The organism is Escherichia sp. MOD1-EC5189 (genome assembly GCF_002966045.1).
Lineage (GTDB): Bacteria > Pseudomonadota > Gammaproteobacteria > Enterobacterales > Enterobacteriaceae > Escherichia > Escherichia coli_F.
The window spans coordinates 1-57,671 of the sequence record NZ_PTRX01000024.1 but is presented as its reverse complement, the minus strand read 5'-3'; the positions used below and the strand labels follow the sequence as shown (position 1 = coordinate 57,671).

The following is a 57,671-nucleotide window of genomic DNA, read 5'->3' as shown; positions in this document are numbered from 1 at the left end:
CTTGTGCTTCCAGTCGTTGGGAATTGCCGGGCACTGTGTTTTTGTAGGTCTACGGTAAAATTAAGCGAATCAGATGAAACTGTGCAGCCATAATCCAGGACGCGCCCGCTAATTTTAATAACGCTATCTGCAGATAAAGCAGAATAGGTGGTTAACCCCAGACATAACCCGAGGAAAATAATGCTATTGTGTTTCATAATCTAGTGTTCCTTAGCGACAGACTGCTGTTTGCTGACTCAGTAAGTTCCCAGGAGAGACTTCAGGAAGCTTGTAATTAACAATACATTTAGCGTTTGCATTGTTGCCCCATGAAACCTGTAATTTTCCTGATTGTGGAAGTCCTGTCAGATAGACCTGACCATTTTCAGCAACAATGCTGCCATTGTTATTGTCACCGTGAGTCACAATTGCACCGAATGGAACTGGTTTATTGCCGTATTTCAGAGTCATTAATACTTTACCGCCGATTTGTGCATTAAATGTTGCTCTGGCAATAGCACCATGAGTAGGGATGACCGTGACCACGGTTTCATCCAGTTCAACATTATCGGCAAGGGAATTAGCGTTAAGAGCGACACGATTTTCTCTATATTCTGTCGCAAATGGTAATATTGCATAGCCACGCCAGTCTGTATGTATTCCTGTCTGGTTCTCTATTTTAACATCCTCCGCGCCAGGAGCCTTAACCAGAACCATAGTGTCACCCATCGGCTGTCCAAAGGTGACACCATCAGCATGAGCAATAATTCCACCACTCATTCCGTAGTAAAACTGGTTGCTATCTCCATTACGACTGTAACCGACATTAGTATTACCGTAAGCCCCTCGATAATTAAGAGAACTGTAACCACTGGTGCCAGATGATGCATTACCTCCGCGGGTATTACCGACCTGAACACTATAATTCAGGTTATTATCCGGCAGCAGTGTGCCATAAACCCCAGATAGATTGGTCATACCGCCTTTCAAATCGTTTGACATGCTATAACTAGCGTTTGAATTACGAAATGCCGACTGACTGTCTGTACGCATCCAATGACTGAAGGGAACATTAAGTGTAAAAGCGAGTAAATGATCCCGATCGTTTTGCCATATATTACTGGAATAGCTATAATTCAGCGAAGTCGTAATATCGCCAAACGGTACATTTAACCCGAATGATATTTGCTGAACGCTGCGTGACGTGTTCCAGTAACTTTGGCGACTGGCACTGAAAAAGGTCGTACCGTAATTTCCAAGCTGCTGAGAAATACTTATTTGTTCCTGACCACGTTTACTATAGTACAGATTAAAATAATCAATAAATTGTATCTGTTCATTGGTGTCTCCGGTCGGAGGCTTGACGGTGTAACCACTCATTCGACTGTATGCACTGTCAGATAAGTTATAAAATCCCTGCGTAGAATATCTATATCCTGCGATCTGGATATTCGTTCCCGTCTGATAGAAAGATTTACTGTAGACAGATTTTACCGATTGTCCGCTGTGACGAGTATCATCCGCAAGTGTCGTATTGGCTTGCGTGATATCGACAGAAAAGGCACCTAAAAGGCCAAGATCTTTACCAATACCCACGTTGAAAGCTTGATAATCTTCTGCAATTTGCATCCCGCCATAAGGTGTCCAGTTTCCCTCCAGACCATGCATTACGCTGCCCTGAATGAATTTTGGGGAGCTTTGCAGGTTATTTCCACTACGATATTCTCCCAAGGCAAGTGCATAACGCGTATAACCAGCACGTTGGAGAACCGGGACAGATGAATAAGGGACATATAAAGTCTGAATACTGCCGTCTGCCTCTTTTATCGTAACTTGCAGATCACCGCCATTGGCCGCAGAGTTAATATCATCAATAGTAAAAGGGCCGGGAGGGACCGTAGTCTGATAAACATCGTATCCGTTCTGTTTAACACTGACTTGGGCTGTGCCACGGGCTATACCATGAATCACCGGAGCAAAACCATGTTGGCTATCGGGCAACATCGCTTCCGTTGAGTTTATTTTAAGGCCACGAAAGTTCACACTTTCAAAAATATCGCCATCGGTATAACTATCACCCACCGTTAACCGTGAGCGTAAGGGAATAATGTCACGTTCAGCAGACGTATTGATATGTTGCCATTTATTGCTGTCAGATGGGTTGTTACTCCCACTGTTATAACTCCACGTTGAGTTATCACGTAGTCGCCAACTGCCAATGTTGATGCCACTCTGCAAATTCAGATATGCATAGTTGGTTTTGCTGGCGTTATGGTTACTACGATTGTTGATAGAATTACCATTAAAACTATAGTTCAGTAGGCCTGCGTTTATTCCTTCTTCCCACAGGTCAGGAGAGACATAACCATGGGCCATTCTGCCGACATAAATCTGCGGAACGGAGAGCGACAGATGTTGCTGACCAACATCAAACTCAGTAGATGCATCAGCCAAACGATCCTGAAGTGGTGTACATGCGTTGTTATCCGGCACATTTTTTCCTGCCAAATGGTCCTTATTGGCTAATAACGCTGATTTTTTTATGCCAAGACTGACAAGAAGGTCTGTACTCAGACATGGGGTGAGATCTGCGTTATTATCATCTGCAACAAAAGTAACATCCCGAGTGGTCATAAATTCGTCGTTCAAATAAATATCGACCCGATATGTACCAGGTGGTGCCTCGCGTCCCTTAGCAAAGGCAGATAAATCAACAGACTCAGCAAGATCATTGCTTAAAAACCGTGGATTAAAATAATACTCTGCTTCTACGGGAAAAACCGCTGTAGCTAAGCCAAGGGCAAAGGTAAGCCGTGCAAAGCGAGGCAGTAGTAACACATGATGCATACGATATGCCTTAAATGCGGCACGAAAGGCTGTCATTATTAGTTCCGATTGAGTTTATGCTTATTAATTAGGTCAGTTGTTACTGCATGGTTGCCTTAATACGCGGTGTTAATGCACCGTAATCATTGATCGTCTGAAAGCTGATATCCCCGGATGTACCGTGAGGGAAATCCACAGAAATCTCACCTTTTGGAGGCACCATGGTGTTTGGGAGATCGCTATTTCCTGCTTTCATATTCGTTACGGTAATGAAGTAGGGGGTCGGATTAATAAGTGTCAGTTTGCTACCACTGCGGCGGAAACGAAGCATTTCCGGAGCTTGGTCAGGTGCCATTGCCAAATTCGTTGGGCGATAGAACATTTTTATGCGGCTAATAATTGCGAGCTGTAATGTATTTGCATTTTTCTGATCTTTTTCCATAGCAGGAATAGCTTTGACATTTACCCAAAACAGGCTTTCCCGGTCGCTCGGTAACTGATGATTAGTGGCGTTGATAATCCGCAGCGTATTCTCTTTTTTGCCTTGCATCGAAAAAAGCGGTGGGGTAATGACAAACTGGGTATCTTTTTGGTCACCCGCATTTTCTATCCATGACTGAATAAGATAGACACTGGCAGGATCATTATTCGTGACAGGCAATAGAACCTGTTTCTGATTTGCTGGAAAGATTACACGAGTTGCACCTAGAGCTACCGCTGCATTGGCAATGGTACTATGGCAAAGAAAGATCAATGAAAGTAATACTGTCGCCATAAAAGAAACAGAGTAGGGCGTACGAGTCGTCTGCATCTGATGTGTTCTCCATGTGTTGATAGGCTAAGCGGGGGAAACCGTCACATCAGAAAATGGTAAATATTGCTAATGCTATGGCGGATGGCCGGGTTTCCAGACTTAATGCGCTGGTAATAAAATTTGGTTCTCTATTGAAATAAAAATTGTCTTCAAAGTGATTTTTAAAATCACAGTAAATTTAACTGTCTTGTTTATTAATCGTTTAGATACTCTATGATTTTTTCATATCGTTCCAAGATATAAGTCATTCCTTAGTAATAATGAGATAAATATTGATGAATTTTTTCGGGTGTGAGTAGCCATGCCACACACACCCTGTTTTAATTTCAGATGACGCATAGCCACCCGAATACTCAATTATAGGTATTGGACTTTGAAGGTCGCATCTGCATTTGCAGTACCGGCCACTGACTGCCCGAGGGCAATATAACGAGCCTGGAATGGCAGTATATTCGTGCCATCAATCAAGTCAGTTTTAGCGCTAAAAGTTGCCCCATCCAGTATTAATACCTCCCCCGTACGGTCCAAAATTTGGATACCGACATTCTGGGCAGAGCCTGCCGCTGAACTCTGAAGCGCCAGCGTATCGTCATTACTGGTGACAGTAGTCCCCAGGAATGCAACAGCCGCATTACTGGAAACATTGGTATCACAATCATTCAGCTTGATATTGAAGCCTACAGCGCTACTGAGGTCACCCGCTTTAGCCAGGCGAGAAGAACGGACCTGACCCAGTTCAACCGTTTGGTTCATTGATTCTGAGTCAATCGCACAAGCGGCATTTACCACTTCACCTTTAAAATGAATAACACCGCCATTAACGGTGGTAGTAACTGACTCATCACCTTCGGCAGCGTTAACAGCAGCCGAAGACATCGCCAACACAGATACGACAATCATTCCGACATGTTTGAGTTTCATAATTCTCCAAAGTTTATATTTAAGCAGCTGAATAAAGAAATATAACAATTCAGTCATTCGGTTATTGCTTATAAAAAAGAATCATTCTTGATTAGCCTGTCGCCCTGAAAATATAATTTCCTGAGTTATTACATCTGATGAAGAACGATAATATCTTTAAATCACAAGGACGCTCAGTCACAACAAGCTTATAACTGCACTTGTTGTAGAGAGTATTTTCAAAGACTTTTTCATATCGCCAAATAACATGACGATTTCATTATGCATGATGTTTATAAACAACGTCTAAACAGAATATGATTGCGAATATGGAAAATGTCAGGAAAGGTCAAGAGTTATTAATGTTTTATATGGCCAAATAACATTAGGAATGTTTGATGTTTTTTTGTTGTCATTATTTCTTGATGGATTATTATTTGGCAATCTATAATCCACGCACCAATCTTATTGTGAAGTATCAGGTTACCCGGTATTTGCGGCTGGGGAGGTATGGTTTTGAACGACGCCGCAATGGATGCCCGCGTGAAAGCGATGGCTACGACATGAGCCGGGCGCTGGGCCATGGCATAGGTGAGGGCAAAGACCGTTATTTCACCGCCGACCGTCGTTCTGTTTACAGTCAGCAGGAAAGTCGTTGCCGCAGGCGACTGTGTGAATCGTCAGTTCGTGGCAGAATATCCTGACCAGCTGTGGGTGGCTGATAACTCCGATGGAGCGCTACTTTGAACTTGCTGAGAAAACGCCATACTCTGATGCCGTTCACGCAAACTATCAGCCCAATGAGGAGCATATACAGGAACAGAATAACCAGCTTGAACTTGAGTTGAGAATATTGAAAACGATGTCTATGAATCACACAATTTATTATCGAATACGGTGACCGCCTGAGCGGCCACCTTTAATCGTGGGCGGTTACACAGAATTATTTACAGTGTCCGTCACTACGGCATTTCTCCTGCCACTAGCTACAAGTGGCTTAAACGTTGGACCGATGAAGGTTTATCCGGTCTTCAGGACCAGATACGTACTCTTCAGCCTTCCCCGAACCGTTCGTCCTACGACCTCATTGCGCTTTTTCTTCCGCTTTCCATGCTTTAGCCATGCAGGGGGCCACGGGATGTGCAGGGCCTTACCCCACAACAGTGAGCCCCGGCACTTTTACATTATCCCGCATCTCTTCGCCGAGGGGGGTAAGTCCGGCTGGGGTCAGGTAGGGTTTGACAGTGTCCACATTAATGTTTAGGTTCCGACAGTACTCCTCTAAACTCCCGGCCGCACGCCGTACACTCGCTTCACTCCATTGCCGGAGTTGTCCGTAGGTGAGGCTGGTTTCAGAGTGCCTTGTTATTTCGTCTGTTTTTGGTTTTCCAGTTTCTGTCAATACAATATGGCTGACAATATTTAATTCCCTCAGCAAATCAACAGGAATATCTGACTTATTATCCATCAGTATGTTATCGAACAGCATTTTGTACATGCTTATCAGTTTGTCCTTATTCCCTCTGTCCATACCTTTGGTCCAACCCGAGATGTCTTCGTCGATTTTTGCAAACAGAAACTTTTGTATATCCGCGCCGGTAATGTCAAACTTATCATTCAGCATGGGGAGCGCGTCCAGTATGGTCTTCAGTATTTCCACATGTCCGTGCGCTATGGCTAAAGATATCCCTGTCCAGCCGTTGCCGTTTTTTGAAGCCAGTATATCATTGAGGACATAGTCTTTGGTAATATTAAACTCCCCCTTCATCGAGCAGAGACGGTTCAGCATGGCCTTCACTATTTCCACATGACCATCAGACATAGCATTCGCCATCCCCGTCATGCCATTCGCATTTCTTACAGACAGGAAACCCAGAATATCGTCTTTGGTAAATATCTCCTCCGGTAGCGCGCAGAGATTATCCAGCATGAACTTCAGCATATTTACCCTCCCATATGACATGACCTTAAATAAACCCGAGGGATTTTTGGAAGTTTTATCGTTGAATGAAGACAGTATATTAAAGACATCCTCTTTGCTGAGTTGTAATTTCTCGGCATGGTCGGGGAGTAACCGTTGCATAGCGGTCACTATGTTTTCTTTCCCATTAAGCATGGCTTTGCTCAAAGCACGATCATCACCCCTACGTGGATTGATTAAATCCCGCATCTCATCATTGGTAATTCCAAACCTCTTGACCACGTCGGGAAGCATTTCCAACATCGTTATCAGTATTTTATCATGTCCTTCCGTCATGGCAATTTCCGACCCTTCAATCGAATTAGATCTCGGATCAGAGTTTTTTGCTTTCAGTAACCTCAGTACATCATTTTTGTTAATGTCATAATTATCGGGCAGTTTGGCGAGCAAACCCAGTATTGTAGCCAGCATGTCATAGCGTCCGTTCTTCATGGCCATATACAAACCCGGGGTACCCCCTTCGCTTGACGTCTCCAGTAATTTTAGCATCTTACTGGAGGTGAGTCCGCCTTTACCGGTAAGTTCGGACAGGTGAAGGCTTTCAATCAAATCTGTATCCCCGTCCCGCATAGCCCTGAACAAAATGCTCTCACCCCTGTTGTCGCAAGCCATCAGCTCTTCTAAAATGTCATACCTGTAAAGCTTGTTCGCAACCAGATCATAGGAGGTTTGGTAATTTCTCGGACAATATTTTTCTATGAGGTTTTGTTTAACGTTTGTAAACTCTTTTTCTGTACAACATATTGATTCTTTCCCCCCGGCACAACTGATGAACAACTGTTTCGCTTCCGGGTCAAAGTTTATTTCTACATAAACCTCGCCACTCTCATCCCGGATGACATATCTGTACTTCTCTTCCTGAATGGCGCTTTTAAAAATCAACTTAAGATATTCCATGCCTTCCCGCATATTCTCATTGTTCGGAATTTTTTCGCTTCCTAACAAATGAGCAATAGCATATAATAACTTTTTGACCCAACTGGAAAATCCTCCGGTACTTGTATCAAGTATGGCTTTGACACCCGCCAGTGGCATCATGTTTCCATCATAGTACAGGTCTTTTGTAGTATTTGTAGTAGAAGATCTGAGTATTATAGTGTGGACATCACCATTAACGGACATCATAATAATCACCTTTTAATTTATCGAACCCATTACTGACATTAACAGAAATCTGAATATTATCCCGGATAATGTCGGGATAAAGATTCACCTGATACTATTGATACTATTTTAAAACCGGAGAAAAACTATCAAATATCGCTCATTTTAAATGATTTCTTTTATGCTTTTGTCATTCAGAAGTTACCCCACCTGGGGCACCTGCCTCACGATATTCGAATTCGAGTTTCTCCACAGGGATACCAGACAGGTCGGTTTTGTCGAAACAGTCACTGGCTGGTATATTCAGCTTAAGGCAGGCGCTGATACTCAATTTTTGCAAATTGTTTATTACTTTTTTCCAATCCGTACCAGGTGCCATACAAAGAGGTTCGCCAAATAATTCCCCGTCGCTATTGTCGCAGTTTGTATTATTCACATCAAAATCATCCCGGGAAATTCTATCCACCAGGGAAACCCAGTCTTCTTTTAGCGAAATAATATCATTGTAAATTTTATCCTTCACAGTCGGCGGTGTAGAAATACCGCGATACTGGTCATTTACACTATGAACAGGTTGCATGGTTGTAGCTCCGTTAAACGTCTGACTAAAAGTAAACTATTATCCACAGATGCAGGTAAAACATTCTCAGGTGTTCATCTGAATTCAAAAGAAAAAAGCAACTGACTTGAACGAGAAATTTACGGGGTCACATGATGATACGATTCATTCCATTCTTCGTTCTAAGCATTCGAGGCAAATGAAGATGAATCAGTGTCTGAAAAAAATCCGATACCAGAGCGACTTAAGGAAGCGAGATGCAGGGCGGGATTATCACAGCGCTCTCTGGGTCTCCTTGTTGGCTTTGACCCTGCATCGGCTAGCAGTCGTATGAATCATTATGAGACAGGACGCCATGTTAAGCCGCCATTGACGATGCATCTTGGTTCATGAAGTAAGTTAACAGTCAATATGATTTAACTTATGTTGAGTATAAATGTGCCGTTGCTAGCGATTGTAGCTGGTGAACTGCAAAACCACCGGAAACGCACCAGATAAATTTTAACCACATGAATACCTGGCAAAATGCGCGAATTTTGATAGCCGGTTCACGGGAATATGGACAGAATCCGGCTTTTCATCAACACATTTTTGTGAGGTATCATGCTCCAGCCTACTTCTTTATCCGGTGCATCCGGTGTATATGTTAAACCCAATGAAAATGAATATTGGGCACCCGATGAATCCAGCCAGACAGCAAACCGTCTTCATATCGGCTATGTATTAACCGATTTATTAAACAATTCATTAAACGATATCGCAGCCAGCAAGACCAGCAAGACCAGCAAGACCAGCAAGACCAGCAAGATAGAAAACTGGGATGATTTATCCTCATCAGATTATACAACCATATTACACAACGCATCCGAAGAAACTTTCATCCACATGGTTTGTCGTTCCCTCCTTCACGATCAATGTTTGACCAAAAGTGATCAGCTGACAAATATGTTCCTGAGCTTCGAGTCCACAGACAATCCCAATATTTACACCATCCCGGCCAAAAAGGAAGACCCGCCGATAGGGCTCTTACTGAACCTGTCCGTCGTCGATGAGCCCATCATGACAATGTACATACCAGGTATGCCAAAAGTAGCGTTGTCTGTAACTCTGACTGGCGATAAACCACACTGTAAACTGCTCCGGAAGTATATCGATAAAGTCCCGGACTGGGTGGCCCAGATAACGGCATGGCGTGCCTGGGCCAAGGTGAATGCTCCCGGGGAATACAGGGCAGAAGCTCTTAGTAGGGTGAAGGCATATATATACAATAGAGCATGCAATAGAGCTTCGGCACTGGAACTAGAACTGGCAAATCTGATGCTGACCAGCCTGCCGGAGCTGCCCGCCGGGCTGGAGAAGCTTGATGTGAGTGGAAACCAGCTGTGCAGCCTGCCGGTCCTGCCCACCGGGCTGGAGGAGCTTTATGTGAGAAGAAACTTGCTGGACAGCCTGCCGGTCCTGCCCGCCGGGCTGAAGAAGCTTGATGTGAGTAGAAACCGGCTGTGCAGCCTGCCTGTCCTGCCCGCCGGGCTGAAGCACCTTAATGTGGGTGGAAACAATCTCTTCAGGTCCACCGGGCTGGAGCTGCCCACCGGGCTGGAGGAGCTTGATGTGAGAAGAAACTGGCTGGACAGCCTGCCGGTCCTGCCCGCCGGGCTGAAGCATCTTTATGTGTGTAAAAACCAGCTGTGCAGCCTGCCGGTCCTGCCCGCCGGGTTGGTGATGCTTGATGTGAGTAATAATCAGCTGTCCGGCCTGCCGGCGCTGCCCGCCGGGCTGGTGACGCTTGATGTGCGTTTTAACCTCATGAGCAGCCTGCCGGAGCTGCCCGGCTATATGAGGACGCTTAATGTGAGTAATAACCAGCTGATCCATCTGCCGGTGCTGCCCGTCAGGCTGAAGGTGCTTGATGTGAGTAATAACCAGCTGACCAGCCTGCCGGACCGCCTGCCCAGCGGACTGGAGATGCTTAATGTGTGTTGGAACAAACTGACCAGCAAGCCCAGCCGGCCGCCCAGCCGGCCGAACGCTTGGTACTTTGGCTGTACGATTAATTATGAACCCCAGAGGCCTCGCTCCGGGGAAAACCCGTCTGTAGAGGTATCGGGCTATACGCCCTGAAGCAGTACAGAGAACAACCAGAACCGTTTGATTTTCCGGGGGGCACCGACTACATCGGCGAATTGCGCAATGATAAAGCGGCAGTCATGAGGAAAACCATGCGAAGTCGACGCATTGCGCAACTGAAGGCTATAAAACAGGCGCACCGTAAAAACAGTTTGACCAGTACACCCGGATTAACCGGTGCGCAACAATTTCACCTCATATTCTGGTGGAGACAGATGTAGTGCGTATGGTGTTATATCAATAATTGAAGGAAATCCACCCGCTGTCAGATATGTCAGTAAAACAGGGTATATATCATTGATTGAGCAATTCAGGAGCGTTACTTTTATCCGTATCAGTGCACTGTCTACACGTTTGTGGCTATTCGTTGTTTAATTTGTTGCGTTGAAGTGTTAAAGGTTGCATCTGGGACTGGCTGAGATTATATTTTTCAGGTCTAGCATACAGTGGTACGCGCTGCTAACACTCCTATTAGTGAGGCTTATCAGTGCATGAAGGGAGAGGGCGGGGTCGGCTTTGCCCTCTCTTTTTCATGACTGTATTAAACTTCAAATCCTTTTTAAAATTCATTGCCTTATTGTAATATTTTTATTACCAATCCTAATCAGTGTTTTTATTTTTTCATTTATCTTAATATGTGTTTTATCTTGCTCAAGAGAAAGTTTCCGGAATTCATTTTCTCTGCTCGGCACGGCAATTATCAATTCTTCATGTTGGCTTTGATCCCGCATCGGCTAGCAGTCGTATGAATCATTATGAGAAAGGGCGCCATGTCCCCGATATTGATACGATTCGACGGATGGCGGCAGAGTTAAACGTGCCTTTTTGTGATGATCAGACAACAGCAGAACTTGCATTGCTCATATCCCGGATGACAGAGGAAGAGCGAAGTAGTCTTATCGAAGCACTCAAAACGTCTTCAGGTGTAAAACATGCTGACAAAAAATGATGTTCTTCAAAAGGCTATTGATCTTTTTGAAGGTAACGAAAGTGCAGCATTAAACTGGTGCAATGAACCAAACAGAGCATTACAGTGGAAAACGCCCTCTGAGATATTGGACTCAGAAGAGGGGGTGTTGAAAGTTGCCATGCTCATTTTTCGAATAGAGCAAGGGGTTTATTCATGATTTACGACTCATCTAATTTCTCCAACTAACGGTTGGAGAAATTTGGGAAGGTAAGCAATATACAGAATGACGGAAATAAATCGTCCATGCCCTTTGCCGAAAATTATAACCAGCATTATGACGACTTGTGTAACTCCCGAATTACATGTTTGGCAACAGACTTTCCACCGGAATAACCGTATTGATTTTTACCGCTTTGACAATTTCTATCAACGATAGGGTATTCTGCGCCAGTTGGTCTTGCAGTTCACTGACTTCCGCCTGCAACTGCTGGTTTCTGGCCAGCAAGGCCTGACGGGTTTTGCGGTTGACGTATTGCTGTTTTTCTTTTGGGCGTAGATTCAACGGGCCAAGTTGCTGATCAACATAGGCAGCAATTAGGCGTTTTCGCTCAAGGCTGCTCAGCGTACTTAAACCACCGTTAACGATACCTTTTGCCTTGAGCCGAATATGCAGGGCCTTGGCGGAAATAGGGGACTTGTCAAAGCCTTCAGCCAGCATCAGTTGTAATTCGTGCTCGATCAGTGTGTCCAGTTCCTTTCGTGAGAGGCAATGGAGAGATATGAAGTTGTTTACCATCGTAGGCTATTTAACATAATATACATTATGCGCACCAACGTAAACCAAGGGAGAATCCAGTAGTTGGCGGTCATGATTGTCCTGCTCATTAACAACGGCCAAACCCCATATCTTACTTAATACCGTATTCTCGGCTTAACCGACGGTGCAACCTCAACACATTGGTTTCAACTGCCGTCACCACGTTCTCCGGAAAATCTGTCGGTAATGAAGTCTTCACGTTATCCAGTGCTGCCGGAATCATTCTGGCAAAGTCACTCAGGATTTCATGCATCTGCACTTCCGGAAATTTCAGCACCTTTGCTGTCGCCAGAAAATGTCGCGGATAAATTTTATCGATTGCCGTTTTTTTGCCTTTGGATGCGTTAAGCCCCATTGCCAGTTTGAGATCGCTGATGTGTATTCCTGCGCCACCCAATACCGGAAATGCTGAAATGATGTCGTAAAATGGCGTGAGTCGATAACTGCCGCCAGCCTGAATAAATACGGAGAAGTTTTTTGCATGGCCATCCGTTGCGCCAATCAGCCACTGGAACACCTGAAACTTCATAAAATTATAGCGATCTTTCAGCGCCTCGCTGGACCCCATCAAAAAAGCCATGATCCGCGCGATGCCTGGGCCTCCATCTGATTCATATTTCACCGATGAAGGTAAACCGAATGTCTGACACATATCCTCCTGTGGCAAGCGAAGTAAAACCGTTCGCTCAGCATTCCAACGCCTGTCAAAACGTTCGACCGCTAACGCGCGCACATTTCCCGCTTTAATGATTTCTGCGTCCGGCACATTCAACCCAAGTTCTTTCGCCAGCAGCAGACAGTAATACTCATTATCAACGCTTTGGCTGAGATCGAGCGTCGCATTGGGCTGCCTGATTTCGCCAATCGGTAATTTAATGATGTGCGTCGTCGGCGTTATTCCTTTCGGAATGCACCAGTCATTGCCTATTCTGAGCAGCGCTGTCTTCTCCTGCGCGCCAGCAACCGAGATGCGAAAGTCATTTTCTTCTCTAATCATGCCTAGAGGGATATCTGCTTTATAAGCCGTTAATACTTCTTCAAGCCTGGCTTCAGTGAGCTGTTCCCATGCCATTATCGGGCGCGTTATGGTTTCATTTTCGGGTAATAACGTTACGGCACCAACGCTATCTCGCCCTATTTCTGACAATAAATCAAACGGTTGCTTGGATTTAGCATGATAACGTTTAACGATCCGGTCACGTACAATCGGGCTATCGGGTAACAGGTTATCGAAGAAGTTAAATACGGCATCAGAGGTGATATTCCCCCTCTGCAATGGCAGCGAAAGTGATAACGGTCTGGCATAACGGTTGGCTAACCACTCCGGTGCATACTTAAAGGTGTGCGCGCCATTGGCTAACTTCGTTAACTCGCCTACCCGCTGGTTGTTCATCCAAGTGACAAGTTTAGGCATTACCACTCCAGATCTTGCTGTTCTGTTGATTCTGGCGAGGCATTTTTCGTGTCGCATAGCGTCATTGAGAGTTCAAGCGACTGTAAAATCTTAAAAAATGTCGTGAGCGTGGTATTGTCAGGATTGTTTTCGAAATTGGAAATTGTCGCCTGCTTAATACCGATTTTTTTCGCCAGCTCGCTCTGCGTCCAGCCATTTTGCTGACGAACCAGTTTCATTGCATTCGCTAATTGCGTTGGGCTATAGATCTTCTGAAAGCTCATCATGTCATACGTCCACAGCATATTTATCCGTTCAAGGGGATATTATCAGTTTTATCCTTTAGTGGGGATAAAGTCAATCAGGAAACACATCTTATCCGCTCTACGGGATAAACACTGTGATATCCGCGATCGCGGATAAAAAGGAGGATTTAAAAGTCGTTTGAAGTCGGCAATATTAAGCAGCCGCATGCCATCTTCGACATGCGGCTTATACGGTTTACCAGCTATATTTCACACCCAGCATGCCCTGAGTATCGCTATAGCCTTTATCACCTAGTTGCACACCGACATTCCCCCACAGGCTAAGGTTGTTATTTACTTTCGCCTCAACCCCGGTACGTACTTCACCGAGATTACGCGCACCATCACGGCTTACGGTTTGACCATTCATCTTCACGGCGTAGACTTTGCTGTTGTTGATCCAGTTCGCTTCAATGTAAGGCTGGAACTCACGCTGTTTACCATTGTCACGCTGGTGATGACTGTTCAAGTAGGTTTTCACCCCAAGTCGCGTTTGCACGTTTCCGTCACCTTCCGTTTCAATGCGTGTTCCGTCTTTCCGGGTATGGTCAGAATCTTTCACACCCATCCAGGTGATTTGCACCTGTGGCTGGACGTACCAGGTATTCAGCGTCCCTTCGCTGCCGCTAAATGTTCCCGCTTCAAAGGTATATCCACCCTCAACAGAGGCCGTCACACCGCGAGAATCATAGTCGTCAGCAGAACGGTTATCGGAACTGACGCTGTTATCAAACCAGTTATACAGCGCCCAGCTGTCAACATAAGCGCCGGTCTTATTCGCATCGTTCTGATACCAGGTCGCGTACATCCCAGCGCTGTAACCGCTGATGCGCCCATCCGATTTATAACCCACACGATTACTCTGAGTATTACTGTGCTGATTGGCATAGCCTGCCATGACGCCGAGATGCCAGCGATCCTGCGCGTTGCTACTCCACTGCGCCAAATCGCCGCCTAGCTGCAATACATAGCGGTTAGCCTGAGTATTTAGCTGACCGTCACCGGCCCTTGAACGTTCGTGCCCTCCGACATGACGCATCCACATACTGCTTGCCGAATCCTGAGAATGCAGTGAATCTGTATACTGCGGCTCACCCAGACGGTCGTGTAAACGATGGCTAAACAGCGAGTTGGCTGCGGCAATGTTGCTGATATAGCTTCCGGCCTCCGGGCGATAAACTGATGGGCCTTCCGGATCCACAGCAGGAGGATTATTGATGGGATCGGGTGTATCCGGTGGCGTTACGCCTTCCCATTTACTGGTTAGATACCAGTTTTTCTCGTCATTCCCCTTCCCTTTAGCCAGCGTGTAGACGTAAGCCTCAGCTTCGACAGTTCCGGTGGTCAGCGCGAAGTTACCTGCAGAATTACCGCCAACCTCAATGAGTTCAATACCGTTGACCGTTTGTGCACCGACGCCGCCAATGTTATCAACCCGAACGCGAGTGTTCCCTTGGGTATCGCCTTTCACGTTCATTTTATCCGTGGGTGAATTATCGCCGCCCAGCGTCGCGTTGAACGTCATCAGGCCATTGTTTCCGGTATAGTTGCCGTTAACGGTCAGTACATTCCCCGGTTTCCCCCCTTCGCTATTCATTTGAACCGTGCCACCATTCTCCAGATTGCCGCCGATAGTGGTTTTGGCGACACGCAGTGTCCCCCCAGGCATAACGTTCACATCACCTGCAGTGGTGACATTTTCCGACATCACACCGCTGTTATGGATATTAATGTGCTGACTTGCCATATTAATGGCAGAGTCGGAACCGAAAGCAATTTCACCACCCACGATATCCGTCGTACCCTGATACGCCGCGGAATCGTTGTTAAGAGTCAGGATCCCGGTCCCCAGTTTTGTCACATCGCCGCTACCGGTGATACTGTGCGTCATCGCCCAGCTACGCTCAGTGGCGATGGTGAGCAGGCCATTATTGATAACGGAAGCATCACCCAGGTTTTTCTGCTCGTTGACGCTGAGCGCGCTGCCTGCATCGATGTTGAATTGCCCCACAAAGCGGCTATTATCGCCATCCAGCTCTACGTCTGTGCTGGCGGTTGCGCTCACGATACCTTTACCGCTTATGCTATTGCGCAGTTCGCCGGTCACGTTTTTTAGCGTTAACAGACCGTCATTGGCAATATTTCCTCTGCCTAACCCCTGCGTATTGTCGAGGCTGACTTCCGCATTTGGGCTAATGCTGGTTAACGCATTGTAGCGTGCATTAAGCCCCTCGATAGCCAGTGTTCCCCCTGTAACATTCAGGTTTCCGCCACCTGTCAGTTCACCCTGACTGATCCCACCTTTATTCACCGTCAGCGAACCTTCTTTGAACAAAATAGTCGAACCCATCAGCCCGGTGAATGTCTCTACCGTCTGCTCCGATCCATTAAGATCGACGATGGCCGCGTTGCTGATGTTCAGTTCCCGAGTATTGCCCAGCGCGCCATCCGCATCGGTACGTAATGTCCCCATCTGAACATAGGTTGCCCCCTGATAGTCGTTCTGACCGTTGGAAAGCGAAACCTGTCGCACCGTATTGATTGCCAGATCCCCTTCACCACCGATTTTTGCCGACATATCGGCCGTTGCGCCATAGGCTCCGCCATGTTCGGCTAACGTCAGCTTTTGCCCACCATGGATGTTCAGCGCTTTCAGCCCATAGTTAACATACAAACCATCACCAGGTGCGGTCGTGAGTCGGAATCCATAATCACCCTCGGCGACCACTGTTCCGTTTTGTGCAATGTGTAACGTTTTGTCCGCTTCCACCTCGTCGCCCTGTAAATCACGTAACGTTAATGAGCCACCCGACCCAATAACCGTTTGCGCCTTCACCAGTTGAACGCCGACATGGCTATCATCGTGTTCCAGCAAATTGAGCGTAGTCAGAGGGTTATTCGCCATGGGATCATTCCACGGTTTAGGCACGTCGATAAGCACGTCGCCCGTCCCGTTTACCTGATAGTTACGGCCTTTCCAGGTGTAGTCACCCGCGCCGACAACCAGTGTATCGACGCTGATATATCCCTCCGCAAGCGTCGCAGCAGGTATATCCGTATCGAAAGTGAGCGTACCGCCATTCATGGCTAGTCCACCAATGGATTGCTCTCCCACTTTTACCGATGTGGTATTTTCACTGTCAGACTGAAGCATCGCGTGAGTAAGCGCAGCGGTGTTGTCGCGTTCCAGTGTGAAGGTACTGTCTTTCAGTTGGGAAACACCGGCGAATTCAGTTCCTGTTGCATGGGTAAAGCCAAACATTTTGTCGGAGGATGACAGCTGCACTCGCATCAAGCCATCGCCTTTGAGCGCATTGGTCAGCGTGTAATCTCCTGCGCTGTTCGTTGATGCGAGAATGTCGAGCGTACCGGGGCTTGCAATGGTTACTTCACTCGAACCCATGCCTGTTACCCCATCTGCCGTATGTGACGCAATAGTCAGGAGGCCGTCATTGACCAGCGTTTTACCGCTATAAGTATTCCCTGCATTGAACACCGTATGGCCTGCATCATGCATCACTTTTCCGTCTTTATCGTCACCCGTAATCAGCATATCGACCTGGTAGCCGGCATCACTGTTATTGGTATGATTAAAGACAAAAACGCCTTCGCCAAGACCAAACTCCACTTTTGTCGCATTGGTGATAAACCCGGCATCTGCCGCCACCTCACCGTGAGCAGCACCAATGTTTAGCGTTCCTACAGCAGGCTCAAAAACACCTAAGTAAACTTCTCCACCTTCGACATTCAGCGTGCCGTTATTCGTCAGGGTTAACGTACCTGTGCCAGTCGTCCCTACGTTCATATTGAATGTTTCAAGAAGAGAGTTCTGCCCATCCACCCGCACGTCGCCCTTACTTTTGTCATTGAGAGCTATCTGTGTATCACGCGCTTTAACTATACCTCCGGTGGTAATATTCAGTTCACCCGTGCCTAATACACCGACCTGTAGCAATTGGGCGTTAGTAGATGACGTTTTTAAATTCCAGAGACTATCCGTTGAAATATTAACTATCCCCTTACCGGAGGCATTTCCTCCGATAAATCCATAGCCCGTTGAATTAAGGGTGGCACCATTACTGACATTTACGATGCCGCTACCAAAATTACCGACATTGATACCTACAGTATCGAACGATGATGTCGCATCCATCAGGTTCAGTGTGCCGATACCGCTTGCTTTATCGCCCAAAAAAGTAATATTTTGCGATACGAACTTACCGCCATCGCTGATATTGAGGTTTCCGACGCCCGCAACACCAATAGTGGTATAGACATTCTTATTGACCTCCCACATCCCCCCCGTGGTGATGCTAACCTTCCCGACGCCGGTTTCTCCATAACCGAGTGAGCTTCCTCCGTTGCTGACAACAAGCCCCTCATTACTGATATTCATTTCGCCGCGGCCGTCATAACCAAGATTAGTTCCGAGATTAGTGATAACGGAGTTCTTATCCTTAACAGTAATGTTGCCTGTGCCTGTTTCTTTCATCCCCGCAGTGATAATTCCCGAATCTACTTTGCCTTCACTCGAGACATTAAGTTCACCGTCGCCAGCATCACCGATATAGATATAGCGGAAAGCTTCGCCCGTTCCGAGGAAATTCCAATGCCCTTTATCGGTCACGTTGACGACACCGTAGGACCCGTCCTGAACGCCCACCAATGAATATTCTTTATTATTAATCAGTCCATTATTGGAAATGTTGACTGTGCCATTACCGAAATATCCATTATAGAGTCTGCGTACCGTGATGACAGAGTCTTGATCCTGCACATTCAGGGTTCCGATACCGGTGAGGTTGCCACCGATAATCGTATTTTCAGCCGTAATCAGCCCCCCATCGCGAATAGTTGCTTCGCCCGTCCCTTGATTACCAATTTGAAATTCAATTGAGGAATCATTATTTTTTATTAGCCACTCGCCACCCTTTTCAACGACAATCTTACCATTACTGTTCGCCTGATATCCTACAATGGCGACTATTGAACTCGTGACGTAACCCTTATCCGTAATATTTAATGAGCCTGTACCGTAACTCCCTATTTCGAATAATTCGGTCGTCAGAACCGAGTCCTCTCCTTCAACATTGACCGTCCCGACGCCTCCTGTCGAAGAACCTATCCTTAAATATCCTCCGTCAACGTGACCCTTCTGTTTAATATTCAGCGTCCCCGTTCCGGATTGACCCACATTTAAAGGCCTTGCATTATTTCCGCTATCATACAATCGCCAGGTGCCACCCAAAACGTTAACGGTGCCCTCTGAGTCCTCATTACCACCAATGACGCTGGTAGTAATAGTGGTTAAGGAGGCATTACCGCCAGCCAAAATATTAAGCACTCCAGTGCCATACCACCCAACCAGGTAGGCATCGTAAGCAACATCAGTATTAATATTGGTAATCTGACCATTATCAACTTCCAGACTCGCACCAGACGCTGAACCGCTTAGTGCCAGCAAAACACCCAGCGTCAATCTACTGAATTTCGTTGTCAATCCAGAGGATTTACGCAAATTAACCGTTGATGTTTTACCTACCCTGCGAGTTAATTCCGAGCAGGCCTGAAATACCTGTAGGGTGCAATTCCATATCACGCGATAGATTCTATTCATATAAACGCTCCATATACAAACAATACAGCCACGAAAGAGATGAGTCATCAGACGTTAAAAATGAAACTTATTAAGTTGTCAGAGGCCTGTATTGAGTGTTGGTTGGAGGTGGGAAGGTGTCAATTTGGCTAATTTGCTAATACTTTCGAATCGATAGATTAAAAATTGCATAGTTCTTATTTTATTTAAAAATGAACCATGAGTTATTGTTGCTTAATAAGAAAACTGTTTCTTTTAATAAGAAGATTATCATCATCATATTTAACAAAGAATAGCACTAATTGCTAAAAACAGAAGTTTATTAAAACCCTTTTTCATCCATTAATGCCTTTAAGAATATTCGCTATAAAATAAGGGTTATGCTTAATGCTTTAAGAAAAATAGCAATTTCCCCTTGAATATAGTACTGGTGATGGAACGATGAATCTGCAAGCTGGCATTTAACAAGCCAGCTCTAAAGAAGGGAAATAAGAATACCAATACTCAAAAACTAACAGCCACAGTCATCATGATGTGGCTGTCAATGAAACTATAACCCAGGCGCTTTCCATAACGACGTCGTCAGTCCATGATCAACCAGCCCCAGCTGATCCTGATAAACTGCCTGCCACTTATCGCGTGAATCCTGATAAAGTTCATGCTTTTCCGGGTCTGGTGTGTGCGTCCGTTCCCAGCGAACCAGGCGTTCTCCGGTTTCTGCCATTGATGAAAAAATTCCGGCACCGACGCCAGCTGCAATGGCACATCCTAATGCGGTGGCTTCTTTGACCACCGGAATATTGACGGGTAATCCCGAGACATCAGCGAGAATTTGACTCCATAATTTCCCTTTTGAACCTCCGCCGGCAAAGACTAACGATGAAGGATGAATATTCGAGAAATCAGCGATTTGCTGCAAGTTACACGCTGATACAATCGCCGCATTTTCTTCCAGCGCACGGAACAATGTCGCTTTGTTACATTTATCCGGATCAATAGACAAATTAATAAAGGAAGGCGCAGCGTGATACCAGGTTTTAAAGCGCATTCTGTCGGAGAATATCGGCATTACGCCCCACGACCCAGGCGGCACACGACTTGCCATCTCTTCAAGCAACGTATAGGTGTCGATGCCTAAACGTTCGGCAATCAGTTTTTCTTCGGCACAGAAAGCATCGCGGAACCAGCGCATGGTGAGTCCGGTAAAAAAGCTTATAGATTCAGCTTGTACCATGCCAGGAATAACATGAGGATTAACGCGCACGTTCATTTCTGGGTCTGTCACCGGCGCGGCTAAGTTTACAACTTGCTGCCAGAATGTACCGCCAAGAACAGCGGTTTGTGCCGGACGGACAACGCCTAACCCCAGGCAACCAAGTTGCACGTCGCCTCCTCCAACGACCACCGGAGTGCCCGCCTTCAGACCGCAGAGTTCCGCCGCTTGTGAACTTACCACGCCCAGCAATGTGCCGGTTTCTTTGACAGGAGAAAGAATATCGGCCCGCAGTCCGGCCATATCCAGCAATGCAGGTTTCCAGTCACGGGTGGTTAGATCAAGAAGTCCCGTGGTGCCAGCGTTAGAGGGATCCACCGCCAGTTCACCGCTGAGCATATAGGCCAGCCAGTCGCTGATCATGGTGATGGTCGACGCCTGTCGGTAGATATCAGAACGATGGTGCGCCAGCCAAAGTAATCTGGGAATAGCGCTTAAAGCCAGCGTTTGTCCGGTGGCGCGATAAACTTCGTTTTCAAAGGTATTGTTGTGCAGTTCTTTAAGTTCGCTAACTTCGCGCGCCGCTCTGGCATCCACATTGGCGCAGGCCCAGATCGGTGTTCCTTCATTGTTATATAAAACAATGCCTTCGCGCATCGAACATGCCGAAACGGCAGCAATATACTCCGGGGCTATGCCGGCGTTGTGCAGCGCCTGGCGCATACACTCACACGCCAGTTGCCAGTTTTTGTTGAGATCAAATTCCATAGAACCAGGAACGTCCGGTACTGCCAGATGCCGCCACTCCGCCTGTCCCACTGCTATTTGATTGCCTTCCAGGTCGAATATCACAGCCCGAATACTTCCGGTGCCTGCATCCAGCGCCATCAGGTAGTACTTTGATTCTGAAGGGGTAAAGAGTCGAGCCATTAGATTATCCTCGGCTTATGCGTTCTGTCTGTTCCTCTATACGTTCTCCATCATTCCCGGTAATAAGGTCATGCAAATTTAACTACGTAAAATCGCCGCTGCTGTGTCCTGATCGGTAACCAGTGCGTTGATATAGCCGCCTTTAATTGCAGCGGCAATGGCTTCGGCTTTATTTTCTCCCCCTGCCACGCCAACCCGGACGGGAATGGTCTTCAGCGCGCTTAAAGGTAAGCCAATCAGTTCGTTATGTATTTTAATATCCGTGACAACGTCACCTTTTGCATCAAAAAAGTAGCCTAAAATGTCGCCAACCGCCCCTTTTCGGCCAATCATTAACTGTTCGCCCTGACTGATATAACCGGAGCGAATGATCGTCGCGTCGTCTTGTTGACTCACGGCCCCAATGCCGACAATCGCCACATCCGCAGCTTGTGCGGCTAACAGAACATCTTTGACGCAATTTTCATTTTTTAGCGTATGGGCAATGTCAGCGGAGGATGCCCGCAGCGGAGCCGGAATAATATTCACACTGCACGCCGCATTAAGCTGCCCGATACCCGTCATATAAGAACCGACGCCACCGGAGAGCGTGACCAGGCGAATTTGCTGCGACGAAATAAAACCACTTAAGCGTTGCAGCGTATTCATGGTTGCCTCGCCAAAACCAATCGCCAGCATCTGTTGTGGTTGAAGTAAACTCATCAACATATGCGCCGCGCCTATCCCTAGTCGCCCGCCGACATCAGCATCCGCAAGCCCAGGGATCACCCGGACATGTTGCAGCGAAAACTGACAACGTAATTGAGTTTCATATTCCAGACAGCCTTCAAAGCGAGAATTAATCTGCACGCGAATAATGCCGGACTGATGCCCTTTTTCCAGTAATCGCGACACTTTCAAGCGAGTCAGCCCGAGACGCTCGCTGATCTCGCTCTGGGTCAGCCCGTCGTGATAGTAAAACCACGCGATCCGCGCGACCTGTTCTTCTTCACACATTCCCTGTTCTGAAATTGCCGAATCGTTGATTGTCATAATTCATTCTTCACTTTGAACATATTTAAATCTTTAATGCAATTGTTCAGTTCTTGCGCATTTATATCTGTGATAGCAACCACAGTTTGACTCTACGAGCATGAACAAACGCAACCGTGAAAATCAAAATAGCATAAATTGTGATCTATTCGTCGGAAATATGTGCAATGTCCACCTAAGGTTTATGAACAAATTGAAAGCAGAAATACATTTGTTCAAAACTCACATGCAAAACTGAACGGGGGAAACATGCTAACGAGTGATACCCGCGCGTTACCGCTACTTTGCGCCCGCTCGGTTTATAAACAGTATTCAGGGGTTAATGTCCTGAAAGGCATCGATTTTACGTTGCATCAGGGGGAAGTCCACGCCCTGCTTGGCGGCAATGGTGCCGGTAAATCGACGTTAATGAAGATCATTGCCGGGATTACCCCTGCTGATAGCGGTACGCTGGAGATTGGGGGCAACAACTACACCAGATTAACGCCAGTTCATGCTCATCAGTTGGGTATTTATCTCGTTCCCCAGGAACCGCTGCTTTTCCCAAGCCTGTCGATAAAAGAAAACATTCTGTTTGGGCTGGCAAAAAAACAGCTCTCCATGCAGAAACTGAAGAACTTGCTGGCGGCGCTGGGCTGCCAGTTTGATCTGCATAGTCTGGCAGGATCGCTGGATGTCGCCGATCGCCAACTGGTGGAAATCCTCCGCGGGCTGATGCGCGACTCGCGGATTCTGATCCTCGATGAACCTACCGCCTCGCTTACCCCTGCCGAAACCGAACGTTTGTTTAGTCGCTTGCAAGAGTTGCTTGCTACTGGCGTGGGTATTGTTTTTATCTCGCATAAGCTGCCGGAAATTCGCCAGATTGCCGATCGAATTAGCGTGATGCGCGACGGAACCATCGCCTTAAGCGGCAAAACCAGCGAACTGTCTACCGACGACATTATTCAGGCCATCACGCCAGCGCTACGGGAAAAATCGCTCTCTGCCAGCCAAAAATTATGGCTGGAGTTACCTGGCAACCGCCCACAACATGCCGCCGGAACGCCGGTGCTGACACTGGAAAACCTGACCGGCGAAGGTTTTATGAATGTCAGCTTGACGCTTAATGCCGGAGAAATTCTGGGTCTGGCTGGGCTGGTGGGGGCCGGACGCACAGAACTGGCCGAGACGCTCTATGGTCTGCGTACTTTGCGTGGCGGACGCATTATGCTGAATGGTAAAGAGATCAATAGATTATCCACTGGAGAACGTTTACTGCGCGGTCTGGTTTATCTGCCGGAAGATCGCCAGTCATCCGGATTGAATCTCGATGCTTCGCTGGCCTGGAATGTCTGCGCCCTTACTCATAACCTTCGTGGATTCTGGGCGAAAACCGCGAAAGATAACGCCACACTGGAACGTTATCGTCGGGCTCTGAATATTAAATTTAACCAACCGGAACAAGCTGCGCGGACCTTATCCGGCGGCAACCAGCAAAAAATCCTGATTGCCAAATGTCTGGAAGCTTCGCCGCAAGTTTTGATTGTCGATGAGCCGACGCGCGGCGTGGATGTCTCGGCCCGTAATGATATCTACCAGCTGTTGCGCAGCATCGCCGCACAAAATGTGGCTGTGCTGCTTATCTCCTCTGATCTGGAAGAGATCGAACTGATGGCAGATCGCGTATATGTGATGCATCAGGGCGAAATTGCCCACTCTGCACTGACCGGACGCGATATTAATGTCGAGACCATTATGCGCGTTGCCTTCGGCGATAGTCAGCGTCAGGAGGCATCATGCTGAAGTTTATCCAGAACAACCGTGAAATCACGGCACTGCTGGCGGTGGTGTTGCTGTTTGTATTACCCGGTTTTCTCGACCGCCAGTATTTAAGTATGCAAACGCTGACCATGGTTTATAGCAGCGCGCAAATCCTGATCCTGCTGGCAATGGGCGCGACGCTGGTGATGCTCACGCGCAATATCGATGTTTCGGTAGGTTCGATTACCGGAATGTGCGCAGTGCTGTTGGGAATGTTACTGAACGCGGGGTATTCACTACCTGTTGCTTGTGTCGCGACTTTACTGCTTGGTTTGCTCGCGGGATTTTTCAACGGTGTCCTGGTCGCGTGGCTAAAGATCCCTGCCATTGTTGCCACGCTCGGTACATTAGGATTGTACAGGGGCATCATGTTGCTGTGGACTGGCGGTAAATGGATTGAGGGGTTACCCGCCGAACTGAAACAACTCTCCGCCCCGCTGCTGTTTGGCGTTTCAGCAATTGGTTGGTTGACGATAATTCTGGTGGCATTTATGGCCTGGTTGCTGGCGAAGACGGCGTTTGGACGCAGTTTTTATGCCACCGGCGATAATTTGCAGGGCGCTCGTCAACTGGGCGTTCGTACGGAAGCCATTAGGATTGTGGCATTTTCGTTGAACGGCTGCATGGCGGCACTGGCGGGGATTGTGTTTGCTTCGCAGATCGGTTTTATTCCCAACCAGACCGGTACCGGGCTGGAGATGAAAGCGATTGCAGCCTGCGTGCTGGGCGGTATTAGTTTGCTCGGCGGTTCCGGTGCGATCATCGGTGCGGTACTCGGCGCATGGTTCCTGACGCAGATCGATAGTGTACTGGTGCTGTTGCGCATTCCGGCATGGTGGAATGATTTTATCGCGGGCCTGGTTCTGCTGGCGGTGCTGGTGTTTGATGGACGCCTGCGTTGTGCGCTGGAACGTAATCTACGGCGGCAAAAATATGCCCGCTTTATGACGCCACCGCCATCCGTTAAACCCGCTTCGTCAGGTAAAAAACGGGAGGCCGCGTAATGCGTATTCGCTACGGTTGGGAACTAGCTCTTGCCGCACTGCTCGTTATTGAGATTGTCGCATTTGGTGCAATTAACCCGCGGATGTTAGATCTCAATATGTTGCTGTTCAGCACCAGTGACTTTATCTGCATTGGCATTGTCGCCCTACCGCTGACGATGGTGATTGTCAGTGGCGGGATCGATATTTCGTTTGGCTCGACCATCGGCTTGTGCGCCATTGCATTAGGCGTACTGTTTCAAAGCGGCGTGCCGATGCCGCTGGCGATTCTTCTGACCTTTCTGCTCGGCGCATTGTGCGGGCTGATTAACGCCGGATTAATTATCTATACCAAAGTTAACCCGCTGGTGATTACGCTTGGCACGCTGTATCTGTTTGCCGGAAGCGCTCTGCTGCTTTCCGGGATGGCCGGAGCGACGGGGTACGAAGGTATTGGTGGATTCCCGATGGCGTTTACAGATTTCGCTAACCTGGATGTGCTGGGACTCCCCGTTCCGCTGATTATCTTTCTGATATGTCTCCTCGTTTTCTGGCTCTGGCTGCATAAAACCCATGCCGGACGTAATGTGTTTTTGATTGGGCAAAGCCCGCGCGTGGCGCTTTATAGCGCGATTAAAGTTAACCGCACCTTATGTGCGCTCTATGCCATGACGGGGCTGGCGTCTGCGGTCGCCGCTGTGCTGCTGGTATCGTATTTTGGTTCAGCACGTTCCGATCTCGGTGCGTCGTTTCTGATGCCCGCCATCACCGCCGTGGTGCTTGGCGGTGCCAATATTTATGGTGGTTCCGGTTCCATTATCGGCACCGCCATTGCGGTTTTACTAGTGGGATATTTGCAACAAGGTTTGCAAATGGCAGGAGTGCCAAATCAGGTGTCCAGCGCCCTTTCCGGTGCGCTGCTTATCGTCGTTGTCGTAGGTCGTTCCGTTAGCCTGCATCGCCAGCAAATTAAAGAGTGGCTGGCGCGTCGGGCCAATAACCCATTGCCATAAAGGATATCTTCATGACACTTCATCGCTTTAAGAAAATCGCCTTACTTAGCGCTCTTGGCATTGCCGCAATCTCTATGAATGTGCAGGCCGCAGAGCGTATTGCTTTTATTCCCAAACTGGTTGGCGTGGGATTTTTTACCAGCGGTGGCAACGGCGCACAACAAGCTGGTAAAGAGCTGGGCGTTGATGTGACCTACGACGGGCCGACAGAACCCAGTGTTTCTGGTCAGGTACAGTTGATTAATAACTTCGTCAATCAGGGGTATAACGCCATTATCGTTTCTGCGGTTTCGCCTGATGGCTTGTGTCCGGCACTGAAACGCGCCATGCAACGTGGCGTGAGAGTGCTGACCTGGGACTCTGATACCAAACCGGAGTGCCGCTCTTACTACATTAATCAGGGAACGCCCGCCCAGTTGGGAGGTATGTTGGTGGATATGGCGGCGCGTCAGGTGAATAAAGACAAAGCCAAAGTCGCGTTTTTCTACTCAAGCCCCACCGTTACGGACCAAAACCAGTGGGTGAAAGAGGCGAAAGCGAAAATCGCCAAAGACCATCCTGGCTGGGAAATTGTCACTACGCAGTTTGGCTATAACGATGCCACTAAATCGTTACAAACCGCAGAAGGAATATTAAAAGCCTATAGCGATCTCGACGCCATTATCGCCCCGGACGCCAACGCCCTGCCCGCTGCCGCACAAGCCGCAGAAAACCTGAAAAATGACAAAGTTGCGATTGTCGGATTCAGTACGCCAAACGTGATGCGTCCGTATGTAGAGCGCGGCACGGTGAAAGAATTTGGCCTGTGGGATGTGGTTCAGCAAGGCAAAATTTCAGTTTATGTCGCGGATGCATTATTGAAAAAAGGATCAATGAAAACGGGCGACAAGCTGAATATTCAGGACGTAGGTCAGGTTGAAGTCTCGCCAAACAGCGTTCAGGGCTATGACTACGAAGCGGATGGTAATGGCATCGTACTGTTACCGGAGCGCGTGATATTCAACAAAGAGAATATCGGCAAATACGATTTCTGATGTGCATTACTTAACCGGAGTACGTTATGGCAGATTTAGACGATATTAAAGATGGTAAAGATTTTCGCACCGATCAACCGCAACAAAATATCCCTTTTACCCTGAAAGGTTGCGGTGCGCTGGATTGGGGAATGCAGTCACGCTTATCACGGATATTTAATCCGAAAACGGGTAAAACCGTGATGCTGGCCTTTGACCATGGTTATTTTCAGGGGCCGACTACCGGACTTGAACGCATTGATATAAATATCGCCCCGCTGTTTGAACATGCCGATGTATTAATGTGTACGCGCGGCATTTTGCGCAGCGTAGTCCCCCCGGCGACCAATAAGCCGGTAGTACTGCGGGCGTCTGGTGCGAACTCTATTCTGGCGGAATTAAGTAATGAAGCCGTGGCGTTATCGATGGATGACGCCGTGCGCCTGAACAGTTGCGCGGTGGCAGCGCAGGTTTATATCGGCAGTGAATATGAACATCAGTCGATTAAAAATATTATTCAGCTGGTCGATGCCGGAATGAAAGTAGGAATGCCGACCATGGCCGTGACTGGCGTGGGCAAAGATATGGTGCGCGACCAACGTTATTTCTCGCTGGCTACCCGAATCGCCGCTGAAATGGGGGCGCAGATTATCAAAACTTATTATGTCGATAAAGGTTTTGAACGGATTGTTGCCGGATGTCCGGTACCCATTGTTATTGCTGGCGGTAAAAAATTACCGGAGCGCGAGGCGCTGGAAATGTGCTGGCAGGCTATCAATCAGGGCGCTTCTGGTGTGGATATGGGGCGTAATATTTTCCAGTCTGACCATCCGGTGGCGATGATGAAAGCCGTACAGGCGGTGGTACACCATAACGAAACGGCTGATCGGGCATATGAACTCTATCTGAGTGAAAAACAGTAACTGCGGATTTAAGGAGAAGAATTATGCACGTCACACTGGTTGAAATTAACGTTCATGAAGACAAGGTTGACGAGTTTATCGAGGTTTTTCGCCAGAATCATCTGGGCTCGATACAGGAAGAAGGCAATTTGCGCTTCGATGTTTTACAGGACCCGGAAGTGAATACGCGCTTTTATATCTACGAAGCCTATAAAGATGAAGACGCAGTGGCATTCCATAAAACCACGCCCCACTACAAAACCTGTGTCGCAAAACTGGAATCTTTAATGACCGGGCCGCGTAAAAAACGTCTGTTCAATGGATTGATGCCGTGAGGCGAATTTATCAGTTTTATCTACAATTGGGGTAACGCACTGACGGGAGTAAATAAATGTCTGACTGGAACCCCTCTTTATATCTGCACTTTGCCGCTGAACGATCGCGTCCGGCGGTGGAGCTGCTTGCCAGAGTGCCGCTGGAGAATATCAAATACGTTGCCGATCTTGGCTGTGGCCCAGGTAACAGCACCGCCCTGCTGCATCAACGTTGGCCTGCGGCCAGGATAACAGGCATCGACTCGTCTCCGGCGATGATTGCTGAAGCGCGCAGTGCTTTGCCAGACTGCCAGTTCGTGGAAGCAGACATCCGCAACTGGCAACCGGAACAGGCACTCGATCTGATTTTTGCTAATGCCTCGCTGCAATGGCTGCCCGACCATTACGAACTGTTCCCTCATCTGGTTTCGTTACTCAGTCCGCAGGGCGTGCTGGCGGTACAAATGCCGGATAACTGGCTGGAGCCTACCCATGTGCTCATGCGCGAAGTCGCCTGGGAACAAAACTACCCGGATCGCGGGCGTGAGCCGCTGGCTGGCGTTCATGCTTACTACGATATTTTGAGTGAAGCCGGATGCGAGGTCGATATCTGGCGAACCACTTACTATCACCAGATGCCGTCGCACCAGGCGATTATTGACTGGGTGACCGCCACTGGATTACGTCCGTGGTTACAGGATCTGACCGAGAGCGAACAGCAGCATTTTCTTACGCGCTACCATCAGATGCTGGAAGAGCAGTATCCACTGCAAGAGAACGGACAGATACTGCTGGCATTTCCGCGTCTGTTTATTGTTGCCCGGCGTACGGAGTAAATATTACGTCAGCTGGTAATGACGATCGGGAAGAATTTTTGCTGGAATTTCTGCTTCATCGTTCATCTGTAACAGGTCAATTTCAATAGCGTTGCAGATGGCATCCAGCGGTAAATCATTGTTTTCAGTACCGAACGGATCTTCCAGCTCTTCCGCCAGACAATCCAGCGAAATAAAAGTGTAGGAAATCAGCACAGAGATAAAAGGCGTCATGTAATGCAGATCCACAACCAGCGCGAACGGCAGCATGATACAAAACAGATAAACGGTACGATGCAAAATCAGGGTGTAGGCAAAGGGAATTGGCGTGTAGGCAATGCGCTCGCAGCCTGCCAGAACCGCTGAAATATCGTTAAGCCGATCGTTGAGGCTAATAAACAGGATATCTGAAAGCTGTCCATTGCGTCGCTGAACCGCCAACCACTCCCCCATTATCAACAAAATACGGTTAGCTGGAGTGTTTGAAGCCAGTACACGCTGAAGATCTTCAGTCTTGAGATAATGTGCCAGCACTTCCGCCTGTGGTTGTTTGCGTAATGTCATGCGTAAACAGTGGGCGAAGGCGATTTGCAGCCGGGCAAACTCCCTTACACTTGCCGAATCCGGCAATGTCGTTTTTACCTCACGCAGTAACGACCGAGAGGCAATCATCAACTGTCCCCAAAGTTTTCGCGCTTCAACATAACGGGCGTAACCGGCGTTATTACGAAAACCAAGAAAAATGGCGATGGCGACACCGAGAATGCTGAACGGTGCGAGGGTGAATTTGATTCCCAAATGCGTGTACCAGGGCAGCATGAAAATAACAGCGATAGAAAAGAGAAAATTGAGTAGTAAGCGCGAGGATATCTTGGATAATACTGAACCGTGCCAGACAAAAATACGGCGCAGCCAGTGTTGTTGTGGACGAACGATCATGGTTATCTTCAGGCGTGGAAAAGTCGCCCTATTAAACGTGATTACGATCACATTCTCAAGACACCACTTACAAATTATCTACAAACTTACAACATTAACAGGTGCTGCATGTGGCACCTGTTAATGATAAAGGTACATAGGATGTTGTAACTAATATAGTGAAATAAGAAACCCGGTCGAAACCGGGTTCAGAGTATTAGCACAACGGACGTACAGCTTCGCGCATTCCTTTTTCGAGAATCGCATCCAGGTCATTAGCAACCAGCTCGACCAGACCAGGCACTTGCGTCAGGTCCTGCTCCCAGTGGTCTTTTTCAGCCAACACAATAGCAACCAGTTCCTGGGTACCGATAACACCGTCACGATGCTGGCTCCAGAGTTGCTGATAACGTTCCAGCCAGTGCGCATCGTCCTGTACCGGATATGTTTCTCCATTACGCTCACCGCGATAGAACGCAATCAATGCCGCTAATGCGAAAGTAAGGCGCGCCGGAAGTGTGCCGTTTGCCTTCTGCCCTGCCAGCAGCTGCGGCAGGATACGGGTGCGGAACTTGGTCATACCGTTAAGCGCGATAGACAGCAGCTGATGCTTGATGTACGGATTACGGAAACGTCCGGTGACTGCACTGGCGAAAGATTCCAGTTCATCACGAGGCAAATCCAGTACCGGAATAATCTCTTCGTAGATGGCTTTTTCAACGAATGCGCAAATTTCAGCATCGTTCATCGCTTCACCTACGGTATCCAGTCCTGCCTGGAACGCCACCGGCACCAGTGCGGTGTGTGCACCGTTGAGGATTGCCACTTTGCGCTCTTTATACGGTTTAATATCGTCAACAATCAGCACGTTGAGTGGATATTTGTCCAGACGCAGCTCAGTCGCTAAGGATTTCGGCCCCTGAATCACAAACAGGTAAAAGTGTTCAGCGGTGTCGAGGAAACCATCGTGATAACCCAGTTCTTCTTCCAGTTTAGCCACTTCATCACGCGGATAACCGGTAACGATACGGTCCACCAGCGTAGAACAGAAGCTGTTAGCCTGATCCAGCCATTGAATAAATGCTTCTGGTAGTGCCCACTCTTGCGCGTAGCGCAGCACCAGTTCACGCAGTGCATCGCCGTTATAGTCGATCAGTTCACATGGGATGATGATCCAACCTTTATCCTGCGCTCCGTTGAAATGGCTAAAACGTTCGAACAGCAGACGGGTCAGTTTTGCCGGATAACTTACCGCTGGCGCGTCATCGAATTTATCGCCCGCATGGTAGCTGATACCCGCTTCGGTGGTGTTAGAGAAAACAAAGCGCATTTCCGGGTTGTGCGCCAGTTTCAGGAATTCATCGTATTCACTGTAGACGCTGATTTCACGATTAACCGAGCGAATCAGACGCGCGTCGCTGACCGCCTCCCCCTTCTCATTCAAACCACGGATAATGGTGGTGTACAGACCATCCTGCGTGCTCAATGACGGCGGGAATGAAGTTTCAATCGGACGAACAACGACCACGCCAGAATTCAGATCGGTGTGCTCATTCAGGAGATCGATTTGCCAGTCAACAAAGGCGCGCAGGAAGTTACCTTCACCAAACTGAATGATACGTTCTGGATACTGTGCACCGGGAAAATCGCGACGATTTAGTGTTTTCACAATGGGTTCCCTTCTGATTAGTCATACAACCTGTTTGAATTGGTACGACAGGTTAGCAAACTTTAATACGCCGAACCCCTGTTTTGATCAACTCCTGATGATTAATGAGCAGTTTTATGAGAAAAGTGTGGCGCGGATCATGGTTTAATCGAGGAAATACGCCTTTTCTTGGAACATAAAGTGGTAGAACACATTGCATTTAAAACGCTCTGAATGAATAAAGATGTCAGACAACTTCCTCACCGTAACGCATAGTGCTGGTACGGTTGCGCCCATCTTTCTTCGAGCGATACAGACATGTATCGGCTTCGACCATCAATTTATTAAAGTCATCGGTCAGCGTTCGGTACGATGCGCAACCACTACCGACGCCAATACTTACCGTGAGATAAAGCGTTTTTTGTTGCCAAGTGAACGGTTGCAGTTCAACGCCTTTACGGATTTTTTCCGCCATTAGCAGACCATCGACAGGATTCACCGATGGCACTGCAACAGCAAATTCTTCGCCGCCCATTCGCGCCACCAGCCCCTTATCACCGACAATCTTCTGAATATGCTGGGCAAACACGCTTAACACTTTATCGCCACATTCATGTCCATAGTTATCGTTAATGCTTTTGAAATAGTCGATATCAAGCAGCATGACAGTCAGATGTTGTGTCTGTTTCAGCGATGGACTTTTCAGCGCCTCATAAAGACCAGACCGTGAGTAAACCTGAGTCAGAAAATCAAAGTCGGCTCGCAGCGCAACTTGCTTCATTAGCGAATTGATCGCTGCCACGCTAAAAGAAACCATAATTGGGCATATCGCCATCGTGGCAATACCGAGACGTGCGGAGAACATTTGCGGAATGGAGAACGGCGAACCGACCGAGATATCAATCACCGAATTTGCCACCAGTACGATTTCCACCGCACCGGTGACAAAGGTCAACAGACATGTTACCTGCGGCGTATAGCGCACTGCACACCAGATTAATGCAGGCAGCGGGAACGCCAGACTCCCCGCTCCGCCAATGACTACCGAGGCAATAACCGACACAATGAGCGCGATAGCGGGCATCATCTGTTCTGCTTTAAAGCGCGGCAGCACTCCAGGAATTGCCAACGTCAGCATACAAGGCACGATCAACACGCCCGTTGAGAATTGCTCACTGAACCAGTCGGCAAGCAAAGGCCAGAAATCCAGACTATCAATACTGACCGAACCAATCGCCCCGACAATAGCGCATAATAATGCGGCAATCAGACAGTAATTAAATAGCCGTAAGGCACTTACTGGCTCGTACTTATTTTTCCCCAGACGCTTATCCCGCGCGACCAGTAAGGCGACGGTAACAATAAACATCATATTGGAGAAATTGATAGCCAGTGAAACCAGCCCCCATTCGGTGGTTATGGCATCATAAACCAGCATTGCCACATAACTGATCGCATAGTAATGCAGTCGATTAAGCCAGACATAGCGGGCAAACACCCCCGCCATTACGCCATTCAGCGGCCAGAAAAGAGAAAGTTCGTGAACCAGCCGTAACTCTGCACCAATAAAATAGAACAGCGTGGTTAGCACAAAAATAGCGATGCTATTACGTAGCAGATGACCTTCCTGGAACAAACGGAAAGTTGAAATGGGCTGTACATGCATTAATTATCTGTCCATACAATTGCGGGTGGCAATTATCTCAACGTAATAAGTAAATTCTCATAAAGGATAGCATGTTCGCTGACAGCGGCGGCAAATAAAGATATCCTGGGAATGCTATTTTATCGTTTTCCGCAATTATCATGGCTGATTCATCTGTATAACCAACCAGTGATAGATTACCGACACGATATAACGTTGTTGTTCCTCGCTTAACGAAACACCCTGCGGAATGTTATGCCACTTAGCCAGACAACCGCGACAACAGGTTGCAGTGGCGTGCTGAGCGATAAACACCGGATGCCCGCGCATGGGGGTTTGCTTACCGTCGTTAGCCGGTAATGCCGGAGCAAGACGTTTAGAGACAAAATCCGCCGCATGTTGTTCGATGACTAGCGCGCCTTTCTCCAGACAATACTGACGCTCTTTCACACCCAAACGAAAGCGAGAGCGAAATTTTGAACGGGATAAACGCGCGAAGAGTGGATCGAGAGACTGCATTAATAAACCGAACGCCCTAATTGTTTCGTCAATTGTTCAAGGACAGCAATGCCCGCAAGCGAGTTACCGGCATCATCCAGTTCCGGACTCCAGACAGCGATGGCCATTTCATGCGGAACAATCGCCACAATACCGCCGCCGACGCCAGATTTCGCTGGTAGTCCCACCCGCCAGGCAAACTCCCCCGCGTTCTGGTACATACCACTGGTCGCCATCAGTGCGTTAATTTGCCGCGCCTGCATTGGCGTCACCACAGGTTCATCAATATGAATAGCTTTCCCCTGATTAGCCAGAAAGACAAACGTCCGGGCCAGCTCTATACAGCTCATTTTCAGAGCGCAGTAATGAAAGTAGTTTTGCAGAACGGTTGTCACGTCATGATGGAAATTGCCAAACGACTTCATCAGCCAGGCGATAGCCGCATTTCGCGCGGAGTGTTCAAATTCGGAACGCGCTACAACCGTATCGTAGGAAATATCAGACACACCGCTTAAGCCGCGCACGACTTCCAGCATACGTTGCCGAGGAGCGCTTAATCGCCCTTGCAACATATCGCAGACCACCAGCGCACCGGCATTAATAAACGGATTACGCGGAATACCCTGCTCCATTTCGAGTTGCACTAAAGAATTGAACGGTGATCCAGACGGATCTTTGCCGACGCGTTGCCAGATTTCCTCTTCGGAGTAATGACGCATGGCGACAACGAGACTCAGCACTTTGGAAATAGACTGAATGGAAAAACGTTCTTGCGCGTCTCCGGCCTGAAAAAGCTGTCCGTCAACGGTACAGATAGCTATGCCCAGTCGGGAACCATCAACCGTAGCCAACGCCGGAATATAATCCGCGACTTTACCCTGACCAATGAGCGGCCGCACTTGCCGCAAGATGTTTTCTAAAATTGCATTATCCATGGCGACTGCCACTTTCTACTCCTGGACCGCAGGTCTGAAAAGACCTGCGAGTATATCAGAGCTGAATATGTAGCGTCAGATCCGGTCTTTCCACACCGTCTGGATATTACAGAACTCATGTAAACCGAAATGGGAAAGTTCACGACCAAAGCCACTCTTCTTCACGCCACCAAAGGCGACTCGCGCATCACTGGCACAATAACCATTGATAAACACGCCACCGCATTCCAGACGTGCCGCCATCTGTCTGGCCCGTGTTTCGTCGGTGGTGAAAATGGTCGCTGAAAGGCCGAACTCGCTATCATTAGCCAGTTCCAACGCATGTTCTGCATCCTTTGCAATAGTGATTGCCGCAACGGGGCCAAACATCTCTTCCCGAAATGCAGTCATTTCTGGGGTAACATTCGCCAGAACCGTCGGCGGATAGTAGTTACCTGCCCCAGCCATCTTTTCCCCGCCCAGTAACAAACGCGCGCCCTGCGCCAGGGTTTTTTCCACCTGATGATGCAGCTCATCACGTAAATCAAAACGAGCCATTGGTCCGAGATCGTTCTCTTCATCACGTGGATCGCCCATTTTCAAGGCTGCCGCAGCTGCTACAAAACGTTCAGTAAATGCCGAAGCAATTCCCTCTTCGATGATAAAGCGTTTTGCCGCCGCACAAACCTGTCCAGTATTCTGATAACGTCCGACTACCGCCGCTTTCACCGCAAGTTCCAGATCGGCATCGTTAAGCACAATAAACGGATCCGAACCGCCCAGTTCCAGTACACATTTTTTCAGTGCCGCTCCAGCCTGTGCGCCAATAACTGCTCCCGCACGAACACTTCCGGTCACCGTGACTGCAGCAATGCGCGAATCTTTAATCATCTGACTCACACCGTCATTGTCGGCATTCAGCCAGCCATATACGCCTTGCGGGATCCCCGCATCTTTAAACACCTGGGCAATGAGCTGTGCACAGCCCATCACATTCGGCGCATGTTTAAGTAAGTAGCCGTTACCTGCAAGAATGATGGGAACAGCGCCACGCATCACCTGCCATAACGGAAAATTCCACGGCATAATTGCCAGAATCGTCCCCAACGGTCGATACTCAATAACCGCCTGCTGATTTTCCACCAGCGTAGGTTCCGCCTTCAGCATCGCCGGACCATGTTCTGCATACCAGTCACACAAATTCGCCGATTTCGCCACTTCAGCACGCGCCTGGTTGATCGGTTTGCCCATTTCACGGGTGATCATTTGCGCCATTTCTTCGCTACGGGCGCGCAGAGCCTTACCGATATCACGCAGTTTTTCAGCACGATAATCTATATTTGTCTCGCGCCAGTCGCGAAAGCCTGCTGCCGCCAGCTGAAGTGCGTTTTCTATATCGTCAGCGCCAGCCCACGGCAGCACAGAAAGTTGTTCACCAGTGGCAGGATTTATCGAAATTGCATGGGTTGCCGGAGTAATGGTCATCGGGGTATCTCCTTTATGGGTTATGGTAAAAAGATACGCAGATTTACTCTTGCTTGAAAATGAATAATATTAAGCCACTTATTCACGAATTGAGAATGCCATGGATCTGACCCAACTGGAGATGTTCAACGCGGTTGCCGAAGCTGGCAGCATTACCCAGGCTGCAGCAAAAGTGCATCGCGTCCCGTCGAATCTCACTACCCGTCTACGCCAGCTGGAAACAGAACTGGGGGTTGATCTGTTTATTCGCGAGAATCAGCGTTTACGTCTCTCGCCTGCCGGGCATAACTTTTTACGCTATAGCCAACAAATTCTCGCGTTAGTGGATGAAGCGCGGAGCGTTGTCGCTGGCGATGAGCCGCAAGGTTTATTTTCTCTTGGTTCGCTGGAAAGCACCGCTGCAGTGCGCATTCCGGCCACGCTGGCGGAATTTAACCGTCGTTATCCCAAAATTCAGTTTTCACTTTCCACCGGCCCTTCCGGCACTATGCTGGAAGGGGTGCTGGAGGGAAAACTGAATGCGGCGTTTATTGATGGGCCCATTAACCATACTGCCATTGACGGGATACCGGTGTACCGCGAGGAGTTGATGATTGTCACGCCACAAGGACATGCACCAGTAACCCGCGCCAGTCAGGTTAATGGCTGTAACATTTATGCATTCCGTGCCAATTGTTCATATCGTCGCCACTTTGAAAGCTGGTTTCATGCCGACGGTGCAGCGCCGGGGACCATCCATGAAATGGAGTCGTATCACGGTATGTTAGCCTGTGTGGTTGCGGGTGCGGGCATTGCACTTATCCCACGCTCAATGCTGGAAAGTATGCCGGGGCATCACCAGGTTGAAGCGTGGCCGTTGGCTGAGCAATGGCGTTGGTTAACAACCTGGCTGGTCTGGCGTCGCGGTGCGAAAACGCGTCCTCTTGAAGCGTTTATTCAACTGCTCGATGTGCCTGACTCAGCAAAACAGTCTTCCCAATGAGCTATTTTTGATAGTTCTTGCAGCTCATATGCTCTATATAGTGATGTTCCGATGACTTATGACTATATGGGGCAAATATGGTTACGCCAGTAAGCATCAGCAATTTCATCTCACTTCCTGATGATTTTCCCGTTCGCAATATTGCACCTCAGGTAAAAGAAGTTTTGAAGGATTTTATTGACGCGCTCAGCATTATAATATGTGATGAGGAGTGGCGTACGTCTTTAAACATCAATTCAAACACCAAAAAGATATTCAATAATCTTGATAACCTATCTTATATACAGAGGACAACTTTCCGAGATAACGACACGCTATACAATGAAAAGGTTCAATTTAAACTCACTTATCCTGTTAAGAATGGAAGACATAAAGAAAACATTGAATTTCAGGTAGTAATAAATTTAAGCCCTATTTATTTAGATGATTTTCGCCACGATGGGGAAATTAATATTTATTGTGCTCCCGACCCAAAGCCTGTCACTATGGGTCGGGCCTTTCAGACCGGCGTCGAGCGTGTGCTCTTTCTGTTTCTTAATGACTTTATTGAACAATTTCCAATGATCAGCCCCGGCGTCCCCATCAAAAGGTCTCATACTCCACATATTGAACCTCTTCCTCCTGAGCATCATACCGCTGCAGATTACTTACGTCAGTTTGATTTGTTCGTACTGAACTTTATCTCTCGTGGTAATTTTGTCATACTCCCCCGACTATGGAATAAGCCGCAGGTCCACAGGTGGTTCGCGAATAAAAACCCAAACTTAATCACCGCCATCTACGACATAAAGGATAGCCCATTAAAAGAGGAGTTATTACAAAACCTCATGGATTCATTAGGTTCTAACAAACAAGTACTACCTGAAGTTTGTATCTGCTTTTTATCGCTTTTATCAAACAAAGAAATACCTCACTTTCAGAGTCTATTCTTATTTTTTACAAATATGTTATTGCACTTTCAAATTTTTATGAAACCTAATGAAAATGACCTGAATGATGTGTTGATACCGGCATTATTAAGTGAAGATAAAAGTATCCATCGTATGGCACGCAAGATTTTAAAACTTTTTGTAAAAAATGAAATTCCGCCCAAAATTAGTAACGAAGAACTACTGGACAACAGGCCTCGTTCCCCTGTGAGGCCACCTTTACCATCAGCCACCAAAACGCCAGACCTTCCTGATCGTCATTAAAATGTGATGTTAACAACTCTCTGACGCGTGACAGAACAACCGTCAGAGAGATGGAAACGCGATCCAGATCACAAATGCATTGTATTCACATCATTAACCGTTTTAAGATCATTTCATTACTTTTCGCAACTCACCCGATAATCTGTTATGACAACAAACACTGTTTCCCGCAAAGTGGCGTGGCTACGGGTAGTTACGCTAGCAGTCGCCGCTTTCATCTTCAATACTACCGAATTTGTCCCTGTTGGCCTGCTTTCTGACATCGCACAAAGTTTCCATATGCAAACCGCTCAAGTCGGTATCATGTTAACCATTTATGCATGGGTAGTGGCGCTAATGTCATTGCCTTTTATGCTAATGACAAGCCAGGTTGAACGCCGCAAATTACTGATCTGCCTGTTTGTGGTGTTTATTGCCAGCCATGTACTGTCTTTTTTGTCGTGGAGCTTTACCGTTCTGGTGATCAGTCGCATTGGTGTAGCTTTTGCACATGCGATTTTCTGGTCGATTACGGCGTCTCTGGCGATCCGTATGGCTCCGGCCGGAAAGCGAGCACAGGCATTGAGTTTAATTGCCACCGGTACAGCTCTGGCGATGGTATTAGGTTTACCTCTCGGGCGCATTGTGGGGCAGTATTTCGGTTGGCGTATGACCTTCTTCGCGATCGGTATCGGGGCGTTTATTACCCTTTTGTGCCTGATTAAGTTACTTCCCTTACTCCCCAGCGAGCATTCAGGGTCGTTGAAAAGCCTTCCGCTATTGTTCCGCCGCCCGGCATTGATGAGCATTTATTTGTTAACTGTGGTGGTTGTCACCGCCCATTACACGGCATACAGCTATATCGAGCCTTTTGTGCAAAACATTGCGGGATTCAGCGCCAACTTTGCCACGGCATTACTGTTATTACTCGGTGGTGCGGGCATTATTGGCAGCGTGATTTTCGGTAAACTGGGTAATCAGTATGCGTCTGCGTTGGTGAGTACGGCGATTGCGCTGTTGCTGGTGTGCCTCGCACTGCTGCTACCTGCGGCGAACAGTGAAATACACCTCGGGGTGCTGAGTATTTTCTGGGGGATCGCGATGATGATCATCGGGCTTGGTATGCAGGTTAAAGTGCTGGCGCTGGCACCAGATGCCACCGACGTCGCGATGGCGCTATTCTCGGGAATATTTAATATTGGAATCGGCGCTGGCGCGTTGGTAGGTAATCAGGTCAGTCTGCACTGGTCAATGTCGATGATTGGTTATGTGGGCGCGGTGCCTGCTTTTGCCGCGTTAATATGGTCAATCATCATTTTTCGCCGCTGGCCAGTGACACTCGAAGAACAGACGCAATAGTTGAAAGGCCCATTCGGGCCTTTTTTAATGATACGTTTTAATGATTTCCAGGATGCCGTTAATAATAAACTGCACACCCATACATACCAGCAGGAATCCCATCAGACGGGAGATCGCTTCAATTCCCCCCTTGCCCACCAGCCGCATAATTGCGCCAGAGCTGCGTAGACTTCCCCACAAAATAACCGCCACCAGGAAAAAGATCAGCGGCGGCGCAGCCATCAGTACCCAATCAGCGAAGGTTGAACTCTGACGCACAGTGGACGCCGAGCTAATAATCATCGCAATGGTTCCCGGACCGGCGGTACTAGGCATTGCCAGAGGTACAAAGGCAATATTGGCGCTGGGTTCATCTTCCAGCTCTTCCGACTTGCTTTTCGCTTCCGGTGAATCAATCGCTTTCTGTTGCGGAAAGAGCATCCGAAAACCGATAAACGCGACGATTAAGCCGCCTGCAATTCGCAGACCGGGAATCGAAATGCCAAATGTATCCATCACCAGTTGCCCGGCGTAATACGCCCCCATCATGATGGCAAAGACGTACACCGAGGCCATCAACGACTGACGATTACGTTCGGCACTGTTCATGTTGCCTGCCAGACCAAGAAATAACGCGACAGTTGTTAATGGGTTAGCTAACGGCAGTAACACCACCAGCCCCAGGCCTATTGCTTTAAACAAATCTAACATTAGTGGTTGTTATCCTGTGTATCTGGGTTATCAGCGAAAAGTATAAGGGGTAAACAACGATAAAGTGTCACTCTTTAGCTAGCCTTGCATCGCATTGACCAAAACTTGAACCGATTTAGCAAAACGTGGCATCGGTCAATTCATTCATTTGACTTATACTTGCCTGGGCAATATTATCCCCTGCAACTAATTACTTGCCAGGGCAACTAATGTGAAAAGTACCAGCGATCTGTTCAATGAAATTATTCCATTGGGTCGCTTAATCCATATGGTTAATCAGAAGAAAGATCGCCTGCTTAACGAGTATCTGTCTCCGCTGGATATTACCGCGGCACAGTTTAAGGTGCTCTGCTCTATCCGCTGCGCGTCGTGTATTACTCCGGTTGAACTGAAAAAAGTGTTGTCGGTCGACCTGGGAGCGCTGACCCGTATGCTGGATCGCCTGGTTTGTAAAGGCTGGGTGGAAAGGTTGCCGAACCCGAATGATAAGCGCGGCGTACTGGTAAAACTTACCACCAGCGGCGCGGCAATATGTGAACAATGCCATCAATTAGTTGGCCAGGACCTGCATCAAGAATTAACAAAAAACCTGACGGCGGACGAAGTGGCAACACTTGAGCATTTGCTTAAGAAAGTCCTGCCGTAAACAAAAAAAGAGGTATGACGATGTCCAGACGCAATACTGACGCTATTACCATTCATAGCATTTTGGACTGGATCGAGGATAACCTGGAATCGCCACTGTCACTGGAGAAAGTGTCAGAGCGTTCGGGTTACTCCAAATGGCACCTGCAACGGATGTTTAAAAAAGAAACCGGTCATTCATTAGGCCAATACATCCGCAGCCGTAAGATGACGGAAATCGCGCAAAAGCTGAAGGAAAGTAACGAGCCGATACTCTATCTGGCAGAACGATATGGCTTCGAGTCGCAACAAACTCTGACCCGAACCTTCAAAAATTACTTTGATGTTCCGCCACATAAATACCGGATGACCAATATGCAGGGCGAATCGCGCTTTTTACATCCATTAAATCATTACAACAGCTAGTTGATAACGTGACAACGTCACTGAGGCAATCATGAAACCACTTTTATCCGCAATGGTAACTGCGCTTATTCTCTTCTCCGCGCAGAGCTTTGCGGAACAAACCACGCAGCCGGTTGTTACTTCCTGTGCCAATGTCGTGGTTGTTCCCCCATCGCAGGAACAACCACCGTTTGATTTAAATCACATGGGTACTGGCAGTGATAAGTCGGATGCGCTCGGCGTGCCCTATTATAATCAACACGCTATGTAATTTATTCTGGCCCCGACATCTCGGGGCCTTTTAGCCTCTCACTTTCACGGCTTTACGCCACCGCAAGCCAAATACATTGATATACAGCCCGGTCATAATGAGCACCGCACCGAAAAATTGCAGACCCGTTAAGCGTTCATCCAGCAATAGTGCCGCACTTGCCAGTCCTACTACGGGCACCAGTAACGATAACGGTGCAACCCGCCAGGTTTCATAGCGTCCCAGTAACGTCCCCCAGATCCCATAACCAACAATTGTCGCCACAAACGCCAGATACATCAGAGACAAGATGGTGGTCATATCGATAGTGACCAGACTGTGAATCATGGTTGCGGAACCATCGAGAATCAGCGAGGCAACAAAGAAAGGAATGATCGGGATTAATGCGCTCCAGATGACCAGCGACATCACTGCCGGACGCGTTGAGTGTGACATTATTTTTTTATTGAAGATATTGCCGCACGCCCAACTAAATGCTGCCGCCAGGGTCAACATAAAGCCGAGCATCGCCACATGCTGACCGTTAAAACTATCTTCGATTAACACCAGTACGCCAAAAATCGCTAACGCGATCCCCGCCAGTTGCTTACCGTGCAGCCGTTCGCCAAAAGTAAACGCACCGAGCACAATAGTAAAAAACGCCTGAGCCTGTAATACCAGTGAGGCCAGCCCAGCAGGCATACCAAAGTTAATGGCACAGAACAGAAAGGCAAACTGCGCAAAACTGATGGTTAATCCATACCCCAGCAGCAAATTCAGTGGTACTTTCGGTCGTGCGACAAAAAAGATGGCCGGAAAAGCGACCAGCATAAAGCGCAAACCGGCCAGCATCAGCGGTGGCATGTTATGAAGCCCCACTTTGATGACCACAAAATTTAGCCCCCATACGACCACTACCAGTAGAGCCAACACCCCATCTTTTCGCGACATTCTACCGCCTCTGAATTTCATCTTTTGTAAGCAATCAACTTAGCTGAATTTACTTTTCTTTAACAGTTGATTCGTTAGTCGCCGGTTACGACGGCATTAATGCGCAAATAAGTCGCTATACTTCGGATTTTTGCCATGCTATTTCTTTACATCTCTAAAACAAAACATAACGAAACGCACTGCCGGACAGACAAATGAACTTATCCCTACGACGCTCTACCAGCGCCCTTCTTGCCTCGTCGTTGTTATTAACCATCGGACGCGGCGCTACGCTGCCGTTTATGACCATTTACTTGAGTCGCCAGTACAGCCTGAGTGTCGATCTCATTGGTTATGCGATGACAATTGCGCTCACTATTGGCGTCGTTTTTAGCCTCGGTTTTGGTATCCTGGCGGATAAGTTCGACAAGAAACGCTATATGTTACTGTCAATTACCGCCTTCGCTAGCGGTTTTATTGCCATTCCTTTAGTGAATAACGTGACGCTAGTGGTGCTCTTTTTTGCCCTTATTAACTGCGCCTACTCCGTTTTTGCTACCGTGCTGAAAGCCTGGTTTGCCGACAATCTTTCGTCCACCAGCAAAACGAAGATTTTCTCAATCAACTACACCATGCTCAACATTGGCTGGACCATCGGTCCGCCGCTCGGCACGCTGTTGGTGATGCAGAGCATCAATCTGCCCTTTTGGCTGGCAGCTATCTGTTCCGCGTTTCCCATGCTTTTCATTCAAATTTGGGTAAAGCGCAGCGAGAAAATCATCGCCACGGAAACAGGCAGTGTCTGGTCGCCGAAAGTTTTATTACAAGATAAAGCACTGTTGTGGTTTACCTGCTCTGGTTTTCTGGCTTCTTTTGTTAGCGGCGCATTTGCTTCATGCATTTCACAATATGTGATGGTGATTGCTGATGGGGATTTTGCCGAAAAGGTGGTCGCGGTTGTTCTTCCGGTTAATGCTGCGATGGTGGTTACGTTGCAGTATTCCGTGGGCCGCCGCCTTAATCCGGCTAACATTCGCGCGCTAATGACGGCGGGCACCCTTTGTTTTGTCATCGGTCTGGTCGGTTTTATCTTTTCCGGCAACAGCCTGCTATTTTGGGGAATTTCAGCTGCAGTATTTACAGTTGGTGAAATCATTTTTGCGCCAGGCGAGTATATGTTGATTGACCATATTGCGCCGCCAGGAATGAAAGCCAGCTATTTTTCCGCCCAGTCACTGGGCTGGCTTGGCGCAGCAGTTAATCCATTAGTCAGCGGAGTGGTGCTCACGAACATGCCCCCTTCCACGTTGTTTATCATCCTGGCGATGGTAATCATTGCCGCGTGGGTGTTAATGCTGAAAGGCATTCGTGCAAAATCCTGGGGGCCGCCTGTGGCATGTTGATGGGCGTGCCTCACTGCCACGGCTTTACTCATTATTTTCCTGTTGCAAAGGCGTAGCCTTCATCTTCCCAGCCGGTGATCCCGCCGAGCATGATTTTAACTGGCCTTCCTAGCTGGGCCAGTTTGAGTGCCGCCCGGTCTGCTCCATTACAATGTGGTCCCGCGCAATACACCACAAACAGAGTATCTTTCGACCATTGAGCCATTCTCTCTGAGGTCATTTGCTTATGGGGCAAATGAATCGCGCCGGGAATATGCCTGCGGGCGAAGTTTTCTTCACACCCAACCACATGCAATAAAACGAAGTCATCACCAACGTACGCCAGAGAGTCATGAACATCGGCACAATCTGTTTCAAGACTCAGGCGTATGAGAAAATGCGCTTCGGCAATGTCCGGCGTCGCGGCTGTAAATTCAGTGACATAATGCATAGTGCTTTTTCCTATTGGTTTATTGTGTTAACAATAATGTAACCGACAAACCTTGCACTTACCGCCTCTCGATATGCCAGAAAAGCGCAAAATGATGACAATTTCACAACGCCCCCTGGTCGTTGTCTTGGCCTATGATGGGCTATGTACTTTTGAATTTGGCGTCGCAGTTGAAATATTCGGCCTTCCACGCCCGGAAATGGGTGATAACTGGTATCGGTTTGCTGTCGCTGCGGTAGAAGCCGGTGCGTTGCAAGCCACTGGTGGGATCCGGGTGGTTGCGGATGGAGGGCTGGAGTTACTTGCCGACGCCGATATGATTATTATTCCCGGTTGGCGTGGAGTAGATGAACCGGTGCCAGAGATGCTATGTGAGGCGTTACGCGAAACTCACCAGCGAGGAACTCGTCTGGTATCGATATGTTCTGGTGTATTTGTTCTTGCCGCCGCAGGCCTTCTTCACCAGCGTAAAGCGACCACCCACTGGCGCTACACTGAACAACTCCAACATCGTTACCCTTCTATTCATGTATGTGACAATGTTTTATATCAGGATGAAGGACAAGTCATGACTTCCGCAGGGAGTGCTGCAGGGATCGATCTGTGCTTACATATCGTGCGTAAAGATTATGGTCACGAAATTGCAAACAATGTCGCCCAACGGCTAGTCATCCAGCCGCATCGCCACGGAGAACAACCACAAAACATGACGCGTCCGATGGCTTCGTCGCGAGAAAGCCAGACGTTTGGCGCATTATTCGACTTTTTACAGCAAAATCTGGCGCAAACGCATACCGTTGCCTCTCTTGCCGGGCGAGTGAACATGAGCCAACGCACTTTTTTAAGACGTTTTGCCGCCTTAACGGGTATGACACCTGCCCGCTGGCTGCTTAATGAGCGGTTAATTCGCGTGCAGGATTATCTGCAAAATTCGGCTTTCAGCATCGATAAAATTGCCGAGCTGACGGGGTTTGGCAATTCAGCCTTACTAAGGCATCATTTTCTACAGCGTTTTTTATTATCTCCTTCGCAATACAGAAAAAACAGCCGTCCTCCTTCACATTAATCACCTAATTCATCCTTCGTTTAGGTTACCTCTGCTAATATCTTTCTCATTGAGATGAAAATTAAGGTAAGCGAGGAAACACACCACATCATAAACGGAGGCAAATAATGCTGGGTAATATGAATGTTTTTATGGCCGTACTGGGAATAATTTTATTTTCTGGTTTTCTGGCCGCGTATTTCAGCCACAAATGGGATGACTAATGAACGGAGATAATCCCTCACCTAACCGGCCCCTTGTTACAACTGTGTACAAGGGGCCTGATTTTTATGACGGCGAAAAAAAACCGCCAGTAAACCGGCGGTGAATGCTTGCATGGATAGATTTGTGTTTTGCTTTTACGCTAACAGGCATTTTCCTGCACTGATAACGGATCGTTGACACAGTAGCATCAGTTTTCTCAATGAATGTTAAACGGAGCTTAAACTCGGTTAATCACGTTTTGTTCGTCAATAAACATACAGCGATTTCTTCCGGTTTGCTTACCCTCATACATTGCCCGGTCCGCTCTTCCAATGACCACATCCAGAGGCTCTTCAGGAAATGCGCGACTCACACCTGCAGTCACGGTAATGTTGATATGCCCTTCAGAATGTGTGATGGCATGGTTATCGACTAACTGGCAAATTCTGATACCTGCACGACATGCTTCTTCATCATTAGCCGCTTTGACAATAATGATAAATTCTTCGCCACCGTAGCGATAAACCGTTTCGTAATCGCGCGTCCAACTGGCTAAGTAAGTTGCCAGGGTGCGTAATACTACATCGCCGATTAAATGCCCGTAGGTATCATTAACCAATTTAAATCGGTCAATATCCAACAACATTAAATAAAGATTCAGAGGCTCAGCGTTGCGTAACTGATGATCAAAGGATTCATCAAGAACCCGACGCCCCGGCAATCCCGTCAGAACATCCATATTGCTACGGATCGTCAGTAAATAAATTTTGTAATCGGTTAATGCCGCAGTAAAAGAAAGTAACCCTTCCTGAAAAGCGTCGAAATGCGCGTCCTGCCAGTGATTTTCAACAATAGCCAGCATTTATTCCCGACCACAGTTATGCATATGTTGATGGGCAGAATCCATTAGCCGAACGTAAGGTAATTCATCGTTATCGAGTGGCCCCAAATGATCAATCCACCGACCAAACTGGCACAGTCCATAAGAATGGTTATCCGTTATTTCTGGCTTACTGGCATCTCTCGCGACCACGCTGTGAAACATACTTACCAGCCACTGGTAATGGGCATCGATAGCCTTATTGAGATTTAACAAGATGGCATCAATTTCCGTTGTCTTCTTGATCATTGCCACTCCTTTTTCACAGTTCCTTGTGCGCACTATTCTAACGAGAGAAAAGCAAAATTACGTCAATATTTTCATAGAAATCCGAAGTTATGAGTCATCTCTGAGATAACATTGTGATTTGAAACAAAATCAGCAGATAAAAAAGTGTTTAATTCTGTAAATTAAGCCTGCATTATCGCAATTAAAAGGATGACAAATAGCATAACCCAATAACCTAATGGCCCAGTAGTTCAGGCCATCAGGCTAATTTATTTTTATTTCTGCAAATGAGTGACCCGAACGACGGCCGGCGCGCTTTTCTTATCCAGACTGCCGCTAATGTTGATCATCTGGTCCGGCTGAACTTCTCGTCCATCAAAGACTGCCGCAGGAATAACAACATTAATTTCACCGCTCTTATCGCGAAAAACGTAACGGTCCTCTCCTTTGTGAGAAATCAAATTACCGCGTAGTGAAACCGAAGCGCCATCGTGCATGGTTTTTGCGAAATCAACGGTCATTTTTTTTGCATCATCGGTTCCGCGATAGCCATCTTCTATTGCATGAGGCGGTGGTGGCGCTGCATCCTGTTTTAAACCGCCCTGGTCATCTGCCAACGCATAAGGCATGACAAGAAAACTTGCTAATACAATGGACTGAAATTTCATACTAACTCCTTAATTGCGTTTGGTTTGACTTATTAAGTCTGGTTGCTATTTTTATAATTGCCAAATAAGAATACTGCCAATTGTTATAAGGCATTTAAAATCAGCCAACTAGCTGTCAAATATTCAGAGAATTTAACTCACTAAAGTTAAGAAGATTGAAGAGTCTTAAACATATTTTCAGAATAATCGGGGTTATATGTTTGAAAATTATTATATTGGACGAGCATACAGAAAAAGCAAATCACCTTTACATATAATAGCGTGGACAAAAAACAGTGAACATTAATAAAGATAAAATTGTACAACTCGCAGATACCGACACTATTGAAAACCTGACATCCGCGTTGAGTCAAAGACTTATCGCGGATCAATTACGCTTAACTACCGCCGAATCATGCACCGGCGGTAAGTTGGCTAGCGCCCTGTGTGCAGCTGAAGATACACCCAAATTTTACGGTGCAGGCTTTGTTACTTTCACCGATCAGGCAAAGATGAAAATCCTCAGCGTAAGCCAGCAATCCCTTGAAAAATATACTGCGGTGAGTGAACACGTGGCAGCAGAAATGGCAACCGGTGCCATAGAGCGTGCGGATGCTGATGTCAGTATTGCCATTACCGGCTACGGCGGACCGGAGGGCGGTGAAGATGGTACGCCAGCGGGCACCGTCTGGTTCGCGTGGCATGTTAAAGGCCAGACCTACACTGCGGTTATGCATTTTGCTGGCGACTGCGAAACGGTATTAGCATTAGCGGTGAGGTTTGCCCTCGCCCAGCTGCTGCAATTACTGCTCTAACCAGGCTGGCCTGGCGATATCTCCAGGCCAGCCATTGGTGGTGTTTATATGTTCAAGCCACGATGTTGCAGCATCGGCATAATCTGAGGTGCCTTACCGCGCCATTGTCGATACAGGCGTTCCAGATCTTCGCTGTTACCTCTGGAAAGAATCGCCTCGCGAAAACGCCGCCCATTTTCACGCGTTAATCCGCCCTGCTCAACAAACCACTGATAACCATCATCGGCCAACATTTGCGTCCACAGATAAGCGTAATAACCTGCGGCATATCCGCCACCAAAAATATGGGCGAAATAACTGCTGCGATAGCGTGGCGGTATAGCAGGAAGATCCATATTTTCCGCCACCAGCGCCCGCAATTCGAAATCATCGACATCCTGTATTGCTTCGTTTTCTTCCAGGCAATGCCAGCGCATATCGAGAAGTGCGGCGCTAAGCAGTTCGCTCATCTCATACCCTTTGTTGAACAGGCTGGCTTTACGCATTTTCTGTTGCAGTTCGTCAGGCATTGCTGCCCCGCTCTGATAATGCCGGGCGTAGCGAGCGAATACCTGCGGATACGTTGCCCAGTGTTCGTTGATTTGCGATGGAAATTCGACAAAATCACGCGGCGTGTTGGTACCGGAAAGCGTGGTATAACGCTGGCGGGCAAAAAGGCCGTGCAGCGTATGACCAAATTCATGGAATAAGGTTATCACATCATCCCAGAGTAACAACGCAGGTTCGCCGGCAGCGGGTTTCTGATAATTGCAGACGTTATAAATTACCGGATGCGTTTCATTCAGCGTTGATTGCTCAACAAAATTGCCCATCCATGCACCGCCGCTTTTTGAATCACGGGCGAAGAAATCACCGTAAAATAACGCCAGCCCCACGCCATTATGATCAAAAATTTCCCACACACGAACGTCAGGATGGTAGACAGGAATATCAAAACGTTCGACAAACTTAATACCGAAGAGCTGATTCGCGGTCCAGAATACACCTTCATTCAATACCGTGTTTAATTCAAAATATGGCTTGAGCTGCGCCTCATCAAGATCAAATTTCTCTCGCCGTACCTGTTCGGCATAAAATGCCCAGTCCCAAGGCTGGGCGATAAATCCGCCTTGCTGCTTTTCAATAACCGTCTGAATAGACGCAAGTTCATCGTCTGCTCGCTTACGCGCGGCCGGGACAATTTCCCGCATAAAGTTGAGTGCTGCTTCAGGCGTTTTTGCCATCTGATCGGCGATTTTCCATGCAGCATAATGAGGGAAACCAAGCAGTTTTGCCTGCTGCGCGCGGATCTCCACCAGCCGTTGAATAATGGCACGGGTATCGTTAGCGTCATTTTTTTCTGCCCGAGTCCAGCCCGCAGTGAATAGTTTTTCACGCGTCGCGCGATCGCGCAGTTCAGCAAGCGCCGGTTGCTGGGTGGTATTCAGCAGCGGAATAAGCCATTTGTTATCCAGACCTTTCTCGCGAGCCGCCTCTGCCGCCAGCGCAATCTCCTGCTCGCTCATCCCAGCCAGTTGCGCAATATCGTCCAGAACCAGACCGCCGGATTTATTTGCCGCAAGTAACCGCTGGTTAAACTGGCTGGTCAGGGTCGCAGCTTCTGTATTAAGAACTTTTAATTTTGCTTTATCAGCTTGTGCAAGTTTGGCTCCGGCAAGGACAAAACGTTGATGAATAACCTCCACCAGGCGAATGGATTCACTATCAAGCCCCTCGGATTCACGGCGCTGCCAGACAGCATCTACTCGCGCGAATAATTCACCGTTCAGATAGATATCATTAGCCAGTTCTGCCAGTTCAGCGGAAAACTGCTCATCAAGACGCTGTAATTCATCATTGGTATGCGCCGCAGTCATCGCAAAAAAAACGCTGGTGACGCGGGTCAGCAGTTCCCCACTCTGCTCCAGTGCCAGAATAGTATTGTTGAAATCAGGTGTTTGCGGGTTGAGCGCAATGGCGGCAATTTCGGCCCGCATTTGCTGCATTCCCTCATCAAATGCCGGTCGATAGTGATGATTGGCAATTTGATCAAAATGGGGAGCCAGATACGGCAGTGTGCTTTGCACAAGGAAAGGATTCATTGTTGTCATTTTCTTCTCCTGAACGCGAGGTGTTCCATAGCGTAGGCTTACTGATAACGGAGTGCAATCTTGCAAACCAGTATTACCCGCTCTTAAGCATCACGTGCTATGTTATTGACACACAAAAGCGTTGAGGAACAGTGAGATGATCGTTTTAGTAACTGGAGCAACGGCAGGTTTTGGTGAATGCATTACTCGTCGTTTTATTCAACAAGGGCATAAAGTTATCGCCACTGGCCGTCGCCAGGAGCGGTTGCAGGAGTTAAAAGACGAACTGGGTGATAATCTGTATATCGCCCAACTGGACGTTCGTAATCGCGCCGCTATTGAAGAGATGCTGGCATCGCTTCCTGCCGAGTGGTGCAATATTGATATCCTGGTAAACAATGCCGGTCTGGCGCTGGGCATGGAGCCTGCGCATAAAGCCAGCGTTGAAGACTGGGAAACGATGATTGATACCAACAACAAAGGCCTGGTATATATGACGCGGGCCGTCTTACCGGGTATGGTTGAACGTAATCATGGTCATATCATTAACATTGGCTCCACGGCAGGCAGCTGGCCGTATGCTGGTGGTAACGTTTATGGTGCGACGAAAGCGTTTGTTCGTCAGTTCAGCCTTAATCTACGCACAGATCTGCACGGTACGGCAGTACGTGTCACAGACATCGAACCGGGACTGGTGGGTGGCACCGAGTTTTCTAATGTCCGCTTTAAAGGTGATGACGGTAAAGCCGAAAAAACCTATCAAAACACAGTTGCATTGACGCCAGAAGATGTCAGCGAAGCCGTCTGGTGGGTGTCAACGCTGCCTGCTCACGTCAATATCAATACCCTGGAAATGATGCCGGTTACCCAAAGCTATGCCGGACTGAATGTCCACCGTCAGTAATTTTTATACCCGGCGTAACTGCCGGGTTATTGCTTGTCACAAAAAAGTGGTAGACTCATGGAGTTAACTCACTCACAAGCAAGAACGAATGACCGTCGAAACGCAACTTAATCCCACACAGCCTGTCAATCAGCAGATTTATCGTATTCTTCGCCGCGACATTGTCCATTGCCTGATTGCACCAGGCACACCGTTGTCGGAAAAAGAAGTTTCTGTTCGTTTCAATGTGTCACGCCAGCCGGTTCGTGAAGCCTTTATTAAACTGGCGGAAAACGGCCTGATTCAAATTCGTCCGCAGCGTGGCAGCTACGTCAACAAAATTTCCATGGCCCAGGTGCACAACGGCAGTTTTATCCGTCAGGCCATTGAGTGCGCGGTGGCGCGTCGGGCGGCGAGCATGATTACCGAAAGCCAGTGCTACCAACTGGAACAAAATCTTCACCAGCAACGCATTGCCATTGAGCGCAAGCAACTGGATGATTTTTTTGAACTTGATGACAACTTCCATCAACTCCTGACTGAGATTGCTGACTGTCAACTGGCGTGGGATACCATTGAGAACCTGAAAGCGACCGTTGATCGCGTGCGCTATATGAGTTTCGACCACGTTTCGCCACCAGAAATGCTGTTACGCCAGCATCTTGAGATTTTCTCTGCCCTGCAAAAACGTGATGGCGATGCGGTAGAACGTGCAATGACGCAACATTTGCAGGAAATCAGCGAATCCGTGCGCCAGATCCGCCAGGAAAACAGCGACTGGTTTAGCGAAGAGTAATTCATTTCCTCTCATCCCATCCGGGGTGAGAGTTTTTCCCTCCGTCATATGGCTCATGCATGCATCAAAAAAGATGTGAGCTTGATCAAAAACAAAAAATATTTCACTCGACAGGAGTATTTATATTGCGCCCGTTACGTGGGCTTCGACTGTAAATCAGAAAGGAGAAAACACCTATGACGACCTACGATCGTAACCGTAACGCAATCACCACTGGCAGCCGTGTTATGGTTAGCGGCACCGGTCACACTGGCAAGATCCTGTCGATTGATACTGAAGGTCTGACCGCTGAGCAAATCCGCCGCGGAAAAACCGTAGTTGTTGAAGGTTGTGAAGAGAAACTGGCACCACTAGACCTGATTCGTCTCGGCATGAACTAAGCGTGTGAATGCCGCCGATGGCGGCATTGCTTTTTTTACTTCACGGAATATTTCGCCACGGTCGCTTTCGCGCCATGCGCTAATAACGACAAGTACACTTCCGTCACTTTTGCAGTAAACAAGCTATTGCCCGGTAAATCATCACCAAAGATCGCCTTAATCGCCAGCAATGACTGGACGCGCGCTTTCCCTTCGGCACTACTTTGTACAGCTTTCTGAATAACAGGTAACAGTGGGTCACTGATTTCTATCAGATTTCCCTGTTCATCAATACCACCGACATAACGCATCCAACCCGCGACGCCCAGCGCCAGCAGATCGAACTTGCTGCCCTGTTTTAGATGCCAGCGAATGGAATCCAGCATACGCTGCGGAAGTTTCTGACTGCCATCCATCGCAATCTGCCAGGTTCGATGGCGTAACGCTGGATTACTGTAGCGTTCAATTAGTCGATCCGCATAATTTTGCAGATCCACGCCCTGCACTTTCAGCGTCGGCGCCTGTTCCTGCAACATCAAGGCATGTGCCGCACGGCGATAATTTTCATCTTCCATGCAGTCATTAATGTGCTGATATCCCGCAAGATATCCCAGATACGCCAGGAATGAATGACTGCCGTTGAGCATGCGCAACTTCATCTCTTCATAAGGCAGCACATCACTAACCAGTTCGGCTCCCGCTTTTTCCCATTCCGGACGTCCGGCAACAAAGTTATCTTCTATTACCCACTGGCGGAAAGGTTCACAGGCAACGCCAGCAGGATCGCGCACACCGGTAAGTTGTTCGATTTTCGCCAGCGTATCCTCTGTCACTGCGGGCACAATACGGTCCACCATTGTTGATGGGAAAGTCACGTTTTCTTCGATCCATTGTGCCAGTTTTACATCAACAGCTTGCGCGTAGGAAGTGACAACGTCACGCATAACATGACCGTTTTCTGGCATGTTGTCACATGACATGACGGTAAATGCGGGAAGTCCTGCCGCTTTACGGCGAGCCAGCGCCTCAACAATCACCCCTGTTGCAGTTTTCGGCTGGTGGGGATTTTGCACGTCGGCAACGACCATCGGGTGATCGAGCATTAACTGTCCGGTCGCCGGAGAGTGGAAATACCCTTTTTCGGTGATTGTCAGAGAGACAATCGCGATTTGCGGTTCACACATCGCAGCCAGCACGGTTTCTAAGCCATCTATTTGTATGTGCAAGGCTTTTTTAACGACGCCAACGACGCGAGCCGTCCACGCATCGGCCGACATTTCCGCAACGGTATAAAGATTATCTTGCTGTTGTAAATCGGCAATTTGCTGTTCGCCGCCGATTAAATTGACCTCATAATATCCCCAGTCACTGAAATGTTCCGTAGCAAGAATATCGGCATACACGCCCTGATGCGCACGGTGAAATGCACCAAAGCCTAAATGAACAATTCTTGGGGCCAGGTTATTACGATCATAAACAGGGAGCGTCGCTTTTGCTGATAACAAATTATTTCCCATAACAATTCCTTAAATTTAAATATGGCAAGCTGCATGTTTTGTTATATGAATAAAAAATCCCCTCTCCGGTAAGAGAAGGGATGGAGGATTTACAGACTTCTTGAAGGTTGCGCAGCTGTTACAACACGCGGTTGATCTTCCGCGGCATCTTCCTGTGCACTTAAATCACGGTCTTTCACTTCTGGCATTTTCAGCGCAGAGATTAAACCAATCACTGAATATGCCATGATCATAATGGCGATCGGATACCAGGATTCCGTCATGGTGCAGAAAATACCCGCCAGGATAGGACCAAAACCGGAAGCGATAAGACCACCAATTTCTTTAGAAATGGCCATCCGGGTAAAGCGATTTTTACAGCCGAACATTTCTGCCATGGTAATGTTTTCCAGAGCAAATAATCCCAGCACCGCACAGTTATGAATCACAATCAGTGCAACCATAATGGTGCTCGGGGCATAGCTTTTATCTACGATGATAGAAAGCATTGGCCACGCCAGCACAATCGCAGAGGTATTCATAATAATATACGGGATCCGGCGACCAATTTTATCGGATAACCAACCAAGGAACGGAATGGTCATAAAGCCGAGAATCGAACTGATCATCAATGCATCTGTTGGAATTGCTTTGTTAAACAATAACGTCTGCACTAAATAGCCTGCAAGGAAAGTCTGAATTAAACCTGAGTTACCAGCCTGACCAAAACGCAGCCCTGTTGCCAGCCAGAAGGATTTGCTCTGGAACATGCTACCAGCAGGTGCAGGTTTTGCTGTCGGTTGGTTGCTGTCGTTAACCTTCTCAAAGACCGGGCTTTCTTTCAGATTCATACGCAACCAGATAGCAAAGACCATCACGACAACGCTCGCCAGAAACGGTATACGCCATCCCCACGCCAACAGTTCCTCTTTACTGAGAATGAAGAACATAAAGGCCCAGATTGCCGTTGCGCTCAAGGTTCCGCAGTTAGTCCCCATAGCAACAAATGAGGAGATAATTCCGCGCTTACCTTTTGGCGCATATTCCGCCAGCATCGTACCGGCACCGGAAATTTCCGCGCCTGCCCCCAGCCCCTGAATAATACGCAGCGTCACCAGCAAAATTGGCGCAAACACACCAATTTGTGCATAGGTCGGCAGCACACCAATTAAGGTGGTGCAGATCCCCATCATAGTGATAGTAATAAAGAGCACTTTTTTACGCCCGATTCTGTCGCCCATTTTGCCGAAAATAAATGCTCCGACAATACGCGCCACATAACCTGCACCGTAGGTTCCCATTGCCAGAATTAACGCCATTGCCGTTGATGATTCAGGAAAAAATATTTCATGAAACACTAACGCTGCGCCGAGCGAATATAACTGGAAATCCATAATTCACAGGTGTTTTTTCCCATCCTGTGGTTTCCTTGGCGTTTTCTAGGTTTTTTCAGATAGTTGCATTTTTTAAAAAGCATCCTAAGTTCGATCTCAGTGTCTATCTGGGGCCTATTTCTGTCCCATATATGCCCCAAAAAAACTCCCCAACAGATAAGTAGTTTTTTCATGGATTTATGCGTAAAATCAAGAACGGCTGGAAATCATTCAATACTCACACTATCGAAAAATTTACCAGCCAACCGCAGCACGTTCTTGCATAAGGCGTGTCTGCGGTTTTTCAACTATTCAGATACATCACTCCCATCACATTCATTCCTCCGCATCAAAGGCATATAGGCTATATCACCTTGATATTTTTCTTTTTCAGATAAAAACTGTTATCTATGTATACTTTTAAACCCAATCCGTGTAGAGTCTCTGCATAAGATAGTTTGCAGTTGCCGCTTCAGCTTGCGCCATAAACCGCCTGATTTTTGCTGCCACCTGTTAGCATTCCTGTATACCTGAAACGACAATGTTTATCTACGAACTTTAAGAACACCCAAGATAAAAATTGTCAACTATATCATATATAACACATTACTAATTCGAGGCTATATGAACAGCATACTGATAATCACTTCTCTCCTTATCATATTCAGCATTTTTAGTCATGCCCTAATAAAATTAGGGATTGGCATATCCAATAACCCAGACAAAACCGATGTATAAGTCAACATATCCTGAATCAGACATACAATATCGCAATGAAAATCAATAATATTTTAAGGAATATCTTCATGAAATCAAAAGACACCCTAAAGTGGTTCCCTGCGCAGCTTCCTGAAGTAAGAATTATCCTAGGGGATGCTGTAGTGGAAGTAGCAAAACAGGGAAGACCTATCAATACCAGAACATTGCTTGATTACATTGAAGGAAACATAAAGAAAAAATCATGGCTGGATAACAAAGAATTATTACAAACAGCGATATCAGTTCTTAAAGACAACCAAAATTTAAATGGTAAAATGTAATATAATAAACTTACTTTTTTATCATTTTTCCACTTTAACAACATTTTGCTCCACTTTTCCACGATCAAACAACTTGAAATCTGGTTAAAATAACACGCAACACTATTCTTCTTCCTTGAGTCCGCCCGGAACTCGAAAAACAAACCGAGTTAAAGCCATTTTTCACAAAATCGATTTTGGGTCTCACCAAAATTACGGGGTTGCATACGCATTCGTTTATTTTCGAACGTGTACATACAAATATGCACAAAAATAATCAAAATTATTTTCTGAGATGCATTATGATATGAACACCAATTTCGTATAGAGTCTCACTATGTCTCGAATTTTTGCTTACTGTCGGATATCAACGCTGGATCAGACCATCGAAAATCAACGCCGGGAAATCGAAAGTGCAGGTTTTAAAATCAAACCTCAGCAAATAATCGAAGAACACATTAGCGGCTCAGCAGCAACCAGTGAGCGTCCTGGTTTTAACCGGTTGCTTGCTCGCCTGAAATGTGGTGATCAATTGATTGTGACAAAACTGGATCGCCTTGGTTGTAATGCAATGGATATCAGGAAAACAGTGGAACAACTGACCGAAACAGGTATCAGAGTGCATTGCTTAGCATTGGGGGGCATTGACCTGACCAGTCCAACAGGAAAAATGATGATGCACGTAATTTCAGCAGTCGCTGAATTTGAACGAGACCTTTTACTTGAACGCACTCATTCCGGGATAGTAAGAGCCCGCGGCGCAGGGAAACGTTTTGGTCGACCACCTGTGTTAAATGAAGAACAGAAACAGGTGGTATTCGAACGAATTAAGTCAGGTGTAAGTATAAGTGCCATTGCCCGGGAATTCAAAACCTCGCGGCAAACCATTTTAAGAGCCAAAGCAAAACTTCAGACACCTGACATATAAAAAATAATCTCGGTGTGAGATGCTTTACGTCTTCCAAGCCCCCTTCCTTGCCGTAAATGGAAAGATACATCTAATTATAGAATTTATATGTTTTACCCTACGGCAGTGCTGGCCATTCAATATCCTGTGCAGTTGACGTATCAACACGGTTCAGCAACACCCGATACTTTTTCCAGGCTTCCAGCAATGAGGTTTCTTCCTCCGTTGCGATTTCCAGATCTACAGCATCCTGAAGTGGCGCAATATG

At 47.5% G+C, this 57,671-nt stretch carries 50 protein-coding genes and 6 pseudogenes (1 of these 56 running past the window's edge); 29 read left to right on the top strand and 27 right to left on the bottom strand.

Features of this window, described 5'->3' with window-relative positions:
• The 4 genes from ATB02_RS19055 to fimA form a co-directional block, all read right to left on the bottom strand.
• Nucleotides 1–197, bottom strand: partial view of a fimbrial protein gene (locus tag ATB02_RS19055; RefSeq protein WP_000682251.1) — the beginning only. It extends 334 nt beyond the left edge of the window; the window shows 197 of its 531 coding nt (coding positions 1–197); the start codon lies at nucleotides 195–197; the stop codon falls past the left edge of the window.
• A 13-nt stretch (nucleotides 198–210) separates the two neighbouring features.
• Nucleotides 211–2,862, bottom strand: coding sequence for a fimbria/pilus outer membrane usher protein (locus ATB02_RS19050; RefSeq protein ID WP_105272089.1), 2,652 nt, complete (start codon nucleotides 2,860–2,862; stop codon nucleotides 211–213).
• Nucleotides 2,863–2,905: 43 nt separating this feature from the next.
• Entirely contained in the window at nucleotides 2,906–3,616 is a 711-nt protein-coding gene (locus tag ATB02_RS19045) for a fimbria/pilus periplasmic chaperone (protein WP_032184243.1), read from the bottom strand.
• 360 nt (nucleotides 3,617–3,976) lie between these two features.
• Nucleotides 3,977–4,540 (bottom strand): type 1 fimbrial major subunit FimA, encoded by a 564-nt coding sequence (gene fimA / locus ATB02_RS19040; RefSeq protein ID WP_001360630.1) that lies wholly within the window; start codon nucleotides 4,538–4,540, stop codon nucleotides 3,977–3,979.
• A 456-nt stretch (nucleotides 4,541–4,996) separates the two neighbouring features.
• On the opposite strand from fimA, the pseudogene ATB02_RS26190 reads away from it, so the two are divergent.
• Nucleotides 4,997–5,154 (top strand): annotated as a pseudogene (locus tag ATB02_RS26190) (alpha/beta hydrolase); the annotation flags it as partial.
• A 322-nt stretch (nucleotides 5,155–5,476) separates the two neighbouring features.
• A pseudogene (locus ATB02_RS19035) lies at nucleotides 5,477–5,614 on the top strand (helix-turn-helix domain-containing protein); the annotation flags it as partial.
• A 55-nt stretch (nucleotides 5,615–5,669) separates the two neighbouring features.
• Here ATB02_RS19035 and ATB02_RS19030 read toward each other — a convergent pair.
• Both ATB02_RS19030 and ATB02_RS19025 read right to left on the bottom strand, forming a co-directional pair.
• Entirely contained in the window at nucleotides 5,670–7,625 is a 1,956-nt protein-coding gene (locus ATB02_RS19030; RefSeq protein WP_105272088.1) for an ankyrin repeat domain-containing protein, read from the bottom strand.
• A gap of 169 nt (nucleotides 7,626–7,794) precedes the next feature.
• Nucleotides 7,795–8,184, bottom strand: a complete 390-nt coding sequence (locus tag ATB02_RS19025) for a hypothetical protein (RefSeq protein WP_032184246.1) — start codon at nucleotides 8,182–8,184, stop codon at nucleotides 7,795–7,797.
• A 192-nt stretch (nucleotides 8,185–8,376) separates the two neighbouring features.
• Between ATB02_RS19025 and ATB02_RS26745 the strand changes: the two are divergent.
• The 3 genes and pseudogenes from ATB02_RS26745 to ATB02_RS19000 all read left to right on the top strand — a co-directional run.
• Nucleotides 8,377–8,523, top strand: a pseudogene (locus ATB02_RS26745) (helix-turn-helix domain-containing protein); the annotation flags it as partial.
• Between the two features lie 243 nt (nucleotides 8,524–8,766).
• Nucleotides 8,767–10,284, top strand: a complete 1,518-nt coding sequence (locus tag ATB02_RS19015) for a hypothetical protein (protein WP_105272087.1) — start codon at nucleotides 8,767–8,769, stop codon at nucleotides 10,282–10,284.
• A 938-nt stretch (nucleotides 10,285–11,222) separates the two neighbouring features.
• Entirely contained in the window at nucleotides 11,223–11,417 is a 195-nt protein-coding gene (locus ATB02_RS19000) for an MbcA/ParS/Xre antitoxin family protein (protein ID WP_105272085.1), read from the top strand.
• A gap of 115 nt (nucleotides 11,418–11,532) precedes the next feature.
• Here the strand turns inward: ATB02_RS19000 and ATB02_RS18995 are convergent.
• The 6 genes and pseudogenes from ATB02_RS18995 to lsrR form a co-directional block, all read right to left on the bottom strand.
• Nucleotides 11,533–11,918: pseudogene (locus tag ATB02_RS18995) on the bottom strand (hypothetical protein).
• A gap of 190 nt (nucleotides 11,919–12,108) precedes the next feature.
• On the bottom strand, nucleotides 12,109–13,431 hold the full coding sequence (hipA, locus tag ATB02_RS18990) for a type II toxin-antitoxin system serine/threonine protein kinase toxin HipA (protein ID WP_105272084.1): 1,323 nt from the start codon (nucleotides 13,429–13,431) through the stop codon (nucleotides 12,109–12,111).
• Entirely contained in the window at nucleotides 13,431–13,697 is a 267-nt protein-coding gene (gene hipB / locus ATB02_RS18985) for a type II toxin-antitoxin system antitoxin HipB (RefSeq protein ID WP_001296726.1), read from the bottom strand. The genes hipA and hipB overlap by 1 nt, the downstream gene beginning before the upstream one ends.
• 214 nt (nucleotides 13,698–13,911) lie before the next feature.
• A complete protein-coding gene (locus tag ATB02_RS18980) occupies nucleotides 13,912–19,332 on the bottom strand; it encodes an ECSE_1600 family autotransporter (RefSeq protein ID WP_105272083.1) in 5,421 nt (1,806 codons plus the stop codon).
• Nucleotides 19,333–19,861: 529 nt separating this feature from the next.
• Nucleotides 19,862–21,454: an autoinducer-2 kinase gene (lsrK, locus tag ATB02_RS18975; RefSeq protein ID WP_000113145.1), complete on the bottom strand. Its 1,593-nt coding sequence runs from the start codon at nucleotides 21,452–21,454 to the stop codon at nucleotides 19,862–19,864.
• Nucleotides 21,455–21,532: 78 nt separating this feature from the next.
• Nucleotides 21,533–22,486, bottom strand: a complete 954-nt coding sequence (lsrR, locus tag ATB02_RS18970; RefSeq protein WP_000154346.1) for a transcriptional regulator LsrR — start codon at nucleotides 22,484–22,486, stop codon at nucleotides 21,533–21,535.
• A 249-nt stretch (nucleotides 22,487–22,735) separates the two neighbouring features.
• Here lsrR and lsrA point away from each other — a divergent pair, with 249 nt between their 5' ends.
• The 7 genes from lsrA to tam are packed head-to-tail and all read left to right on the top strand — an operon-like array spanning nucleotide 22,736 to nucleotide 29,350.
• On the top strand, nucleotides 22,736–24,271 hold the full coding sequence (gene lsrA, locus ATB02_RS18965; protein ID WP_105272082.1) for an autoinducer 2 ABC transporter ATP-binding protein LsrA: 1,536 nt from the start codon (nucleotides 22,736–22,738) through the stop codon (nucleotides 24,269–24,271).
• Entirely contained in the window at nucleotides 24,265–25,293 is a 1,029-nt protein-coding gene (lsrC, locus tag ATB02_RS18960; protein WP_021552079.1) for an autoinducer 2 ABC transporter permease LsrC, read from the top strand. The genes lsrA and lsrC overlap by 7 nt, the downstream gene beginning before the upstream one ends.
• Nucleotides 25,293–26,285: an autoinducer 2 ABC transporter permease LsrD gene (gene lsrD / locus ATB02_RS18955; RefSeq protein ID WP_001222710.1), complete on the top strand. Its 993-nt coding sequence runs from the start codon at nucleotides 25,293–25,295 to the stop codon at nucleotides 26,283–26,285. The genes lsrC and lsrD overlap by 1 nt, the downstream gene beginning before the upstream one ends.
• An 11-nt stretch (nucleotides 26,286–26,296) precedes the next feature.
• Nucleotides 26,297–27,319: an autoinducer 2 ABC transporter substrate-binding protein LsrB gene (lsrB, locus tag ATB02_RS18950; RefSeq protein ID WP_105272081.1), complete on the top strand. Its 1,023-nt coding sequence runs from the start codon at nucleotides 26,297–26,299 to the stop codon at nucleotides 27,317–27,319.
• A 26-nt stretch (nucleotides 27,320–27,345) separates the two neighbouring features.
• A complete protein-coding gene (gene lsrF / locus ATB02_RS18945) occupies nucleotides 27,346–28,221 on the top strand; it encodes a 3-hydroxy-5-phosphonooxypentane-2,4-dione thiolase (protein ID WP_000774182.1) in 876 nt (291 codons plus the stop codon).
• A 23-nt stretch (nucleotides 28,222–28,244) separates the two neighbouring features.
• Nucleotides 28,245–28,535, top strand: coding sequence for a (4S)-4-hydroxy-5-phosphonooxypentane-2,3-dione isomerase (gene lsrG / locus ATB02_RS18940; protein WP_105272080.1), 291 nt, complete (start codon nucleotides 28,245–28,247; stop codon nucleotides 28,533–28,535).
• 56 nt (nucleotides 28,536–28,591) lie between these two features.
• On the top strand, nucleotides 28,592–29,350 hold the full coding sequence (tam, locus tag ATB02_RS18935) for a trans-aconitate 2-methyltransferase (RefSeq protein ID WP_105272079.1): 759 nt from the start codon (nucleotides 28,592–28,594) through the stop codon (nucleotides 29,348–29,350).
• Between the two features lie 3 nt (nucleotides 29,351–29,353).
• On the opposite strand, the gene ATB02_RS18930 is transcribed toward tam, so the two are convergent.
• The 6 genes from ATB02_RS18930 to sad all read right to left on the bottom strand — a co-directional run bounded on the left by ATB02_RS18930 (nucleotide 29,354) and on the right by sad (nucleotide 36,437).
• Nucleotides 29,354–30,268 carry a bestrophin family protein gene (locus ATB02_RS18930; RefSeq protein WP_039021838.1) on the bottom strand — a complete coding sequence of 305 codons (915 nt, stop codon included), beginning with the start codon at nucleotides 30,266–30,268 and terminating at the stop codon, nucleotides 29,354–29,356.
• A 196-nt stretch (nucleotides 30,269–30,464) separates the two neighbouring features.
• Complete coding sequence (gene uxaB / locus ATB02_RS18920; protein WP_105272077.1) at nucleotides 30,465–31,916, bottom strand: tagaturonate reductase; 1,452 nt, start codon at nucleotides 31,914–31,916, stop codon at nucleotides 30,465–30,467.
• A 226-nt stretch (nucleotides 31,917–32,142) separates the two neighbouring features.
• Complete coding sequence (locus ATB02_RS18910; protein WP_000558450.1) at nucleotides 32,143–33,561, bottom strand: sensor domain-containing diguanylate cyclase; 1,419 nt, start codon at nucleotides 33,559–33,561, stop codon at nucleotides 32,143–32,145.
• A 138-nt stretch (nucleotides 33,562–33,699) separates the two neighbouring features.
• Entirely contained in the window at nucleotides 33,700–34,059 is a 360-nt protein-coding gene (locus ATB02_RS18900) for a DUF4186 domain-containing protein (RefSeq protein ID WP_105272076.1), read from the bottom strand.
• On the bottom strand, nucleotides 34,059–34,985 hold the full coding sequence (gene glsB, locus ATB02_RS18895) for a glutaminase B (protein WP_000257402.1): 927 nt from the start codon (nucleotides 34,983–34,985) through the stop codon (nucleotides 34,059–34,061). Before glsB ends, ATB02_RS18900 begins: the two co-directional genes overlap by 1 nt.
• Nucleotides 34,986–35,048: 63 nt before the next feature.
• Nucleotides 35,049–36,437 (bottom strand): succinate-semialdehyde dehydrogenase, encoded by a 1,389-nt coding sequence (gene sad / locus ATB02_RS18890; RefSeq protein WP_105272075.1) that lies wholly within the window; start codon nucleotides 36,435–36,437, stop codon nucleotides 35,049–35,051.
• Between the two features lie 100 nt (nucleotides 36,438–36,537).
• On the opposite strand from sad, the gene ptrR reads away from it, so the two are divergent.
• The 3 genes from ptrR to ydeA all read left to right on the top strand — a co-directional run bounded on the left by ptrR (nucleotide 36,538) and on the right by ydeA (nucleotide 39,950).
• A complete protein-coding gene (ptrR, locus tag ATB02_RS18885) occupies nucleotides 36,538–37,419 on the top strand; it encodes a putrescine utilization regulator PtrR (RefSeq protein WP_105272074.1) in 882 nt (293 codons plus the stop codon).
• A 77-nt stretch (nucleotides 37,420–37,496) separates the two neighbouring features.
• Nucleotides 37,497–38,612, top strand: a complete 1,116-nt coding sequence (gene yneK / locus ATB02_RS18880; RefSeq protein ID WP_105272073.1) for a putative protein YneK — start codon at nucleotides 37,497–37,499, stop codon at nucleotides 38,610–38,612.
• A gap of 147 nt (nucleotides 38,613–38,759) precedes the next feature.
• A complete protein-coding gene (gene ydeA / locus ATB02_RS18875) occupies nucleotides 38,760–39,950 on the top strand; it encodes an L-arabinose MFS transporter (RefSeq protein ID WP_000210785.1) in 1,191 nt (396 codons plus the stop codon).
• 24 nt (nucleotides 39,951–39,974) lie between these two features.
• Here the strand turns inward: ydeA and marC are convergent, their stop codons facing one another.
• On the bottom strand, nucleotides 39,975–40,640 hold the full coding sequence (marC, locus tag ATB02_RS18870; RefSeq protein WP_105272072.1) for an NAAT family transporter MarC: 666 nt from the start codon (nucleotides 40,638–40,640) through the stop codon (nucleotides 39,975–39,977).
• Nucleotides 40,641–40,851: 211 nt separating this feature from the next.
• Here marC and marR point away from each other — a divergent pair, with 211 nt between their 5' ends.
• Genes marR through marB form a run of 3 tightly spaced genes read left to right on the top strand, consistent with a single transcriptional unit; the run spans nucleotide 40,852 to nucleotide 41,940 of the window.
• On the top strand, nucleotides 40,852–41,286 hold the full coding sequence (gene marR / locus ATB02_RS18865) for a multiple antibiotic resistance transcriptional regulator MarR (protein ID WP_000843424.1): 435 nt from the start codon (nucleotides 40,852–40,854) through the stop codon (nucleotides 41,284–41,286).
• A 20-nt stretch (nucleotides 41,287–41,306) separates the two neighbouring features.
• Nucleotides 41,307–41,690: an MDR efflux pump AcrAB transcriptional activator MarA gene (gene marA, locus ATB02_RS18860; RefSeq protein ID WP_000091199.1), complete on the top strand. Its 384-nt coding sequence runs from the start codon at nucleotides 41,307–41,309 to the stop codon at nucleotides 41,688–41,690.
• A gap of 31 nt (nucleotides 41,691–41,721) precedes the next feature.
• Nucleotides 41,722–41,940, top strand: a complete 219-nt coding sequence (marB, locus tag ATB02_RS18855; protein WP_088541881.1) for a multiple antibiotic resistance protein MarB — start codon at nucleotides 41,722–41,724, stop codon at nucleotides 41,938–41,940.
• Between the two features lie 30 nt (nucleotides 41,941–41,970).
• On the opposite strand, the gene eamA is transcribed toward marB, so the two are convergent.
• Nucleotides 41,971–42,870: an O-acetylserine/cysteine exporter gene (eamA, locus tag ATB02_RS18850; RefSeq protein ID WP_000087195.1), complete on the bottom strand. Its 900-nt coding sequence runs from the start codon at nucleotides 42,868–42,870 to the stop codon at nucleotides 41,971–41,973.
• A gap of 194 nt (nucleotides 42,871–43,064) precedes the next feature.
• Here eamA and ydeE point away from each other — a divergent pair, with 194 nt between their 5' ends.
• Nucleotides 43,065–44,252: an efflux MFS transporter YdeE gene (gene ydeE, locus ATB02_RS18845; RefSeq protein WP_105272071.1), complete on the top strand. Its 1,188-nt coding sequence runs from the start codon at nucleotides 43,065–43,067 to the stop codon at nucleotides 44,250–44,252.
• Nucleotides 44,253–44,283: 31 nt separating this feature from the next.
• Here ydeE and ATB02_RS18840 read toward each other — a convergent pair whose 3' ends face one another.
• Entirely contained in the window at nucleotides 44,284–44,682 is a 399-nt protein-coding gene (locus ATB02_RS18840; RefSeq protein ID WP_000559548.1) for a rhodanese-like domain-containing protein, read from the bottom strand.
• Nucleotides 44,683–44,776: 94 nt separating this feature from the next.
• On the opposite strand from ATB02_RS18840, the gene ftrA reads away from it, so the two are divergent.
• From ftrA to mgtT, 3 genes are all read left to right on the top strand, one after another.
• The gene (ftrA, locus tag ATB02_RS18835) at nucleotides 44,777–45,748 is read left to right on the top strand and encodes a transcriptional regulator FtrA (protein WP_122990223.1); all 972 of its coding nucleotides are present in this window, start codon (nucleotides 44,777–44,779) and stop codon (nucleotides 45,746–45,748) included.
• 107 nt (nucleotides 45,749–45,855) lie between these two features.
• Nucleotides 45,856–45,951, top strand: coding sequence for a protein MgtS (gene mgtS, locus ATB02_RS18830; RefSeq protein WP_000901367.1), 96 nt, complete (start codon nucleotides 45,856–45,858; stop codon nucleotides 45,949–45,951).
• A complete protein-coding gene (gene mgtT, locus ATB02_RS26740) occupies nucleotides 45,951–46,055 on the top strand; it encodes a hypothetical protein (RefSeq protein ID WP_212734532.1) in 105 nt (34 codons plus the stop codon). Before mgtS ends, mgtT begins: the two co-directional genes overlap by 1 nt.
• A 114-nt stretch (nucleotides 46,056–46,169) precedes the next feature.
• Here the strand turns inward: mgtT and dgcZ are convergent.
• Both dgcZ and ydeI read right to left on the bottom strand, forming a co-directional pair.
• Nucleotides 46,170–47,060 (bottom strand): annotated as a pseudogene (dgcZ, locus tag ATB02_RS18825) (diguanylate cyclase DgcZ).
• Nucleotides 47,061–47,314: 254 nt separating this feature from the next.
• Nucleotides 47,315–47,707: a YdeI family stress tolerance OB fold protein gene (gene ydeI, locus ATB02_RS18820; RefSeq protein ID WP_032303060.1), complete on the bottom strand. Its 393-nt coding sequence runs from the start codon at nucleotides 47,705–47,707 to the stop codon at nucleotides 47,315–47,317.
• Between the two features lie 275 nt (nucleotides 47,708–47,982).
• Here ydeI and ATB02_RS18815 point away from each other — a divergent pair, with 275 nt between their 5' ends.
• Nucleotides 47,983–48,501, top strand: a complete 519-nt coding sequence (locus tag ATB02_RS18815) for a 2-oxo-tetronate isomerase (RefSeq protein WP_105272070.1) — start codon at nucleotides 47,983–47,985, stop codon at nucleotides 48,499–48,501.
• 44 nt (nucleotides 48,502–48,545) lie between these two features.
• On the opposite strand, the gene dcp is transcribed toward ATB02_RS18815, so the two are convergent.
• Nucleotides 48,546–50,591, bottom strand: coding sequence for a peptidyl-dipeptidase Dcp (gene dcp / locus ATB02_RS18805; RefSeq protein WP_105272096.1), 2,046 nt, complete (start codon nucleotides 50,589–50,591; stop codon nucleotides 48,546–48,548).
• A 136-nt stretch (nucleotides 50,592–50,727) separates the two neighbouring features.
• Here dcp and ydfG point away from each other — a divergent pair, with 136 nt between their 5' ends.
• From ydfG to ydfZ, 3 genes are all read left to right on the top strand, one after another.
• A complete protein-coding gene (ydfG, locus tag ATB02_RS18795) occupies nucleotides 50,728–51,474 on the top strand; it encodes a bifunctional NADP-dependent 3-hydroxy acid dehydrogenase/3-hydroxypropionate dehydrogenase YdfG (RefSeq protein WP_000636571.1) in 747 nt (248 codons plus the stop codon).
• An 88-nt stretch (nucleotides 51,475–51,562) separates the two neighbouring features.
• Complete coding sequence (gene rspR / locus ATB02_RS18790; RefSeq protein WP_105272069.1) at nucleotides 51,563–52,249, top strand: DNA-binding transcriptional regulator rspR; 687 nt, start codon at nucleotides 51,563–51,565, stop codon at nucleotides 52,247–52,249.
• Between the two features lie 176 nt (nucleotides 52,250–52,425).
• Entirely contained in the window at nucleotides 52,426–52,629 is a 204-nt protein-coding gene (gene ydfZ, locus ATB02_RS18785) for a putative selenium delivery protein YdfZ (protein WP_000214712.1), read from the top strand.
• A gap of 35 nt (nucleotides 52,630–52,664) precedes the next feature.
• Here the strand turns inward: ydfZ and ATB02_RS18780 are convergent, their stop codons facing one another.
• Together ATB02_RS18780 and ydfJ are read right to left on the bottom strand one after the other, a co-directional pair.
• On the bottom strand, nucleotides 52,665–54,125 hold the full coding sequence (locus ATB02_RS18780) for a mannitol dehydrogenase family protein (RefSeq protein ID WP_105272068.1): 1,461 nt from the start codon (nucleotides 54,123–54,125) through the stop codon (nucleotides 52,665–52,667).
• An 89-nt stretch (nucleotides 54,126–54,214) separates the two neighbouring features.
• Nucleotides 54,215–55,498: pseudogene (gene ydfJ / locus ATB02_RS18770) on the bottom strand (MHS family MFS transporter YdfJ); the annotation flags it as partial.
• Between the two features lie 603 nt (nucleotides 55,499–56,101).
• Between ydfJ and ATB02_RS26175 the strand changes: the two are divergent.
• The 3 genes from ATB02_RS26175 (at nucleotide 56,102) to ATB02_RS18760 (ending at nucleotide 57,424) form a co-directional block, all read left to right on the top strand.
• Entirely contained in the window at nucleotides 56,102–56,215 is a 114-nt protein-coding gene (locus tag ATB02_RS26175) for a YnaM/YnfT family protein (protein WP_120795384.1), read from the top strand.
• Nucleotides 56,216–56,283: 68 nt separating this feature from the next.
• On the top strand, nucleotides 56,284–56,517 hold the full coding sequence (gene ydfK, locus ATB02_RS18765) for a cold shock protein YdfK (RefSeq protein ID WP_000836768.1): 234 nt from the start codon (nucleotides 56,284–56,286) through the stop codon (nucleotides 56,515–56,517).
• Nucleotides 56,518–56,833: 316 nt separating this feature from the next.
• On the top strand, nucleotides 56,834–57,424 hold the full coding sequence (locus ATB02_RS18760) for a recombinase family protein (RefSeq protein ID WP_000086514.1): 591 nt from the start codon (nucleotides 56,834–56,836) through the stop codon (nucleotides 57,422–57,424).
• Between the two features lie 97 nt (nucleotides 57,425–57,521).
• Here the strand turns inward: ATB02_RS18760 and ATB02_RS18755 are convergent.
• Nucleotides 57,522–57,671, bottom strand: a 150-nt coding sequence (locus tag ATB02_RS18755) for a tail fiber assembly protein (protein ID WP_089592427.1), incomplete at its 5' end; no start/stop codon positions are given.

Coding starts and splice junctions, on each gene's coding strand:
- ATB02_RS19050 (WP_105272089.1), bottom strand. CDS start 2,862: ATGACAGCCTTTCGTGCCGCATTTAAGGCATATCGTATGCATCATGTG.
- ATB02_RS19045 (WP_032184243.1), bottom strand. CDS start 3,616: ATGCAGACGACTCGTACGCCCTACTCTGTTTCTTTTATGGCGACAGTA.
- fimA (WP_001360630.1), bottom strand. CDS start 4,540: ATGAAACTCAAACATGTCGGAATGATTGTCGTATCTGTGTTGGCGATG.
- ATB02_RS19030 (WP_105272088.1), bottom strand. CDS start 7,625: ATGATGTCCGTTAATGGTGATGTCCACACTATAATACTCAGATCTTCT.
- ATB02_RS19025 (WP_032184246.1), bottom strand. CDS start 8,184: ATGCAACCTGTTCATAGTGTAAATGACCAGTATCGCGGTATTTCTACA.
- ATB02_RS19015 (WP_105272087.1), top strand. CDS start 8,767: ATGCTCCAGCCTACTTCTTTATCCGGTGCATCCGGTGTATATGTTAAA.
- ATB02_RS19000 (WP_105272085.1), top strand. CDS start 11,223: ATGCTGACAAAAAATGATGTTCTTCAAAAGGCTATTGATCTTTTTGAA.
- hipA (WP_105272084.1), bottom strand. CDS start 13,431: ATGCCTAAACTTGTCACTTGGATGAACAACCAGCGGGTAGGCGAGTTA.
- hipB (WP_001296726.1), bottom strand. CDS start 13,697: ATGATGAGCTTTCAGAAGATCTATAGCCCAACGCAATTAGCGAATGCA.
- ATB02_RS18980 (WP_105272083.1), bottom strand. CDS start 19,332: ATGAATAGAATCTATCGCGTGATATGGAATTGCACCCTACAGGTATTT.
- lsrK (WP_000113145.1), bottom strand. CDS start 21,454: ATGGCTCGACTCTTTACCCCTTCAGAATCAAAGTACTACCTGATGGCG.
- lsrR (WP_000154346.1), bottom strand. CDS start 22,486: ATGACAATCAACGATTCGGCAATTTCAGAACAGGGAATGTGTGAAGAA.
- lsrA (WP_105272082.1), top strand. CDS start 22,736: ATGCTAACGAGTGATACCCGCGCGTTACCGCTACTTTGCGCCCGCTCG.
- lsrC (WP_021552079.1), top strand. CDS start 24,265: ATGCTGAAGTTTATCCAGAACAACCGTGAAATCACGGCACTGCTGGCG.
- lsrD (WP_001222710.1), top strand. CDS start 25,293: ATGCGTATTCGCTACGGTTGGGAACTAGCTCTTGCCGCACTGCTCGTT.
- lsrB (WP_105272081.1), top strand. CDS start 26,297: ATGACACTTCATCGCTTTAAGAAAATCGCCTTACTTAGCGCTCTTGGC.
- lsrF (WP_000774182.1), top strand. CDS start 27,346: ATGGCAGATTTAGACGATATTAAAGATGGTAAAGATTTTCGCACCGAT.
- lsrG (WP_105272080.1), top strand. CDS start 28,245: ATGCACGTCACACTGGTTGAAATTAACGTTCATGAAGACAAGGTTGAC.
- tam (WP_105272079.1), top strand. CDS start 28,592: ATGTCTGACTGGAACCCCTCTTTATATCTGCACTTTGCCGCTGAACGA.
- ATB02_RS18930 (WP_039021838.1), bottom strand. CDS start 30,268: ATGATCGTTCGTCCACAACAACACTGGCTGCGCCGTATTTTTGTCTGG.
- ATB02_RS18910 (WP_000558450.1), bottom strand. CDS start 33,561: ATGCATGTACAGCCCATTTCAACTTTCCGTTTGTTCCAGGAAGGTCAT.
- ATB02_RS18900 (WP_105272076.1), bottom strand. CDS start 34,059: ATGCAGTCTCTCGATCCACTCTTCGCGCGTTTATCCCGTTCAAAATTT.
- sad (WP_105272075.1), bottom strand. CDS start 36,437: ATGACCATTACTCCGGCAACCCATGCAATTTCGATAAATCCTGCCACT.
- ptrR (WP_105272074.1), top strand. CDS start 36,538: ATGGATCTGACCCAACTGGAGATGTTCAACGCGGTTGCCGAAGCTGGC.
- yneK (WP_105272073.1), top strand. CDS start 37,497: ATGGTTACGCCAGTAAGCATCAGCAATTTCATCTCACTTCCTGATGAT.
- ydeA (WP_000210785.1), top strand. CDS start 38,760: ATGACAACAAACACTGTTTCCCGCAAAGTGGCGTGGCTACGGGTAGTT.
- marC (WP_105272072.1), bottom strand. CDS start 40,640: ATGTTAGATTTGTTTAAAGCAATAGGCCTGGGGCTGGTGGTGTTACTG.
- marA (WP_000091199.1), top strand. CDS start 41,307: ATGTCCAGACGCAATACTGACGCTATTACCATTCATAGCATTTTGGAC.
- marB (WP_088541881.1), top strand. CDS start 41,722: ATGAAACCACTTTTATCCGCAATGGTAACTGCGCTTATTCTCTTCTCC.
- eamA (WP_000087195.1), bottom strand. CDS start 42,870: ATGTCGCGAAAAGATGGGGTGTTGGCTCTACTGGTAGTGGTCGTATGG.
- ydeE (WP_105272071.1), top strand. CDS start 43,065: ATGAACTTATCCCTACGACGCTCTACCAGCGCCCTTCTTGCCTCGTCG.
- ATB02_RS18840 (WP_000559548.1), bottom strand. CDS start 44,682: ATGCATTATGTCACTGAATTTACAGCCGCGACGCCGGACATTGCCGAA.
- ftrA (WP_122990223.1), top strand. CDS start 44,777: ATGACAATTTCACAACGCCCCCTGGTCGTTGTCTTGGCCTATGATGGG.
- mgtS (WP_000901367.1), top strand. CDS start 45,856: ATGCTGGGTAATATGAATGTTTTTATGGCCGTACTGGGAATAATTTTA.
- mgtT (WP_212734532.1), top strand. CDS start 45,951: ATGAACGGAGATAATCCCTCACCTAACCGGCCCCTTGTTACAACTGTG.
- ydeI (WP_032303060.1), bottom strand. CDS start 47,707: ATGAAATTTCAGTCCATTGTATTAGCAAGTTTTCTTGTCATGCCTTAT.
- dcp (WP_105272096.1), bottom strand. CDS start 50,591: ATGACAACAATGAATCCTTTCCTTGTGCAAAGCACACTGCCGTATCTG.
- ydfG (WP_000636571.1), top strand. CDS start 50,728: ATGATCGTTTTAGTAACTGGAGCAACGGCAGGTTTTGGTGAATGCATT.
- rspR (WP_105272069.1), top strand. CDS start 51,563: ATGACCGTCGAAACGCAACTTAATCCCACACAGCCTGTCAATCAGCAG.
- ydfZ (WP_000214712.1), top strand. CDS start 52,426: ATGACGACCTACGATCGTAACCGTAACGCAATCACCACTGGCAGCCGT.
- ATB02_RS18780 (WP_105272068.1), bottom strand. CDS start 54,125: ATGGGAAATAATTTGTTATCAGCAAAAGCGACGCTCCCTGTTTATGAT.
- ATB02_RS26175 (WP_120795384.1), top strand. CDS start 56,102: ATGAACAGCATACTGATAATCACTTCTCTCCTTATCATATTCAGCATT.
- ydfK (WP_000836768.1), top strand. CDS start 56,284: ATGAAATCAAAAGACACCCTAAAGTGGTTCCCTGCGCAGCTTCCTGAA.
- ATB02_RS18760 (WP_000086514.1), top strand. CDS start 56,834: ATGTCTCGAATTTTTGCTTACTGTCGGATATCAACGCTGGATCAGACC.